Source organism: Lentzea kentuckyensis, from assembly GCF_002150765.1.
Taxonomy (GTDB): Bacteria; Actinomycetota; Actinomycetes; order Mycobacteriales; family Pseudonocardiaceae; genus Lentzea; species Lentzea kentuckyensis.
Map to the genome: position 1 here is coordinate 1 of NZ_MUYM01000037.1, position 56,145 is coordinate 56,145.

The following is a 56,145-nucleotide window of genomic DNA, read 5'->3' on the forward strand; positions in this document are numbered from 1 at the left end:
TCCGGATCGGTCAGCTCGCCGACGCGAAGTCGTTTCAGAACAAGCTCTTCGCGCCGCGCGACGAACGTGGTGACGAGGTTGTAGTACACCGCCATCACCAGCACGAACCCGATCAGGCCGACGATCAGCGGCTTGCCCTCGGCGTTCGCGGCCGCCATCAGCGCCGGCGCGAGCAGCAACGGCAGCGCCAGCGAGTTGAACAGCGCGGTCTTGTTGCGCCAGAACAACGTCAGCTCGGCCTGTCCCACAGCCACGGCCCTCATGCCGCCCTACCTTCCATAGCGGGTTCGAAAGTGGTGGTCCCGAACCCGTTGCGGGCAGGACGGGTATGGCTTTCATGCTGGCTGTCGGTTGATGTCTCAGGAGGCTTGGCCGCTCGTCCTGCCGCTCCTTCTTGACCGCTGATCAGGCTCTGCGATCCATCGCTGTGTAGGGCGACGCCGGCGGGAGGGAGCTGCTGCGGCGACTGGGCAGGAGGACGGATGTGGACACGCTGATCATCGGTATCGACATCGCGAAAGAGGTGCACTGGGCCGTCGCCACGGTGCCCGATCCACGGACCGGCAAGGCGCGGACGGTGTTGTCGCGCAAGGTGGACAACACCCCCGACGGCATCGGCGCGCTGATCGAGGAGATCACCGAGTTGCAGGCCGTGCACGGCCCGGCGGTGGCCGGGATCGACATCCTGGGTGGGATCGCCCGGCTGCTGGAGTGCCTGGTGCAGGCCGCGGGCGTGCGGCTCGTACATGTGCCGGGTCTGGCGGTCAAGGTCAACCGGCGAGCCACCCGTGGCGGTGAGCACAAGAGCGATCCGCGTGACGCCCGTGTGATCGCCGACCTCGTGCGCGCCCGCGACGACCTGCGCGTGGTGACGCCGGTCAGCGACGACGACGCCGAGCTCGCGCTGCTGGTCGGCCGCCGTCGCGAGCTCACCGAGTACCAGACCACCCGCATCGCGCGGCTGCGTGACCTGCTCTGTTCTGTCCATCCTGAACTGGAGCGCGTCGTCACCCCGCGCAACAAGCTGGATCTGGCGCTGCTGGCGCGCTACGTCACCCCGGCGGAGATCCGCCGGGCCGGGCACCGGCGCCTGAGCGTCTATCTCGCCGGCACCGGGCGGCACAACGGGCGCCTGGTCGAGCGGCTGGCCACGCGAGCGGTCGAGGCGGCCCGGCGGCAGCAGATCGCGGTCCCGGGACAGGACGTCGCCGCCTGGCTGGTCAAAGACCTCGCCACCGAACTGCTCGGGCTGCGCGACAAGCTCGCCACAGTCGACACCCAGATCGCCGACCGGCTCTCCCGCCACCCTGACGCGGCCCTCATCCAGAGCCTGCCGGGCATGGGGGTCACCCTGACCAGCGAGTTCCTCGCCGTGGCAGGCGACATCAGCAGGTTCGCCACACCTGATCAACTCGCGTCGGCCGCCGGGGTCGCGCCCGTTCTTCAGCAGTCCGGCAAGACCCGCTACCTGCAACGCTCCACCGGCGGAGACCGCGGTCTCAAACGTGTCTTCTACCAAGCCGCTTTCTGCGCCCTGAAACGAGACCCGACCAGCAAGACCTACTACGACCGCAAACGACGCGAGGGTAAAACCCACCACCAGGCCGTCATCGCCCTGGCACGACGACGCGTCAACGTCCTGCACGCCATCCTGCGCAACCAAGAGCCCTACCAAGCCCGAACGCCACGCGCCACCGCTTGACTTACACATCAGGCAGCCTCCTCCGCGATCGCCAGGAACGCCTCCTCCAGTGACGCCGAACGAGCGTCCAAACCGGACAGTTCCACCGAATTGGTGTGAGCCCACACAAGAAGCTCGTGCAGCGTGTCCTGCAGATCGTTGGTCCGCACGGTCACCCGCCCAGCCGTGTCGACATCAGCCACCACGGGCAGTGCGACATCACGAGGCGCGAAGAACGAAATGCGAGACGGATACGCGTCCACCACGTCGGACACGGTGCCCTGTGCGACGATCCGGCCTCGGTGCATGATCGCGAGCCGGTCGGCCAACGCCTGTGCCTCCTCCAGATAGTGCGTGGTCAGCAGCACGGTCACACCCTCGCGCAGCAGAGCGCGAATCAGTTCCCACGTGTTGCGCCGGCTTTCCGGATCGAGTCCGGTCGTCGGCTCGTCGAGGAACAACACCTCGGGCTTGCCCAGCAACGCCAGCGCGAGGTCCAGCCGCCTCCGCTCGCCGCCCGACAACTGCTTGACCCGCACGGACGCCCGATGTGCCAGGTCAACGAGGGACAACGCCTCCTCGACCGGACGAGGGGAAGTCAGCGTCCCCGCCCACATCCTGGTGGCCTCGGTCACGGTCAGGTCAGGCGGGAAACCGCCTTCCTGCAGCATCACGCCGATCCGCGGCCGCACGAGAGAGCGCTCCCCGAACGGATCGTGGCCCAGCACCGACACTGAGCCCGCCGCCGGACGTGAAAGCCCCTCCACCACTTCGACGGTGGAGGTCTTTCCCGCGCCGTTCGTGCCCAGCAAGGCGAACATCTCGCCCCGCTCCACCTCGAATGAGACGCCCCGTACGGCTTCGAAACCCCCGCTGTACCGGCGAGTCAGCCCGCGCACCTCGATCACTGTCATGAGCCCACGATCTCGGCGAACACCGCTCGAGGACAGTGTCGCCACACACCAGAAACCCATGACGGATGTCATGGCGCCTTCGTCGCGGTCGCGTTGCGGTCGTGACATCGAGAACGTAATATCACGACTGTACTAAAACGGATCGGGCTGGAACGGTGGGGAGACCGTCCGGTCCGCGGCCCACGTCGACAGGGGATCGGGTGACACTGGGACTGGTGGCCGCGCTGGCGGGTTTGGCGCTGCTGGACTCGACGAGCATCGGGACGTTGTTCATCCCGATCTGGCTGATGCTCACGCCCGGACGGCTGCGGCTGTCCAGGTTCGGCGTCTACCTCGGCGCGATCACGGTCTTCTACTTCGCGGTCGGCGTGGTGATCGTGCTCGGCGCCTCGCAGGTGGTCGATCACCTCGACGGCAAGATCGCGCTCTGGATCCAGCTGGTGATCGGCGTGCTCCTGTTCGCCCTCAGTTTTCGGTTCGACAGCAAGAAGAAGCTCGACACGGGGAAGTGGCAGAACCGGATCAACGGATCCACGCCGGCGCTGGCCGGTGTCGCGGTGCTCGCGGGGGCGGTCGAGCTCGCGACGATGCTGCCGTACCTGGGCGCGATCGCGATGATGAGCGCCGCCGACCTCGCACCGGCCCAGATCGGGTTGCTGCTCGCCGGGTACTGCCTGGTCATGATCGTGCCGGCGGTGCTGCTGCTGGGCGGGCGGCTGGCGTTGCGCGACCGGATCGAGCCGGTGCTCAACCGGATCAGCACGTGGTTCGCGGAGAAGGGCGCCGGCGCGACCGGGTGGATTTTCGGGATCGTCGGGTTCATGGTGGCAAGCGATGCGGTCAGTCGGCTGTTCTTCCTGTGAACCATTTGGTCCAGTTGGCTGAACGACCGCGTTTCGTTTTGCTCCTACACTCCCCAGCGTGACTCAGCTGGACGATCCGCGCAGATCGGTCCCGCCGGAACTGGCACCGTTGCTCCGAACGGAAGTGGCGCCGGTCGCGGTGAGTATTTTCGAGGCGATCGAGAAATCGATTCCCGAATACAGCCAATTCCGCGAGAACGTGGTCGACGGCATTCGACAGGCGCTGGTGAAGTTCGTCGACATGATCGCGGCTCCGGATGCCGAACGCGATCCCCACGACGACATCCACCGCAAGCTCGGCGCGTGGGAGTTCAAGTCCGGCCGCAGCCTGGACAGCCTGCAGGCGGCGTACCGGATCGGGGCGCGGATCGCCTGGCGGCACGTGTGCGCGTTCGCGGAGCGCCGGGAACTGCCGCTACACCAGATGTCGGTGCTGGGCGAGGCCATGATCGCCCACGTCGACGAGCTGGTGAGCCTGTCGGTCGAGGGCTACGCGGCCGCGCAGGCCAGTGCGGCGGGCACGCTCGAACGCAAGCGGCGCAAGCTGATGGAGCTGCTGGTCGGCGACCCGGCCGGCAACTGGCAGGCGGTGCTGGACGCGGCGCAGGCGGCGGCCTGGCCGCTGCCGGACCGGCTCTCGGCGGTGGCGCTTGAGCCGTCCGCCGCGCCGGCGGACGACCTGCCGGCCGAGGTGCTGGTGAACTTCGAGGACGCCACGCCGTACCTGCTGGTGCCGAATCCGGCCGCGGTCTCGCGGTGGCTGCGCAGGGCGTTGCCCGGCTGGCGTGGCGCGGTGGGGCCACCGGTGGTGCCCGCGGAGGCGGACAGGTCGCTGGCCTGCGCTCGCCGGGTGCTGGCGCTGGCTCGCGAGGGCGTGCTGCCGGACCGGCCGGTGCTCGACGCCGCCGACCATCTCGTCGAACTGACCGTGCTCGCGGACGAGTTCCTGGCCCGGCAGCTGGCTGAACGGGCGCTGGCGCCGTTGGCTCCGCTGACCGACCTGCAACGCACGAAGCTCGGCGAGACGTTGCTGGTGTGGCTGTCGGCGCGGGGTGGCGCGCCCGAGGTCGCCGCGCGGCTGCAGGTGCATCCGCAGACGGTGCGCTACCGCGTGAACCAATTGGAGGAACTGTTCGGCGACCGAATGCACGACGCCGAGGAGCGGTTCACGCTCGAGCTCGCGCTGCGCGGGCACTATTTGTTGCAGCGCGACTGATAAACCACGCCGGGTCAATTCGTACGTGAGTGACAAAACTGTGTTTTTTCTTGCACTGCGGAATGCGAGGTGGTTAGTTTACTGGCGAGTAAAGCAACACCGCTTTCCTTGAGTTCAAAGTCGTACTCAGGAGGTCCCTGCAGATGAAGACCGGACTTTTCGCACGCGCCGCTGCCTGCGTTCTGGCCACCGGAGCGCTGACTGTGGCGATGGCCGGCCCCAGCTTGGCGGCGACCGCCTCGCTGAACATCACCTACACCTGCAACTTCACCCTCATCGGCAACCAGTCCATGCCGACCACGGTCAGCTCCGCGGACCTGCCCGACTCGGCCGCGGTCGGCGTGCCCACCGCGGTGTCGAACACCACGGTGACGAGCACGGTGTCGGAGAGCGCCACGAGCACGCTGGCCTGGATCGGCGCGAAGTCGGTCGACGGCACGATGACCAGCAACGTGCCCGTGGCCAACGGGGGCGACACCCAGACGCTCACGTCGGTGTCGACCATCCCGAACACGCCGGTGCCGTCCAGCGGCACGTTCCAGGTGACCGCCACGGGTACGTTCCCGGCGATGACGCTCACCAACGCCGGCACGGCGACGATCTCGCTCGGCAACGCGGAGCTCAAGCTCACGCCGCGGTACGCGAACGGTGACCCGACCTGGCTCGGCACGATCACCGTCCCGTGCACGGTCAACGCGGGTCAGAACACCCAGTTCTACTCCTTCCCGGTGGCCTGACCTCCTCCCGTGATGGGATGGCGGCATGCAGCTCCAGCAACTGGTGGACCGCATTGCCGCCGAGGTGACGCCGAGCGGTGTGGTCGCTGACTACATCCCCGCGCTCGCCCGGATCGACCCGCACGCCTTCGGCCTCGCCGTCGCCACACTGGACGGCGAGGTCTTCGGCGCGGGGGACTACCGCACGCCGTTCTCGATCCAGAGCATCTCCAAGGCGTTCATGCTCGCTCTGGCCCTCGCCGAGAACGACGACGTGTGGACGCGCGTGGGCCGTGAACCGTCCGGCTCGCCGTTCAACTCGCTGGTCCAGCTGGAGACCGAGCAGGGCATCCCGCGCAACCCGTTCATCAACGCCGGCGCGCTCGTCGTCACCGACCACCTCGGCCGCGGCGCCGCGGACCGGCTGCTCGGCTTCCTGCGGCAGGAGAGCGGCAACGCGGGCGTCGACGTGGATCCCGAGGTCGCCAAGTCCGAGCTGGACCACTCCGACCGCAACCGCGCTCTCGCGCACTTCATGGGCTCGTACGGCAACATGCGCAACTCCGTCGACGTCGTGCTGCACGAGTACGTCCGCCAGTGCTCGATCGCGATGAGCTGTGCTGATCTTGCTCGTTCGGCGTTGTTCCTCGCACGGCACGGTGTTCGCAACGACGGCACACGGTTGTTGGGCGTGAGCGGCGCCAAGCGGGTCAACGCCGTGATGCTCACCTGCGGCACCTACGACGCCGCCGGCCAGTTCGCCTACCGGGTGGGCCTGCCCGGCAAGAGCGGTGTGGGTGGCGGGATCGTCGCGGTGGTTCCCGGGAAGTGCGCGATCTGCGTGTGGAGTCCAGCATTGGACGCACGAGGCAACTCGGTCGCGGGCGTCGACGCGCTGGACCGTTTCACCACTCTCACGGGCTGGTCGGTGTTCTGACTGATGGTAGGAAGACGGGGTGAGCACAACGGACAACGCACTGGCGCTGGCGGAAGAAGAGGCAGTCACCCTGGTCAGCGAGCTGATCAGGATCGACACCACCAACACGGGTGATCCCGCGACGGTCGTGGGGGAGCGCGAGGCCGCCGAGTGGGTGGCCGAGAAGCTGTCCGAGGTCGGCTACGAGACCACGTACGTCGAGTCGGGCGCCAAAGGCCGTGGCAACGTCATCGCGCGGTTGGCCGGTTCGGACCCCTCACGCGGTGCGTTGCTGGTGCACGGTCACCTCGACGTCGTGCCCGCGGACGCGTCCGAGTGGTCCGTGCACCCGTTCTCCGGTGCGGTGCAGGACGGTTACGTGTGGGGCCGCGGCGCGGTCGACATGAAGGACATGGTCGGCATGACGCTGGCCCTGGCGCGGCACTTCAAGCGCAACAACATCGTGCCTCCGCGCGACATCGTCTTCGCGTTCCTCGCCGACGAGGAGGCCGGCGGCCTGTACGGCGCGAAGTGGCTGGTGGAGAACCGGCCCGAGCTGTTCGAGGGCGTCACCGAGGCGATCAGCGAGGTCGGCGGGTTCTCGATCACGCTGAAGGACGACGTCCGCGCCTACCTCGTGGAGACCGCCGAGAAGGGCATCCGCTGGCTCAAGCTGCGGGTCAAGGGCACCGCCGGGCACGGCAGCATGATCCACCGCGACAACGCGGTCGCGAAGCTCGCCGCCGCGGTCACGAGGCTGGACCAGCACAAGTGGCCGTTGATCGTGCGGCCGTCGGTGCGGGAGTTCCTGGACGGCGTCACCGAGATCACCGGTCTCGACTTCCCCGAGGACGACCTCGAGGGCTCGATCGGCAAGCTCGGCGCGCTGTCGCGGATGATCGGCGCGACGCTGCGGGACACGGCGAACCCGACCATGTTGTCCGCGGGCTACAAGGCGAACGTCATCCCGTCCGTCGCGGAGGCCACGGTCGACTGCCGGATCCTGCCGGGCCGCGAGGAGGCGTTCGACCGCGAGCTGGCCGAGCTGCTCGGCCCGGACGTCGAACGCGAGTGGATCGGGCTGCCGCCGGTCGAGACGACGTTCGACGGCGCGCTCGTGGACGCGATGACCGCGTCGATCATCGCCGAGGACCCCGGTGCCCGCGTGCTGCCGTACATGCTGTCCGGCGGCACCGACGCCAAGTCGTTCCAGCAGCTCGGCATCCGCAACTTCGGCTTCGCGCCGTTGAAGCTGCCCGCGGACCTCGACTTCTCGGGTCTCTTCCACGGCGTGGACGAGCGCGTGCCGGTGGACGCGCTCAAGTTCGGCGTACGCGTTCTGGACCGTTTCCTGCGCAACAGCTGAGGAGTACGCTGTGTCCACTGTGGACTTGACCGGGCGGGTGGCGTTGGTGACGGGCGGCGCGGGAGGTATCGGCGCCGCGGCGGTGCGGCGGCTCGCCAAGCTCGGCGCGTCCGTCGCGGTGCTCGACCTGAACGCCGCCGGGGCACAGCGCATCGCCTCTTCGGTCGGCGGGATCGCGGTGGTCGGGGACGTGCGCGACCCCGCGACGATGCCGGACGTGGTCGCGCAGGTGGAGAAGGAGCTGGGGCGCCTCGACGTCGTGCACCTGAACGCCGGGATCGGCGGCGGTCAGGCCGGGGTCGACGGCGCCCTGGACGTCGAGCGGTACCGGAAGCTGGTCGGGGTCAACGTCGACCACGTGGTCTACGGCGTGTGCGCCGCGGTGCCGGCGTTGCGGCGGCAGGGCGGTGGCAAGATCGTGATCACCGCCTCGCTGGCCGGGCTGACCGCGATGTCGTCCGATCCGCTGTACACGCTGACCAAGCACGCGGTGGTCGGGTACGCGCGGGCGGCAGGGCAGGCGCTGGCCGCGGACGGGATCGTGGTGGCCGCGCTGTGCCCGGGGTTCGTGGACACGCTGTTGCTCGGGGCCGTCAAGGAGGAGTTCGACGCGGTCGCGTTCCCGTTGCTGACACCGGGGGACATCGCCGACGCGCTGGAGTCCGTGCTGGCCGAGGCGGAGCCGGGGGAGGCCTGGATCATCCAGCCGGGTGGGCAGGCCTCGGCGTACCGGTTCCGCGGGGTGCCGGGCGTCGTTGGTGGACAGATGCCACCCGATGTGGTGCTTGGCCGCGCTTGATAACCGAACCCGTGTTGTCTCGTTAGGACGAACAGACGACACGGCGAAAGGGAACTCATGGTGCGGCTGGAGGACGGGACCGAGCTCAACGTGGTGCGTGCCGGCGACCCCGAGGCGCCGGTGACGGTCGTGCTGGCGCACGGCTACGCGCTCGACCACCGCAGCTGGCACAAGGTCGTGGAGCAGCTCTCGGCCGACTTCCAGGTCGTCTCCTACGACCACCGCGGGCACGGCAGGTCGGCGGTGGCGACCAAGGAGACCGCGACGATCGAGCAGCTCGGTGAGGACCTGGGGGAGCTGATCGAGCGCGCCGTGCCGCAGGGGCAGGTCGTGGTCGTCGGGCACTCCATGGGCGGCATGGCGGCGCTGGCGATGGCGGAGCGCCGGCCGCGGCTGTTCCGGCAGCGGGTGCTGGGCAACGTGTTCGTGTCCACGGCGGCGAGCGGGATGAGCGAGACGTCGCTCGCGTGGCCCAAGGCGGTCGGCAAGCTCGTGCGGGAGCTGGAACGGGCGTTCGGGCCGATCGTGCGGGCGGTGCGGGAGAAGATCGAGCCCACGAAGACCGCCGGGCTGCGGTGGTGGCTGTTCGGCGACCAGCCCGCCGACGAGGACGTGGAGCTGACCGCGGACATGGTGTGGGGGCACTGGCCGGAGACGGTCGCGCTGTTCCGGCCCGCGGTGGACCGCTACGACCGGGAGGCGGGGCTCACCGTCGCCAAGGAGAAGGCCGTGGTCGCCGTCGTCGGCGACGAGGACCGGCTGGTGCCGGAGACCGATGCGGTGAAGTTCGGCGGCACCTCGGTCGTGCTGGCCGACGCCGGGCACATGCTCCCGCTGGAACGCCCGGCAGAGCTGGCGAACCTGATCCGCGAGGTCGCCGCCAAGGCATAGCTGCCACCGTCGGATCGGGGCGACCCGATCCGACGGTGCTGTCAGAGGATTTCAGCGACCGGCCGCGCTGGACCGGCGTCTTCCCGGTGGCCGGCCGAAGAGCCGCACGTGCTCGTCGACCAGCCAGTCCTTCAGCGGCGCCCACTCCGGGTGGTGGTTGAGCACCAGCAGCCGGTGCATCCACCAGTTCGGGTCGTCGTGGCGGGGGAACGCCGCGAGCCACGCGGCGCGTTCCTCGGCCGACAGGCCCCACAGGTGCGCGAGCTGGCCCTGGGCGTCGGTGTCGAGCTGGGCGGTGATCCGACCGCCCTCCGTGTGCCATTCCGCGCGCAGTTCGCGCAGCACGGCTATAGCGCGTTCGTCGCCCTCCTGGGCGGTGACGACCACTGTGTGCAGGCCCTGCGCCGCGGCTTCGGCGAGCAGGGCTCTGGCGGACGTTTCGTCGTGCGGCAGTGCGCTGTGCGCGACCCCGACTTCGTGCGGCACGAGCTCCATGACAACGAATCTGATCACATCTGCAACCAGTTCGGTGCATTTTATTTCTTCAGTGTTGACTGAAGAGTCATCTCTCCGCCGGTCTCGCCCGCAGTTGCCTGGACGTTGTTGTACGGCGCCCCGACGTCGACACCTCACAACGTTTTCGCACTACAAATGCGGTGAAACCAGGGGGTGAGGATGTTGTTCAGCAGAGTGGCCTCGGTTCGACACCGGGGAAGTAGTGCTCCCACTGACGAGTGGACAGGTGCGCCGTCGTAGTGGCGCAGACGCGGGCGGCGGTCGATTCGACGTCGATGTCCCAGACGCGGACAGTGCGGTCCGTGCCGGTCGACACGAGGGTGTGACCGTCAGGGGCGAAGGCGACACCCCACAGGCGGTCGGTGTGCCCGCGCAACACGGCGCGCTCCGACGGCTTGGCGGGGTCGCTGATGTCCCAGACGCGCACGAGGTCGTCCGTGGTGCCCGTCACGAGCAGCTTGCCGTCGGGGGAGAAGTTCACGCGCTGCAGCGGCGGGCCGCTGTTCGGCACGGTGCCGAGCTTGCGGGGCTTGGCGGGGTCGGCCAGGTCCCAGAGCGTGGCTGTGCTGTCCGTGTTCGCGAACGCCATGACGGTGCCGTGGATGGCGACGCTCATGGCGACGTCCCGTCCGGCCTGGCCGCCGCGCTGGATGGGACGTTCGTCGTCATCGGTGAGAATGCCGGGGTAGGCGCGGGGCCGGGCAGGGTCGCGCACGTCCCACAACTGGAGCTCGCGGTTGCCGGCCGCGATGGCGAGCGTCCGGTCGTCCTCGGTGAACTCCATCTGCTGCACGGAGACCACGTTGGCGATGGCGGGAACGGAGAACTGGCCGACGCGGGTGGGGAAGGCCGGGTTCGTGACGTTCCAGAGCTGGATCACGCCGGTGCTCTCCGCGAAGGCGAGCAGTTTGCCGTCGTGGCTGAACCTGGCGGTGGCGATCCACCCGGTGGTGCCGGTGGGCACGTCGGCGATCCGGCGGGGCGTCGCGGGGTCGGTGGTGTCCCACAGCGCGCTGCCGGCGAGGGTGGACGAGAAGAGCACGTCGCGCTGAGGGTGCAACGCGACCGCCGTCGCCTCCGTGCCGGGCGGCAGCGGGAGGTCGCCGATCTCTTCGGGATGGCCGTCCCGGGGCCGCCACAGCTTGATGTGGCCGTCGGTGGAGACCGTCGCGAAGAACTTGCCGCGCGGGTCGTAGGCGAGTTCCCACACCGTCCAGGTGTGGCGGGGGTAGGCGAGGTCGGCCAGGTCGATCAGCCGGACGGCCGTGTCGGTGCTGGTGGAGACGAGGTAGCGGCTGTCGGAGCTGAACGCGAGCGACCACAGGGTGTCGGTGTGGCCGGACAGCGCGGCGGCGACCCGGAGGTTCTTGGGATCGCGCAGGTCCCACAGCCGGGTGCTCTTGTCACCGCCACCGGAGGCGAGGAACCGTCCGTCGGGGGAGAAGGCGAGGGTGTGGATGGAGAAGACGTGCTCGGTGTTGGCGCTGATCATGCTGGGGTTGCGCGGGTCGGCGATGTTCCACAGCCGGAGTTCGCCGTTGTCGGCGCCGGTGGCCATGGTGGTGCCGTCGGGGGAGAAGGCGACCGAGTCGTTGGCGAAGTCGCCGTTGCTGGGATCGATGGTGCTGAGGTTGTCGCCGGTGGCGAGGTCCCAGAGCTTGACGGTGCCGTCCCAGGACGCGGTGCCGACGATGGTGTTCGCCGCGTTGAGCGCGAGGCCGTGCACGAGGTCGGTGTGGGCCTGGATGGTGCGGACCAGAGCAGGGCGGTTGCCGCTGAGGTCCCAGAAGCGGATCGTGCGGTCCTTGCCGGCGCTGATGAGCGTGCGGGCGTCCTTGGTGAGCACGACGGCCTGCACCTGACCGTCGTGGCCGCTGGCCCGTGCCTTCTCGACGGGGTGGCGCGGGTCGCGGAGGTCGACGAGGCGGATGAACCCGTCCCAGTTCGCGGTGACCAGCAGGGTGCCGTCCGCGCTGAACGTCATGTGGTGGGTGGCGTCGTCGCCGGCGTGGATGCGGCTGAGCTCGGCGGGGTGGTGGGGGTCGGTGAGGTCCCAGAAGATCAGCGCCTTGTCGTCGCCGACGGTGGCCATGACCTTGCCGTCCGGGCGGAACGTCGCATACGAGGTCGCATCGGTGTGGCCGTTGACCAGGGTGACCGGGGGTGCCGCGAAGGTGCTGAGCAGCGCGTCGCGGGTGGCGGGCAGGCCGGTGAGGCGGTAGGCGGCCAGGCGCAGCTGGGAGGCGAGGCCGGGGTCCTGGTTCTGCAGCAGGTTGGCCTCGGCGATGGCTTTCTGCGCGAGGGCGGAGGTCTGTTGTTCGGTGGCCTGCCGTTGCGCTCGTACGGCGAACACGGTGGCGGTGGTGGCCACGAGCAGTAGGACCGCCAGCAGCGCGACGACGCGGCGCAGGGTGGTGGTGCGGCGTTTGCTTACGGCCACGTCGTGTTCGGCGGCGGCCTTGCTGGCGTCGAGGAACGCCTTCTCCTCGGCGTTGAGCGCGCCAGGTTCGCGGTCGGCCCAGTCGGTGGCCCTGGTGAGCGGCACGCCCCGGTAGAGCGAGCCGGGGTCGCGGTCGTGCGCCTCCCAGTCGGCGGCCGCGGCGGTGAGCCGGCGGTGCACGCGCAGGTCGTCGCGTGCCTCGGCGAGCCAGTCCTTGAGGCGGGGCCAGCTGCGGATGACGGCTTCGTGGCTGATCTCGACGCTGTCGTCGTCGACGGTGAGGATGCGCGCGGCGGCGAGGTGTTCGACGACCTCGTCCGCGGCGAGTTCGGTGCGCTTGACGCGGCGTTTGGTGTCCTCGGTGCCGTCGCCGGGGGTGACGAGCCGGAGGAACACCTGGCGCGCTTGGGTGCGCTGCTGTTCGTCCAGGCTGGTGTAGGCGTGCTCGGCGGTGTTGGCGATGGCACGGGCGATGCCGCCGCTCTCGTGGTAGCTGGTGAGCGTGAGGGTGTTGCCGCGCTTGCGTTGCCACGTTTCGAGCAGTGCGTGGCTGACGTGGGGGAGGACGCCGGGTTCGCCGGTGGCGTCGGCGATCAGCCGGGCGACGAGTCCTGTCTCGAGGGCGCAGCCGACCTCGACGGCGGGCTGGGTGATGGCCTTGCGCAGTTCCTCCGTGCTCATGGGGCCGACCAGGACCTGGGCGTCCTCGACGGCGCGGACGAGGTCGGGGTAGCGGGCGCAGTGGCCGTAGAAGTCGGCGCGCATGCCGATGACGGTCTGGTGGCCGCGCTGGGTGAGCGCGGCGATGAACGCTTCGCGGTGGGGCAGCGAGAAGATCTCCTCGAACTGGTCGACGACCAGCAGCTTCTCGGTCCGGGGGAGTGCGGGGTGGGTGCTCGGGGTGATCAGCTCGCCGTCGCTGCGGGCGAGCAGCCCGGCCCGTAGCAGCGAGGACTTGCCTGACCCGGACGCGCCGATGACCAGCACGGTGTCGTGGTGTTCCAGCTTGCCCAGCAGCTTGCCGACGAGCCGCTCGCGTCCGAAGAAGCGGTCGGCGTCCTGTTCGGTGAACGCCTGGAGGCCGACGTAGGGGGAGTCGGAGGCGGGTTCCTCGGTCTCCTGCTCGCCGATGTCGCGCCAGCGTCGTTCCCACGTCTCCTCGTCGCCGCCGCAGGCCCGGACGAACGCGAGCGCCACGGCGAGGCTGGGCAGCCGCTGACCGCGGGCGGCGTCGGCGAGGGTGCTGGCGGAGTAGTGGCTGAGCCGGCCGAGCTCCCGGTAGCCGGGAGAGCCGGCCTTCTCGCGGAGCTTGCGCAGGTCGAACGCGAACTGTTCGACGGGCCCGGCAAACGGGTCTAGCGGTTTTTCCGGGCGAGGCATGACAGGGATTCTTCCATCCGTGTTCGGCTCGTCATGCTCAATAGCTTCAGTGTTGACTAAAATAAATCATCAACCGGTGTTCGCCTTCTCCTAGTGCGTACAGCGTGTCGAACACCAGGAGGTGAGGGCCCCAGCGCTCGGTGCCCGTGGTGGGCGGTAGTGCCGCGGAGGAGTGGTAGCGGTCGGAGAAGGCGGCGCCGGCGGTGATGGACAGCTCGAACGCGAGCGCGGCGGCGGTGTGGTCGCCGAGGTCGGCGGCCGCCCTCAGGGAGGCGGCGCGGTGGTTCGCGATCTGGTCCCAGTCGGGGTAGTGGGCCTTGGCCTCGGGGCTGAAGGCGAAGCGCACGGTGTTCTGCTCGTCGCCGAGGCCCGAGATCGCCCGGAACTGTGTCGTGCTCGCCAGGACGTCGCCGGCTGGGCTCAGCACGCACGCCGCGGCCGGTTCGAGGGCTTCGAGCGTCTTGAGGACGGTCGGCCGCAGTGGCGGGGGACTGGGTGGCGCGCAGGTGCTGTCCGCCTTGATCAGGCGGTAGAGGTGGACGCGTTCGTCGGTGGTGAGGTCGAGTGCGTCGGCGAGGGAGGTGAGGACCTGGCCGGACGGGGAGCGGTCGGTGCCGCGTTCGAGGCGGGTGAGGTAGTCGACGCTGATGCCGGCCCGGTCGGCGAGTTCGCCCCTGCGCAGGCCGGGGGTTCTGCGGCGGTGGGTGTTCGGGGGTGTGAGCGCCTCGCGGCGGGCCCGCACGAACCTGCCCAGTGCGTTGTCGGCCATGGCGGATCAGTTTAGAGGGGCCCTGAGCCGGTCTCCCTGTGGTCGTCGGGGGCGGCGATGCTGTGGATCATGCGATACCGACTGTTCGGGCGGACCGGTCTGCGGGTCTCGGAGTTGTTGCTGGGCACGATGACGTTGCGCGTGGAGGAGGAGGCGCGGCGGGTGATCGACGTGTACGCCGAGGCGGGTGGGAACTTCCTGGACACGGCTTCGGCGTACGGGGAGAGCGAGGAGGTGCTCGGGGCGGTCCTGCGGCGGCGGGACCGGTTCGTGCTGGCGACGAAGTACACGTTGTCGCGGGACGTCCGGGATCCGAACGCGGGCGGGAACCATCGCAAGAACCTGGTGCTGTCGCTGGAGCAGTCGCTGCGGCGGTTGCGCACGGACTACGTGGACGTGCTGTGGGTGCACTTGTGGGATCGGCACACGCCTGCGGAGGAGACGATGCGGGCGCTGGACGACGTGGTGCGGGCGGGGAAGGTGCTCTACGTCGGGGTGTCGGACGCGCCGGCGTGGTTCGTGGCGCGGGCGAACACGCTGGCGGAGTGGCGGGGCTGGACGCCGTTCGCGGGGTTGCAGGTGCCGTACAACCTTCTTCGGCGTGACGTCGAGCGGGAGTTGTTGCCGATGGCGTCCGCGCTGGGGATGAGTGTGGCGGCGTGGTCGCCGTTGGCCGCGGGGAAGTTGTCCGGTGGGACGCGGCGGGCGGGGCAGCTCGCGCCGGAGGAGGAGCGCGTGGCGTGGGCTGTGCGGGCGGTCGCGGAGGAGTTGGGGGCGACGCCGGCTCAGGTGGCGTTGGCGTGGTTGCGTGCTTCGGGGGCGTTGCCGCTGGTGGGCGCGCGGACGCCGGAGCAGGTCGCGGACTGCCTGGGCTGGGTTGAGTTGCCGCCGGAAGCGGTCGCGCGCCTGGAGGCGGCGGCCCCGTTCGAGCGGGGCTTTCCGGCGGACTTCATCGCGGAGTGCGAGGCGAGCCCGTTCGCGTTCGGTGAGGCCGTGGTCAGGTGATCAGGCCTGGTACCAGGGCGGGCTGGCGCTTGCGGCGCAGCCAGATCTTGCGGGAGCCGTCGCCGTAGAGCAGCGTGCGGGAGAGTTCCCAGCCAGCGAACTCGGCGTGGATGGCCAACTGCGTGGTCGCGGTGCGGCGTGAGATTCCCGGCGGCAGACGCAGCGGCCGGTACTCCCAGTCCCCGTCGATCACCCCTTCGTTCATGGCGAGATCACCTGTATCCCTCCGTTGTCGCCGGACGTGACCGTCACACGTCCGGTTTCCTGGTCGACGCTGACGGTGTTGGGTTGACGCACGGTGGGGAACCGGTGTTTCTCGGTCGGTTCGCCACCGGCGACGTTGAGTCCGACGACCTCGTTGCGCTCGGTGAGCGTGATCCACGCGATGTCGCGCTTGGCGTCGTAGGCGATGCCGTAGGGGGAGCCGGGCACGGGGTAGCGCTGGCGCATGATCAGCGGGTTGATCGAGAAGGCGATGAACTCCCCGCCGCGGGTGTCGACGACGAGCAGGCGGCCGAACCGGTCCGGCACGCCGTTGGTGGCGCCGTCGCCGGCCCTGATGCCGGTGCCTCTGGTGGAGGCGCCCTTGTCGTCGGTGGTCATCTCGAAGACGGCGCTGCGCAGGCGGTCGAGTTCGACGTTGCGGCCGTTGACCTGGAACTTCTGTGTGGTGTCGCCTTCGGTGAACGTGCCGCCGGGGGTGATGGTGCCGGGCGGTGTGGCGTTCTGGGCGGGGGAGTGGGCGGGTTTGGCCGCCTCGAGGGTTTCCGCGACCTGCAGCGGGTCTTGTGAGCTCTCGCTCTGGCCGCACGCTGCCAGCGTGGCGGTGGTCAGGAGCAGAGCAGCGAGCCGGCGCAAGATCGGTTCCCTTCGCGGAAGTCGTCCTCTCCAGCATCCCTGACAGGCGGTCACAGGTCACGCAGGGGTGGGGGTGAAACCTGCTCGGGTTCTTTGTCAGTAAGTTCGATAGCTTCAGTGTTGCCTAAAACTATGGCATCGGACGTTCGGGGTAACCGAGCTCGATCGCGCTCACGTCGTCCAAAGCAGCTCTGATGGCCGGGGGGAGGGTCAGCTGTTCGGCTTCCAGTGAGGCGATGAGCTGGTTGGTGTCGCGGGCGCCCACGACAGGTGCGACGACTCCGGGCCGGTCTCGCACCCACGCCAGTGCGACGCACAACGGCGAGGTGCCGAGGCCGTCGGCGGCGGTGGCGACGGCCTGCACGATCCGGGCGGCCCGTTCGTTGCGGTGTTGCTCGACGTAGCCGGCGAAGTGTGCGGAGGCGCCGCGGGAGTCCGGTGGGGTGCCGTTGCGGTACTTGCCGGTGAGTACGCCACGGCCGAGGGGGGCCCACGGCAGGAGGCCGAGCCCGTGGTGCAACGCCGCCGGCGCGACCTCGCGTTCGATGCCGCGTTCGAGCAGGGAGTATTCGACCTGGGTGGAGATAAGCGGGTAGGTGGAGGGCGTGAGGACGGCGGTGGCGAGTTGCCATCCGCTGTAGTTGGAGATTCCGGCGTAGCGGACCTTGCCGGTGGAGATGGCGTGGTCGACGGCGGACAGTGTTTCCTCGATCGGGACGCCCGCGTCCCAGGCGTGCAGTTGCCACAGGTCGATGTGGTCGACGCCGATGCGGCGCAGGGAGCCGTCCAGGGCGGACAGCAGGGCGCCGCGGGAGGCTCCTCCGCCGAAGGGGCCTTCGGTGCGGCGGGCGACGGCTTTGGTGGCGAGGACGAGTTCGTCGCGGGGGACGATTTCGCCGAGGAGGCCGCCGAGGATGCGTTCGGCTTCGCCGTCGGTGTAGACGTCGGCGGTGTCGATGAGGGTGCCGCCGGCGTCGGCGAAGGCCATGAGCTGGGTGGCGGCCTCGTCCGCGTCGGTGTCGTGGCCCCACGTCATCGTGCCCAGTGCCGTCCTGGAGACGCGGAGGCCGCTGCGGCCGAGGTATCGCTGTTCCACGTGCGCGATGCTAAGGGGTGATCATCGGCTGAGCCTGGCAATCGGTGTTACTGACCGGTAGGGTCTCGGCTCGTGAAGCTCGGATTGAACCTCGGATACTGGGGCGCCGGCAACGACGCCGCGAACCTTGAGCTGGCCAAAGAGGCCGACCGGCTCGGCTTTTCGGTGGTGTGGGCCGCGGAGGCCTACGGTTCCGATGCGCCGACGGTGCTCGCGTGGGTGGCCGCGCAGACCGAACGCATCGACGTCGGTAGCGCGATCTTCCAGATTCCGGCGCGGACGCCGGCGATGGCGGCGATGACCGGAGCGACGCTGGACACCCTGTCGGGTGGGCGGTTCCGGATGGGTCTCGGCGTGTCGGGTCCGCAGGTGTCGGAGGGCTGGCACGGTGTGCGGTTCGACAAGCCGTTGGCGCGCACGCGTGAGTACGTGGAGATCGTGAAGAAGGCTCTCACGCGTGAGAAGCTGCGTTACGAGGGTGAGCACTACACGCTGCCGTTGCCTGATGGTCCTGGTAAGGCGTTGCAGCTGACCGTGCATCCCGTGCGTGACCAGATTCCGATCTACCTCGCCGCGGTCGGCCCGAAGAACCTGGAGCTCACGGGTGAGATCGCGGACGGGTGGCTGGCGATCTTCTTCTCGCCGGAGTACTCGGCGGAGTCGCTGGCGAGCGTGAAGGCCGGTCGTGAGAAGGCCGGTAAGACGATGGACGGGTTCGACGTGGTGCCGACCGTGCCGTTGATCGTCGGTGAGGACTGGAAGGCCTGTGCTGACCCGGTTCGGGCCTACACGGCGCTGTACGTGGGCGGTATGGGTTCGCGTAAGCAGAACTTCTACAACAACCTGATGGTGCGCATGGGTTTCCCGGCTCAGGCCGAGGAGATCCAGGAGAAGTACCTGGCTCGCGACTACGCCGGTGCGATGGCGGCGATCCCGCTGGAGTTCCTGGACGCGACGTCGTTGCTGGGTCCGAAGGAGCGCATAGCAGACAAGATGAAGGCTCTCGCCGCCGCGGGGGTCACCACGCTGTCCGTTTCGCCGATGCTGCAAGATCTCGAGCAGGGGATCGCGGGCCTTCGCACCGCGGCCGAGGCTTTGGATCTGGCAGGAGTGGGTAGTTGAGCTGGTTGCAGGCTCTGGTCCTCGGACTGGTCCAAGGACTGACGGAATTCCTGCCGATTTCCAGCAGTGCGCACCTGCGCATCACGTCGACGCTGTTCTTCGGCAACGACGCGGGCGCTTCGTTCACCGCGGTCATCCAGTTGGGTACCGAGGTGGCGGTGCTGATCTACTTCGCCAAGGACATCGGGCGGTTCATCTCCGCCTGGTTCCGCGGCCTCTTCAGCGCGGAGGCGCGCAAGGAGAAGGATTACAAGCTCGCCTGGTACGTGATCATCGGTTCGGTGCCGATCTCGGTTCTCGGGTACCTGCTCAAGGACGAGATCCGGACGTCGGCGCGGAACCTGTGGATCACCGCGACGATGCTGGTGGTGTTCGGTCTGCTGCTCGGGCTGGCGGATCACCTGGCGAAGCAGCAGCGGGACGAGCTGCGGATGAAGGACGCGATCGGGATGGGGCTGGCGCAGGCGCTGGCGCTCATCCCGGGCGTGTCCCGTTCGGGTGGCACGCTGACGGCGGGTCTGTTCCTGGGGCTGACGCGGGAGGCGGCGGCGCGGTACTCGTTCCTGCTGGCGATTCCGGCGGTGTTCGGGGCGGGGTTGTTCTCGATCCCGGACGTGCTGGAGCGCTCGGGTGAGGGCGTGCAGGCGTCGGTGCCGCAGATGATCGTGGCGACGATCCTCGCGTTCGTCGTCGGCTACGCGACGATCGCGTGGCTGCTCAAGTACGTTTCGAAGCACTCCTACTCGGCGTTCGTGTGGTATCGGCTGATGCTGGGCCTGGTGCTGATGGGGCTGCTGTCGATGGGGTTGCTGCAGCCGATCTAAGGTGGAGGCCGTGGCCACCGTGATTCTGCTTCGACATGCTCGTTCCACTGCCAACGGTTCCGGTGTGCTCGCCGGGCGATCGCTGGGTGTGGGGTTGGACGAACGTGGGCAGGCGCAGGCCGCGGCGCTCGTCGGTCGCTTGAAGGACATTCCGGTCAGTGCTGTGGTGTCGTCTCCGCTGCAGCGTTGTGAGGAGACGTTGGCGCCGTTGCTGGCGGACCGTTCCCTGGAGGCCGTCGCCGAGCCGGATGTGTCCGAAGTGGACTACGGCGCGTGGACCGGTAAGGCGTTGAAGGATCTGTTCAACGAGCCTTTGTGGGCGGTGGTGCAGCAGCACCCGTCTGCGGCCGTTTTTCCTGACGGTGAGGGGCTTGCGCATGTGCAGGCGCGTGCTGTTGCCGCTGTGCGTGCGCATGATGCGCGGATCACCGCTGAGCACGGTCCGGGTGCGGTGTGGGTGTTGTGCTCGCACGGCGATGTGATCAAGGCGGTGCTGGCCGATGCTCTCGGCGTGCACTTGGACGGGTTCCAGCGGATCGTGGTGGATCCGTGTTCGATCTCGGTGGTGCAGTACACGCAGACGCGGCCGTTCGTGTTGCGGGTCAACGACAACGGCGGGGATCTGGCCGGTGTGGTGCCTCAGGCGCCGCCGCAGGAGGAGCCGTCCTCCGACGCTACCGTGGGCGGCGCGACCGGGAGCTGAGGTAGCGCCGCTCCGGCACGCTCAAGGTCAGTTTCGCTGCCTTCTCGTATTCGGCTTTCGCCTGGTCGTGTTCTCCTTGCAGGTCGAGGAGATGCGCTTTCACGGCGTGCACGCGGTAGTGGTCGAGGTCCAGTGTGGACAGTTCGTCGAGTGCTCGTCGCGGGCCGTGGACCATCGCGACGGCGACGATCCGGTTCAGTGACACCATCGGGCCGGGTGCGGTGACCGTCAGCAGTTCGTAGAGGCCGAGAATCTCGTGCCAGTCGGTGTCCTGTGCCGTTTTGGCCTCGGCGTGCACGGCCGCGATGGCCGCCTGCAGCTGGTAGGGCCCGATCTGCGCGGTGTTGAGGGCGTTCTGGATGAGTTCCGTGCCCTCGGCGATGGCCTGCGGGTCCCACTTGCCGCGGTCCTGTTCGGCCAGTGGGATCAGCGCGCCCTGCTCGTCGGTGCGGGCGGGGCGGCGGGCGTCGGTGAGCAGCATCAACGCCAGCAGCCCGCTCAGCTCGCCGTCGTCGGGGCGTCTGCGGTGGAGCTGGCGGGTCAGGCGGATCGCCTCGGCGGTGAGATCGACTCTGACGAGGTCGTCGCCGGAGCTCGCGGTCGAGCCCTCGGTGAAGATCAGGTAGAGCACGTGCAGCACGGCGGTCAGCTGTCGCGGTGGCCGGAACTTCGCGCCTTTGATCTTCTGTTTCGCGCGGCTGATCCGTTGCGCCACTGTCGATTCCGGTACCAGGAACGCCCGTGCGATCTCCGCGGTCGTGAGTCCGCCGACGGCTCTGAGCGTGAGTGCGATCTGCGACGCGGTGGTGAGTGACTCGTGGCAGCACAGGGCGAGGATTGTGAGCGTGTCGTCCTGCGCGGGCGCCGGATCCGCCGGGGGAGGGGTGAGGGCCGCGGTCTTCTCCTCGCGCTGGCGCCGCGCGGTCTCGGAGCGGTACTGCTCGATCCACCTCCTGGACGCCGCGGTGATGAGCCAGCCCTTGGGGTTGTCCGGGATCCCCTGCTGTGGCCACTGCTGTGCCGCCCCGAGCAGTGCCTCCTGGACGGCGTCCTCGCAGACGTCGAACTGGCCGTGGCGTCGGACGAGGACGCCGAGGACCTGCGGCGCCAGTTCGCGCAGCAGGTCCTCGGTGCGTGGCGTGGTCCTCACATGTCGTCCAGCATCGACATGTCCCAGACCGGCCTGACCTCGATGCCGTCGTTGTGCGCGTCCGGCAGCGTGGCCGCGTGCGCGATGACCTGGTCGATCGAGTCCGCCTCGACCAGGTAGAAGCCGGCGAGGTACTCCTTGGCCTCGGCGAACGGCCCGTCGGTGACCACGACCTCGCCGTCGCGGATGCTCACGCCCTTGCCGGTCTCCGGTCCGGGCAGGCCCTCGCTGACGATCAGCTCCCCGGACGCGCGCAGCCTGTCGGTGAGGTCGTAGTGGTCCTTGCCGAACTGCATCTGCTGCTCGTCGGTCAGCTTCTCCCACGCTGCCCGCGACTTCGGGTTGCTGTAAATGAGGATCAGGTACTTCACCGTTCCGGCCTCCGCTCATCGCCTCGAAAAATCCTCTCACCGCCATGTCGAGACCGCGGGCCGTGCTTCGACATCGGTGTGTCAGCCGACTTGATGGAGGTTTCCGAGATGACTCAGACGCTGGTGCAGGACGAGATCCTCACGGTGTTCACGTCGCTGGTGGAGGGCATGCGGGACCGCTCACCGGCTCAGGTCGTGGCCGGGTACGCCGAGGACGCGGTGACGTTCACGCTGGCCCCGCCGCTGCGCAACACCGGTGTGGACGCCCGCGACCCCGAGGCGCTCGCGGGGTGGATGGCGGGGTTCGACGGGCCGATCACGATCGAGCACCGCGACCTGTCGGTGGCGGTGTCCGGTGACCTCGCGTTCGTGCACGGGTTGCGGCGGCTGGCTGCTGTGCCGGTCGGCTATCCGGACGGGTTCTCGATGTGGACGCGGATCACCGTGGGGTTGCGGCGGCGGGACGGGCGGTGGCTGATCACGCACGAGCACCAGTCCGTGCCGTTCTACATGGACGGGTCGTTCCTGGCGTCGACCGACCTGGAGCCCTAGCAGGGGTGTGCCGGGGCCCGGACCGTGCAGGGGGTCGGTCCGGGCCCCGGCGCTCGGGGAGGCGCGTTCCTACTTGACGTTGACCGCGGCCCAGGCCCGGTTGACCGCCGCGTACTCGGGCGACGAGGCGCCGTAGAGGTCGGCCGCGGCGGCGAGGGTGCCGGTGCGGGCGGCGGCGTACTTGGTGCTGGAGGTGAACTTCGTGGTGAGCGCGCGGTACCAGATCTTCTCGGCCTTGGCGCGGCCGATGCCGGTGACGGGCTGGTTGTCGACGGTGGGGGAGTCGTAGGCGACGCCGTTGATCGTCTTCTGGCCGCTGCCCTCGGACAGCAGGTAGAAGAAGTGGTTGGCAATGCCCGAGGAGTAGTGCACGTCGACGTTGCCGGCGGTGGAGGACCAGTAGTCGAGGCTCCGGCCGTCCTTGGAGGGCTTGTCCATGTAGCGCAGCGGCTTGCCGTCGCCCCGGATGTTGATCTTCTCGCCGATCAGGTAGTCGCCGGCGTCGGCGGTGTTGGCGGCGTAGAACTCCGTGGTGGAGCCGAAGATGTCGCTGGTGGCCTCGTTGAGGCCGCCGGACTCGCCGGAGTAGACCAGGCCCGCGGTGGCCGAGGTGACGCCGTGCGACATCTCGTGCGCGGCGACGTCGATCGAGGTCAGCGGGTTGCGGTTCTGGGCTCCGTCGCCGTAGGTCATGCAGAAGCAGGAGTCGTTCCAGAACGCGTTGCTGTAGTTGTTGCCGTAGTGGACCTTGCTCAGCGCGCCCGTGCCGTTGTTCTTGATGCCGTTGCGGCCGTGGATGTTCTTGTAGTAGTCCCACGTCTTGGCGGCGCCGTACGCGGCGTCGACGCCCGCGGTCGCCTTGTCGGTGTAGGTGCCGTTGCCCCACTTGTTGTCGGCGTCGGTGAACAGCGTGCCGTTGCCGGAGCTGTTGTTGAGGTCGTTGACGGCCTGGTTGCCGCGCGCGGGGTCCTTGAGCTGGAACGTCGAGCCCGACTGGGTCGTGTTCAGGTCGACCGTGCCGCTGAAGGTGGACTGGCCGGTGCCCTCCGCGACGTGGATGTCGTCGTAGGACAGCAGCGTCTCACCGGTCTTGGCGTCGGTGAAGGTGTGCAGCTCGCTGGGGGTCTGGTCGTCCTTGACGCTGTGCTTGACCGTCTCCCAGGCCAGCACGGGAGCGTGGTCGAAGGCGAACACGACGAGCTTGGCGTCGGAGCGGGCCGTGACGGGCGCCGTGGTGTCGAGGCCTGCGAGGGCGGCCTCGTTCGCCTTGGTGACGCCGGTGATCTGGCCGGCTTTCTGCGTGACGACGAGGTCGCCGCCGATGACCTTCAGGCCGTTGAGGGTGCGGTCGAACCGGAGGTGGTGGGTGCCGTCGGCGTCGCGCACGACGTCACGCGGGACGAGCTGCTCGCCGCCGGACAGGCCGAGGGCGGTGGAGATCGTCCCCGCCTGCTCGGCAGCGCTGGCTCCGAGCGTGCCCGTCGCGGCCAACGCCGCGGCGGACATCAGGGCAGTGGTGATGCCCAGGGTTTTGCGCTTCATGACGCTCCTTGTTCCGGTGCAGGGAGCGCTCGCCCCGGCGTTACAGGGGTGCCGGGTCGAGCACCGTGGAACATCCCGACCATCGTTGATCACTCGTCGATGACCGGGCGTGGTGATCGTATTGCTCTCAGTGCATACGACCAGCCACTCCCAAATCGCGAGATTGCTTCACGAATCGCGCAGCAGCGCTGGTCAGGAGACCGGGATTTGCCCGAATGGTGGAACATAAGAGCAGCTCAACCACCGTGGAAACACAGCGGAAACGTTCGGTGCCGACCGTGCTTACGGCCCAGTCAGCTACTCCGGTTGGTGCAGCCCTACCGGAGGGGATCTTGTTTACAGTTAACCGCCCGGCCTGAGACCTGGGTCACAAATTCACAGGCCAAGGCGGGTCACGGCGTTGTCCTCCAGCGGGTTCGCGGTCCGGATGTAGCGGTGCACCGTCCGCGGGTTCGTCCACCGGCCCTGCCGCATGATCTCCCGGTCGCTCGCCCCGCCCAGCGCCGCCTGCGTCGCGAACCCCGCCCGCAGCGAATGCCCGCCGAACAACGCCGGATCCAGCCCCGCCCTGACCGCGTACCGCTTCACCAGCTCCGCCACCGCGCGCCCCGACATCGCCTTCACCCCGACGCCGCCGTGCCGGTTGATCACCGGGAACACCGCGCCCGTGCGCCGGGTGGGCTCGAAGCCGTGGCAGCGGTGCAGACCGGTCTCGGCGATCTCCCTGCCGTCCAGCACGTCCGCCCAGTCCGCGAACGCGCACACCGGACACGTCGGCCGGCGACTCCCGCGCGGCAACACCACCGACTGCTGGTGCTTGCCCGTCTGATCCGTCTTCGTCGTCCCCAGCCGGATCAGCAACAACGGCTCGTGCGTGCGCGGATCCACATCCACGCTCACGTCCTCGAACTCGATCTGCGCCAGCTCACTGCGCCGCAACGCACCGGCGAACCCCACCAACAGCAGCAGGGCGTCCCTCGCGCGCGCCGGACCGTCCACCGGCCGTTCGTTCAGCAACGCTTCCAACGTGTCGAGCAGCACCGGCCGTTTGCGCCTGGGCTGCGACTTGCGGCTGCGGCGGACGCCCCGCAACGTCAGCCGCACCACGTCACTGCGCGTCGGACTCGGCAACCCGTTCGCCGCGTGCACCGCCGAGATCGCCGCCGACTTGCGCTCCAGCGTCGACGCCCCGAACGCGGGCGACCCGTCCGGCCTGACCGTGTCCGCCGCGGCCGCCAGATACACCGCCACGTCCAGCGGATCGGCCGGCAACGCCTGCCGTCCCTCGGCCTGGCACCAGCCCGCCCACGCGATCCAGTCCGACCGGTACGCCCGCACCGTGTTCGGCGACTGCGCACTGCGCAGGTAACGGCTCAACGACGCCGCCTGCTCGTCGTCGAACCGCTCCCGCACCCTCGCGAGCGCGTCGACGTCGATCAGCACCGAGTGCGACACCCTGACCAGCGCGTGCTGGACGGGTTCGGGCAGGCTCACACCCGCGATGGTAGCCCTTTGATCAACTCCGCGACTTCCCGCGGCGCGAACTCCAGCCCGCTCGGTCCGACACTCACCTCGAAGGTGCACCGCCGCGGATCCGGATTCGACCGCGTGTACAGGAACAGCTTGATCCCCGTGTCCTCCAGCAGGTTCTGCGCCGCCCGCTGCGCCTGCTCCCGTGACATCGGCAGCTGGACGTGGAAGATCGGCGTGACCGGCACCTCCGGCGTGGTGTGCGCGAACCCGTCGTCGTTGATCGCCTTGGCCAGCGCCTGCGCGTGGGCCTTGAACTCCGCCATCCTCGGCAGGTTCTCGTCCATGCCCATCAACGCGATCGCCGCCAGCGGCCACGCGTCCACGATCGCCCCGCCCAACCGGCGCCGCCACACCGCCGCGTGCTCGATCGTCTCCGCGTCACCGGCGAGCACCGCGCCCCTGACCCCGTCGAGTCCTTTGTAGAGCGACACGTACACCGTGTCGAACAGAGCCGCGATCTCGGAGAACGTCGCGTCGTAGCCGGTCTGCGCCTCCCAGAGCCGCGCGCCGTCGCAGTGCGCGGCCGCGCCGTTGTCCCGAGCCCAGCGGGTTTGCGCTTCGAGGTCCTCGAACGCCGGCAGCTGCCCGCCGATGTCGCGCTGCGGCAGCTCGATCACGACCGCAGCGAGCGGTTCACCGACGGCCTTCAGGTCGTCGAGGGTGAGCAGCGCGTGGCGGTCACCGGCCGGATGGAATCTCAAGCCGTGCACCGCGTTGTAACCCTGGTTCTCCCACACGTGCATGTGCGTCTGCGGATGCCCCGCGAACGCACGCCGGCCCGTCCGCTCGGCATGCACGCGCAACGCCGACTGCTGCGCCATGATCCCCGACGGGAAGAACAACGCGCGCTGCTTGCCCAGCACAGCAGCGACCCGTTCCTCCAGCTCCCGCACCGGATCCTCCGGCCGCGTGTCCGGCGTGATCCGCTGCGCGAGCCGGCGCAGCACCTCGTGTGGTGACCGGCGGGAGCTGGAATGGTTCGACAGCGAACGGCGGATGTCCATCCCACGAGCCTAGCTGTTGCAACTGAGTTGCAATAGGTGTCAGGCGGCCGCACTCAACCGGGCGTCGAGCTCGGCCTCGTCCGCGACGAACCACAGCTGCCGCCCCTTGTTCGACTCGTACACGAAGTCCCGCAACGCCGTGCTCGCCTCCACGTGCGCGGTGATGTCCCCGACCACCGCCACGCGGAACCCGTACTGCTGCAGCTTCTGCACCACCGCGCCCGCAACCCGCGTGCGCAACACGAAGAAGTCCTCGCTCAACCGCGCCACCGGCAGCACCAGCCACTGCACGTCCTGCCCCCACAACGTGCCGATCAGATCCACAGCGGACCGCTCGTCGGTGATCGGCGCCCCGTCCGGCGCGCACATCAGGACCGTGGCGCCGTGGCGCGTCTGCACAACATCAGGCATGACACCGCAACCTAGTAGCGGCACACATCCCCTGTCGCGGCGAATTCCGGTGACCTCTGGTGATCACCACTTGGTAGGGTCGCCGCACGCGATCGGCCAGAGGAGGTGAGACCCATCAACGCGGTGAACCCAGATGGGCGCTCCTCCTCCCGCACGGCCTGACGCGCGCGTCGCCACGGGGAGCGCTCCAGAAGCCATCCCGAAAGGCGAACCACCATGCGCTTTCTCGCCACGTCGACCACCGGCGGCAGCACGGCACGCGACTTCGTCCACGACGGCGTCCCCGGCGTCCTGTGGACCCCCGGCCACCCCGCGCCACTCGTCCTGGGCGCACACGGCGGCGGCCAGCACAAACGAGCCCCCAGAACGATCGCCCACGCCGCCCGCTGCGTCGCCGCCGGCCTGGCGGTCGTCACCCTCGACACCCCAGGACACGGCGACCGCCCGCGATCCCCACAGGACGAACGCTTCATCGCCGAGATCAGGGCCCGCATCGCCACTGGTCAAGACGCCGCCGTCTTGCTCGCCGAGTACAACGCCGTGCTGGCCGCACAGGCTGTCCCCGAATGGCGCTCCGTGCTCGACGCGCTGCTCGACCTGCCCGACATCGACGGCGACAACGGCGTCGGGTTCTGGGGCATGTCGATGGGCGGCGCCATCGGCATCCCGCTCGTGGCCGCCGAACCCAGAGTGCGCGCGGCGGTGTTCGGACTCGTCGGGGCGTCACCGAACCTCGTGCAGGCCGCCGCGCAGGTGACGGTGCCTCTGCGGTTCCTGCTGCAGTGGGACGACCAGCTGGTCGCCCGTGACGCTGGGCTGGCGTTGTTCGACGCCTTCGGGTCACGGCGGAAGACGTTGCACGCCAACCCCGGCGGACACGGGGAGGTGCCCGAGTCCGAGGTGGACAGCGCGGTCCGGTTCCTCGCCGGGTAACGCCGCGTTCGGGTGCAGGCGGCAAGGGTGCGGCGGTGGTGGGGCACGGCTGTGGTGTGGATAGCGGCGGGTGAGCCTCTCTCCGTGGACAACGCGGCCCGCACGCGGCGGCCCGGCGAACATGCGTGGTGTGCTGCCTGCGTCTGCAGTGCCGTGGTTCGGCGCAGCCGCAAGCCGGCAGCAGGGCGCTCACACGGCCTGGCACCGCGTCGGCAACAGCAGGGCACTTCGATGCGGTCAGCACCTGGTGGCGGACGAGAAGCCACAGCTTGCTTCCTCAGCCGGGGCACCGCGTTCTACCCGGCCCGACACTTGGTGGCGGTTGCCCACAGAGGCGGCTCGCTTGTGCGGCCGGCCGAAATTCCCGCGCGCATGTGCGGCGGCGCTGGGTAGCGTCGCCGCACATGCGCGATCTTGCGACGTTGCCCAAAGCCCACCTGCACGTGCACCTGGAAAGCACCGTGCGAGCGGACACCCTCGCCGAACTGGCCGGCCACCACGGGATCGACGTGGCGGCGCGGACCGGGCCGTTCGACGACTTCGCGCAGTTCGCCGCGCACAACGGGGCGGTGCGGGACTGCCTGCGGCGAGCCGAGGACTTTCACCGGATCGCGTACGAGTTCTGCGCCGAGGAAGCAGCGCAGGGGACCCGGTACGCCGAGGTCACGTTCACCGCGGCAGCGCACGGAGAACGGCTCGGGGATCCGGACATGCCGCTCGAGGCGGTGTTGTCCGGGCTCGCCGCAGGACAGGCCGCCCACGGCATCGAATGCCGTGTGATCGTGGACCACCCGAGGAAGCGGTCGGTCGAACGGCTCAAGGCCTCGCTTCGGCTCGCGACCGTGCACCCACAGGTCGTGGCGATCGGGATGGCGGGCGCGGAGGACTACCCGCTGACGCCGTTCGCCGCTGTGTTCCGGGCCGCGCGAGAAGCCGGGATCGGGCTCGTGCACCACGCGGGGGAGTGCTGCGGGGCGCCGAGTGTCGCCGAAGCCGTGACCGTCGGGCTCGCCGACCGGATCGGGCACGGGTTCCGCGCACTCGAGGACCCGGAGGTCGTCGCGCTGCTGCGGGACCGCGCCATTCCGCTCGAAGCGTGTCCGTCGTCCAACGTCGCGTTGGGACTGGTCGAATCACTCTCCTCTCATCCGCTGCCACACCTCATCAACGCCGGGCTGGCCGTCACGCTCAGCACCGACATCCCCTCCTCGACCGGCACCACGCTCACCGACGAGTACCAGGCACTGCGCGACGAACTCGGCTTCGACGACGACACCCTCGCGGCGATCGCCACCAACGCCGTCGACGCCTCCTTCGCACCCGCCGCCACGAAGACCGCGCTGCGTCAGGACATCGCCACCTGGCGAGCCGGCTCGTAACACACCAGACCGTGCCGCGCCGCCAGCAACGCCACCAGGTCGAGCACCTGCCGCTGACCCGGCCACACCACATGCACGATCACCGCGTCCGTGCCCACTGTCAGCGCCTCGTTCCACGACACCGGCGAAGCGGGATCCGGCGAGGTCTGACGTAACTCGCGCACGAACGCCGCCACCGCCGTGTCGAACGCGCCCAGCGGCGAGGACCGCAACTCCGCATAACGCGCCGCCGCCTCCGCGAACGACGCGGGCCCAGGAGCCCGCCACACCACCACATCGACCGCGACATCCACCGGGACGTCCATCACGCCACCTTCCCGAACAACGCGCCCAACCTCGGAATCCGCGCCGCGACCTCCGCCGGATCCGCGAAATCCCACTGCTCACCGGACGGGGCCGGCGACGTCAGCAACTCCACGCCACGCGACGCGAGCACCGCCTGCAGATCACCGTCGAACGCCTCGGCCGCCACGTAGTCGAGGCCCTCCCAGTCCGGCCACTCGTCATCCGCCCACGCGTGCACGCCACCACGCGAGGCCAGCAACCGGAGGTGCGGCAGGTCCGCCAACGCGTCCGGCGACGACTCCACCGCCTCGAACACCTCCCTGCCCAGCCCGACCAACCACGACTGGAAGTAGAAGAACCCGTCGTCCGAGCACAGACCGCCGCAGATCACGTCGGCCGCGTGCCAATGCGCCCACGTGTCCACCCGCCGCCGCACCTCGTCCAGCCGCAGCGCGAACTCGCACGCGTCCGCGCCGGACAGGGCGGCCGTCAGCCACTCCAGCCGTTCGTCCTGGCCGGAGGTCTGCGCGGACGACCTCTCGACCAGGGCCCAGAACGCGTTCAGGTCCATGCCGAGCACGCTAGCGAGGGGGTCTGACAATTTTTGACGCCCGGCGATCGGCGCAGGTCAGGCCGCCTTCTCCTGCCCTCCCGACAGCTCCCACAGCCGCGGCAGCCGCACCGCCGCCTCCACCGGCGAGTCCAGATCCCACACCGGACCCGAGAACGGGCCCGCGTCCGTCACCGGCACGCACCCCAGGATCGCCAGCGCGTTGTCCAGCGACCGGCCCGTCGCCGCGAAGAACGCCTCCCGCGGCGCCCGGTGCAGCCCCTGCCACAACGGCCACGCCGCGTCCGGCCACGACTCCGCCCCGACCGCCAGCAACGTCCGCACCGCCGGCACGTCGGCCAGCGCGTCCGGGCACGACGCCACCGACCCCAGCACCCCGCGGCCCAGCCCGACCAACCACGACTGGAACGCGAAGAATTGCTCGGACGAACACAATCCATCACACAGAACATAAGCCGCGTGCCAGTGTGAGAACGTGTTCACCCGGCCACGTGACGCGCTCAGCAAGACCTCGAAACCAACAATGTCACCAGGCAGCAGCAAAGCCAGCCGAGACGTCAGCCACGCCGACCGTTCACCCTGTTCAGAGGTGGCGTACGCGGACTCGTCGAGCAGGTCCCAGAAGACGTCGAGATCCATGCCCAGAACGCTATCGAGAAGGTCCGACAATTATTGGAGTGCGCCGATCGGAGGACCGATCACGCCGCATTCCCGAACAACGCCCACAGCCGCGGAACCCGGCGCGCGATGTCGGCCGGATCCTCCAGCTGCACGTCCTCACCGCCCGGCGACACGTCGAACGCCCGCGTCTGCCCCCGCGACGCCAGCACCTCGTCCAGCTCACCGGAGAACACCGCCTCGTAGGCCGCGTCCGCCACCCGGTACAGCGCCTCCCAGTCCGGCCAGTCGTCATCCGCCCAGCCGTCCACCGACCCCAGCGACGCCAGCCGCCGCACCCGCGGCAGAGAGGCCAGCGCGTCCGGCGACAGCACGACCGACTCGAACACCTCCCGGCCCTGACCGATCAGCCACGCCTGGAAGTAGAAGAACGAGTCCATCCCGCACAGGCCGTGACAGATCAGCGTCGCCGCCTGCCAGTGCGCCCACGTGTCCACCCGCCGCCGCTGCTCGTCCAGCCGCACCGCGAAGTCGGCGATCTCACCAGCCGGCAGCAACGCCAGCCGCCCGGACAGCCACGCCCGCCGATCATCGAGGTCAACCGCCTGCTCACGAGCATGATCGACCAGTCTCCAGAAGCCCCCAGCGTCCATGGCGGCAACGCTAGCGGCCGGGTCCGACAGTTATTGGCGCGAACGATTTGAACGTCCTGACTATCCTTGAGCCCAAATGGACACCCCGCTCGCTGAACTGCACAAACGCCTGCCCGAGCTCATGCCGCGTGATCAACGCCGGCTCGCCAGGCGCCTCGACGGCGTACGCCGGGTCAAGGACCCGCTGGCCCGCAAGAAGATCACCGAGGAGATCGCCGCCCAGATCGACGAGGCCGCGCTCAAGGTCGCGCTGCGCAGGGAGTCCGTCCCCAAGATCACCTATCCCGAAGAACTGCCGGTCAGCCAGCACAAGGACGACATCAAAGAGCTGATCGCGAACCACCAGGTCGTGATCGTCGCCGGCGAGACCGGGTCCGGCAAGACCACCCAGCTGCCCAAGATCTGCCTGGAACTCGGCCGCGGCGTCATCGGCCAGATCGGCCACACCCAGCCCCGGCGCATCGCCGCCCGCACCGTCGCCGAACGCGTCGCCGAGGAGCTCAACACCAAACTCGGTGACACCGTCGGCTACAAGGTCCGGTTCACCGACCAGTCCGGCGAGGACACCCTGGTCAAGCTCATGACCGACGGCATCCTGCTCGCCGAGATCCAGACCGACCGGACCCTGTCCCGCTACGACACGATCATCATCGACGAGGCCCACGAACGCAGCCTCAACGTCGACTTCCTGCTCGGCTACCTCAAACAACTGCTGCCGCGCCGCCCGGACCTCAAGATCGTGATCACGTCCGCGACGATCGACCCGCAGCGGTTCAGCCAGCACTTCGAGAACGCCCCGATCATCGAGGTCTCCGGCCGCACCTACCCCGTCGAGACCCGCTACCGGCCGCTCGACGAGGACGACGACCAGACCCAGGGCATCATCAACGCCGTCCACGAACTGCAGGCGGAAGGCCCCGGCGACGTCCTGGTGTTCCTGTCCGGCGAACGCGAGATCCGCGACACCGCCGACGCCCTCAAACAGGAGGACCTCCGCAACACCGAGATCCTCCCGCTCTACGCCAGGCTCAGCGTCGGCGAGCAGCACCGCGTCTTCCAGCGCCACACCGGCCGCCGCGTCGTGCTCGCCACCAACGTCGCCGAGACCAGCCTCACCGTGCCGGGCATCAAGTACGTCATCGACCCCGGCAACGCCCGCATCTCCCGCTACAGCCACCGCCTCAAGGTCCAGCGGCTGCCCATCGAACCGATCTCGCAGGCGTCGGCGAACCAGCGCAAGGGCCGCTGCGGCCGCGTCAGCGAAGGCATCTGCATCCGCCTGTACTCCGAAGAGGACTTCGAGGCACGGCCCGAGTTCACCGACGCGGAGATCCTGCGCACCAACCTCGCCAGCGTCATCCTGCAGATGACCGCCATCGGCCTCGGCGACGTCGCGAAGTTCCCGTTCATCGACCCGCCGGACTCGCGCAACATCAACGACGGCATCGGCCTGCTGCAGGAACTCGGCGCCATCAACGCCGCCGAGAAGACGCTCACCCCGACCGGCCGCAAGCTCGCCCAGCTGCCCGTCGACCCGCGCCTGGGCCGCATGGTGCTCGAAGCCGACACCACCGGCTGCCTCAAAGAAGTCATGATCATCACCGCGGCACTGTCCATCCAGGACCCCCGCGAGCGGCCCGCCGACCATCAGGAAGCCGCCACCCAGCAGCACGCGAGGTTCGTCGACAAGGAATCCGACTTCGTCACCTTCCTGAACCTCTGGCAGTACCTCAAGGAACAGCAGAAAGCACTGAGCGGCAACCAGTTCCGCAAACTGTGCAAGAACGAGTTCCTCAACTACCTGCGCGTGCGCGAATGGCAGGACATCTACCTGCAGCTGCGGCAGGTCGCCAAGCAGATCGGCATGAACCTCAACGACCAGCCCGGCGACCCCCGCAACGTCCACATCGCGCTGCTGTCCGGGCTGCTCAGCCACATCGGCGTCCAGGACGTCCTCAAGAAACAGGCACCGGGCGAGAAACGCCGCCCCCTCACCGAGTTCCTCGGTGCCCGCAACGCCAAGTTCGCGATCTTCCCCGGCTCGGCGCTCGCGAAGAAACCACCGCAGTGGGTGATGGCCGCCGAACTCGTCGAGACCAGCCGCCTGTGGGGCCGCATCGTCGCCAAGATCGAACCCGAATGGGCCGAACGTCTCGGCGAACACGTCGTCAAACGCCAGTACTCCGAACCGCACTGGGAGACCAAACGCGGCAGCGTCGTCGCACTGGAGAAGGTCACGCTCTACGGCGTGCCGATCGTCGCCGGCCGCAAGGTCAACTACGGCCGCATCGACCCCGAACTGAGCCGTGAGCTGTTCCTGCGCCACGCGCTCGTGCAGGGGGAGTGGACCACCCACCACCGGTTCTTCCACACCAACCGCGCCCTGCTCGACGAGGTCGAGGAACTGGAGAACCGGGCCCGGCGCCGCGACATCGTCGTAGACGAGGAGACGCTCTACGAGTTCTACGACCAGCGCGTCCCCGCCGAGGTCGTCTCCGCGCGGCACTTCGACTCGTGGTGGAAGAAGCAGAAGGACAAGAACCTCCTGACCTTCACCAAGGAGATGCTGGTCAACGACCGGGCCGACGTCAGCCCCGACGCCTACCCCGACCAGTGGCGCCAGGGCGAGCTCACGCTGCCGTTGAGCTACCAGTTCGAGCCCGGCACCAAGAACGACGGCATCACCGTCCAACTGCCGCTGCCCGCGCTCACCACGCTGGACGACGACGCGTTCTCCTGGCAGATCCCCGGCCTGCGCCACGAACTCGTCGTCGCGCTGATCCGGTCGCTGCCCAAGCAGATCCGCCGCAACTTCGTGCCCGTCCCCGACGTCGCCACCGCCGTCCTGGCCCGCATCAAGCCCGCGGAGACCAGCCTGCTCAACGGCGTCGAACGCGAGCTCAAAGCGTTGACCGGCGTCACCGTGCAACGCGAGGACTGGCAGTTCGACGCCGTCCCCGACCACCTCAAGCTCACCTTCCAGGTCGTCGACGAGCAGAACCGCACCCTGGCCGAGGGCAAGGACATCGCCGCGCTCAAGGAGAAACTGCGCGACGAGGTCCGCGAATCGCTCAGCCAGGCCGCCGGCCACCTCGAACGCACCGGGCTCACCACCTGGGACTTCGACGCCCTGCCGAGAACCATCGAGCAACGGCAGTCCGGCATCACCGTCACCGCCTACCCCTCGCTCGTCGACCACGGCTCCGCGGTCGCGATCAAGGTCCTCGACACCCCCGGCCGGCAGAGCTACGCCCACCGCCGCGGCGTGCGCCGACTGTTGCTGCTGGGCATCAACTCACCGGTCAAGCACCTGCAACGCCACCTCGACAACTCCGCCAAGCTCGCCCTGACCCGCAACCCGCACGGCGGCGTCGCGGCGCTGCTGTCCGACTGCATCATGGCCGCCGTCGACCGGCTCATGGGCGAACCCGCGTGGGACGCCAAATCCTTCGCCGCACAACAGAAGAAGGTGCAGGCGGCGATCAACGACACCACCTGGGTCGTCGTCCAGGAGGTGCGCAAGGTCCTCGAGGCCGCCCACGAAGCCGAACTGAAACTCACCACCCTCAAAGGCGCGCCCGACTCGGTCAACGACATCCGCGGCCAGCTCAACTCGCTGGTGTACAAGGGATTCGTCACCCACACCGGCTACGACCGGCTGCCCGACCTCGTGCGCTACCTCAAAGGCATCTCCCGGCGCGTCGAGAAACTGCCCGAGAACCCGCGCCGCGACCTCGACTGGACCGACAAGGTCCACCAGGTCCACGCCGAATACCGGGAACTGCGCGCGCAGACCCCGGCCGACGAACCCTCGCCCGAGCTCGACGAGATCCGCTGGATGATCGAAGAACTGCGGCTGTCCTATTTCGCACAGACCATCGGGACGCGCTACACGGTCAGCGACAAACGCATCTACAAAGCACTGGACGCCGTGCCGCTGTAATGGTGTCCAGAAAAATGTCCACAAAGCGCGGTCGTACAGCGCATTCGTTCGGGCTGTAACGTTCGGTCTGGCGGGTGTGATGAACCGGCCATGTCTGACAGCACCAAGGGCTACGGCGGCTGTGCGCTCGCACTGTTCGCGTCCTGCCTCGGGATGTCGCTGATCTCGTTCCTGATGACGATCCTGCTGGCACCGGCGATGGCGGCGCGCACCGTGATCGCCGGCTCGCTGGACGTCCTGCCCCAGTGGCTGGCGTTCGCGGCGTTGTCGCTGCCCCTGGCCACCGGCCTGGTCCGGCTCGTCCTGAGCAAGAACGGCCGGGTGCGCACCGAACCGCAGGTGAACCGATGGGCGTGGACGTTCAACCTGGGCGCGGTGCTGCTCGGCGTTCTGAACGTTCTCGCGTTCGTGATGTCCACCGCTACCGGGCAGACCGGCGCCGACCTGCCCGTCGCCTTCACCACCGGGGTGTTCGGCGGCGCGATGCTGCTGGCGATCTGGGTGTGGGACCGGCGGCCGCGGCCGGACCCCATCACCGTCGCGGAGATCCAGCACACCGTCGCGGAGGTCGACCGCACACTGCACCAGGTTCGCGCCGCCAATGAGCGGATGCACCAGCAGGTCCTGCAGGTGCAGGCCCGCCTGGCGGAGCTCCGCGCCTGGTCACCGCCTCCGCAGGCGGCGGGCCGGATGTGGCACCCGGAGGCCGGATGGACCAGGCCGGTTCGGTCCGACGTGGAGTTTCGCCGGCTGCGGGTCTGCCACGTCGAGTCGTTGCTCTGCGCCGACAGCGTCCACGCCGTCTACACCTCGGCCCGGGCCTCGTTGGACACGGTGTCCCACATGGAACAGCGGGCCCGGCGGGGCCGCGCCGAGGCACGGGGACTCGCGGGACATCTGGCCTGGGGGCGCAACCAGCTGCGGGTGGAGGTCAACACCGGACTCGGCAGGGTCCAGTTCCTCAACGCCAACACGCACGAGCTCAAGCACGAAATCCGCGACACCTGCGGCGCACCGGGACAGCGCTGGTTCGCCCAGCTGGAAGCCCGCAACGCCGAGCGGCGTGCGATCGGCTGACCAGCACCGCCGAAGACGGGAACCCGATACGGTGGAGCATGAACTTCCGGGGGGATTCCACATGGGTGATCTCAAGCGGCGACGACGGCACGTTCGCCCTGTTCGTGCGTGACTCGCTCGGCATCAGCACCCCGGCCGCGGACTCGATCCCACGCCTGACCCCACAGGTCTCGCGGCTGACCGGCGTCCTGCTGCCGCCGGAGTTCCCGCAGAACTGGGACCGCTGGTGGCTCGAGACCTCCGCGCAGGGCGCCGGCCGCGAGCCGGTCGGCCTGCCCGACGGGCTGCGCGAGGCCTACCGGCGCTGGGTCGACCCGACGACACCGGAAGCCACCCGCGCACGGGACCGCCTCAGCGTCACGTTCTCCGCCCTGGTGCACGAGCTGGTCGTCGAGCTCGAACACGAACTGGGGCGCCGGCCGATCTTCAAGCTCGACATCGTCCAGCTCCCGGTCGAAGGACAGTTCTGGCGCCGGCTCTCACACGATCGAGTGCTGATCTCCGAGGAGCTCATGGCCTCCCGCAACGTCCTCGCGCCCCTGGAATCAGTCATCCGCGACCTTGCCCAATAGCGCCTCACCCGTCCGGTAGAGCTGTTCCTGCAACGGCCGCAGCAACAAACCCCGCCGGGGTCAGCGCGTACGACGTCCGCACCGGGAAACCGGGGGAGCGGGAGCACGACACCAACCCGCGCGCCACCAAACCTTCCAGCCGTTCGGTCAGCACCTTCGCGCTCAACGTCGGCAGCCCCGCGCGCAACTGCGAGAACGATCGCGGCCCTGGCATCAGGTCGCGCAGCACCAGCGTCGCCCACCGGCCGCTGATCGCGGACAGAGCCACCTCCACCGGGCAGTCCGCAGTCGGCGCCGCCCGGCAAGCCGCCAACCAGCGGTTCCTCGACCTCGGCCTGGCCATCGACGTGCGACCCCGGCACGTCTACGAACACGACGGCAAAGCGCTGGACGCCGTGCCGCTGTAACGGTGTCCAGAAAAACGTCCACAAAAACGCGCTGAGAAACACCTGGGCACCATCGGCCGACATGGGGGCTGAAACATCCCCGACGAAGGCTGAGAGGTGTCCCATGAGCAGCAACGAATGCACGCGTTGCCACCGCAGAACCGTCGAATGCGACACGTGCAAGGGAAGAGGAAGCATCCAGTTCACGTTCGGCGACTGCACCACCTGCGACGGCACCGGCCGGGTCTGCACCGAGCACGGAAAGCACTGGCACCGCTGAACGCCGACAGGCCTCATCGTCGACTGGACCATCGGAGACGCAAAAGAACCGCCACCGGCGTCGCCCGCGGGGGAGCGGACGCCGGTGGCGGTACGTGATCGACAACCCGTCCGGGGTCAGCCAGGCGGCTCCATGGCGCCGGTCATGATCGCCACCGCGTCCGACATCGACACCGACTTCGGATCCACCACCGCCTTGCGCCGGCCGAGCCGCTGGATGTGGATGCGGTCGGCCACCTCGAACACGTGCGGCATGTTGTGGCTGATCAGGATCACCGGCAGACCGCGGTCGCGGACCTGCAGGATCAGGTCCAGCACGGCACGCGACTCCCGCACACCCAGCGCGGCGGTCGGCTCGTCCATGATCACGACCCGGCTGCCGAACGCCGCCGCTCGCGCCACCGCCACGGCCTGGCGCTGGCCGCCGGACAGGGTCTCCACCGCCTGGCCGGGGTTCTGGATCGTCATGATCCCCAGCGCGTCGAGCTGACGGCGGGCCTCCTCCCGCATGCCCTGACGATCCAGCATCCGGAACACCGACCCCAGCACACCGGGACGGCGTCGTTCCCGGCCCAGGAACAGGTTCGCCGCGATGTCGAGCGACGGCGCCACCGCCAGCGACTGGTGCACCGTCTCGATGCCGGCCCGGCGCGCGTCGATCGGCGTCGAGAACGACACCGGCGCACCGTCGACCTCGATCTCGCCCTCGTCCGGGATCACCGCCCCGGACAGGGCCTTGATCAGCGACGACTTCCCCGCGCCGTTGTCGCCGATCACCGCGAGGATCTCGCCGGGCAGCAGCTCCAGGTCCGCGCCCGCCAGCGCGGTCACCTTCCCGTACCGCTTGACCAGGCCACGGGCCTGCAGCACCGGCGTGGTCATGCCTTCACCTTCCTGATCCACTGGTCCAGCGACACCGCGACGATGATCAGCACACCCACCGCCATCGTCTGCCACAGCACGTCGACACCCGCGAGCGCCAGGCCGTTGCGGAACACGCCGACGATCAGCGCGCCGATGAGCGAGCCCACCACCGCGCCGCGGCCACCGAACAGCGACGTCCCGCCGATCACCACGGCGGTGATCGAGTCGAGGTTGTCGGTCTGTCCCGCCTGCGGTGACGCCGACGCGATCCGGCCGATCAGCGTCCACGCGGCCACCGCGTAGATCAGGCCCGCCGTCGCGTACACCGACAGCAGCACCCGCGCGGTGCGGATGCCCGACAGGCGCGAGGCCTCCAGGTCGTCACCCGTGGAGTAGACGTGCCGGCCCCACGCGGTGTTCTTCAGCACGAACGCCATCGCCGCCACCAGCAGCACCAGCATGATCGAGCCGTAGGTGATGCGCGTGCCGCCGATCGTGAACGTCTGCCCGGTGAACAGCAGCAGCGACGGCATGTCCGTGCCGCGGATCGTGGCACTGTGGGAGTACCAGAGGTTCAGCGCGAAGAACACGTTCAACGAGCCCAGCGTGACGATGAACGGCGGCAGCTTCAGCCGCGTCACCAGCAACCCGTTGAGCAGCCCGCACACCGTGCCGACCAGGAACCCGAGCAGCAACGCCGGCAGCCCCGGCAGCCCGGTCTCCGCCGCCACCTTGGCCATCACGATCGACGTCAGCACCATGATCGCGCCGCACGACAGGTCGATACCGGCCGTCAGGATCACGATGGTCTGCCCGACGGCGAGCGTGCCCACCACCGCGACCTGCTGCAGGATCAGCGAGATGTTGCCCGGGGTCAGGAACCGGTCCGACAACAACGCGAACACGATCACCGACACCAGCAGCACCACCGCCGGTCCGATCGTGGCCTGCGCGTGCAACAGGTGCTGCACGCGCGTCAGCAGCGACCGATCCCGCTCCTCCACCACGACTGACATCGATCAGCCCCAGCAGTTCTGCAGGCCGAACGCCGAGTCCTTGGACTCCACCCCGTCGGCCGGCTGGTCGGTGATCAGCGTGACGCCCGTGTCGGTGTTCTGCGGCTTGGAGCCGTCCTTGGCGAACTTCGCCACCGCCTCCACACCCAGCTGCGCCATCTTCAGCGGGTACTGCTGCGAGGTCGCCCCGATCACCCCGGCCTTGACGTTGTTCACGCCGGGACAGCCGCCGTCGACCGAGACGATCACGACGTCCTTCTCCTTGCCCACCGCCTTCAACGCCTCGTACGCGCCGGCCGCCGCGGGTTCGTTGATCGTGTAGACCAGGTTGACGCCGGGGTCCTTCTGCAGCAGGTTCTCCATCGCCGTGCGGCCACCCGCGGGGTCGCCGTTGGTCACGTCGTGGCCCACGATCCGCGGATCGGCCTCGTCACCGATCTTGTTCTTGTCCTTCACGTCGACGCCGAAGCCCTCCAGGAACCCCTGGTCGCGCTGCACGTCCACCGACACCTGGTTCGGGTTGAGGTCCAGCAGCGCGATCTTGGCCTGCTTGCCGTCCTTGGCGAACTTCGCCTTCGCCCACTGCCCGATCAGCAACCCGGCCTTGTAGTTGTCGGTCGCGAACGTGGCGTCTGCCGCGCTCGCCGGCTCCAGCGGCGTGTCCAGCGCGATCACCAGCAGCCCCGCCGCCCGCGCCTTGTCCACCGACGGCACGATCGCCTTCGAGTCGCTCGGCGTGATCAGGATGCCCTTCGCGCCCGAGGCGATCAGGTTCTCGATCGCGTCGACCTGCGTCTGGTTGTCACCGTCCTGCTTGCCCGCGAACGACTGCACCGTCGCGCCCGCCGACGACGCCGCCTGCTGCGCGCCCTCCTTCATCTTCACGAAGAACGGGTTCGTGTCGGTCTTGGTCACCAGGCCCACCAGCGTGGCGCCGCCGCCCGACGAACCGCCGTTGCCACACGCCGCCGCGGCCAGCGTCAGCAACGCCGCCGCCGTCAGCCCGAACGCTCTGCGCGACATGACTCCTCCTACGTCAACGTTGACGTAACCGGCCGCATGGAGCGAGGGGTGGTGAAACGGGCGCGGCTACGCGGATTCTCAAACCAAGTGCTGCGGAAGCCCCTGGTCGGACCGGCCCGTTCGAACCGGGTGCGGCAAAACCGGGGATTCCCTTACGTCATCGTTGACGCTAGCTTTCCAGGAGAAGACGCGACAAGCGGCTGTTACGCAAGCGTTACCCGGGGTGGGTGGACATGGATCAAGCAGGAGCAAGACGCGAACCCACGATGCGCGACGTCGCGGCGCTGGCGAAGGTCAGCACCAAGACCGTCTCGCGCGTCATCAACGGACTGCCCGGAGCCGGTCAGGAGGTCGTCGACCGCGTCCGCGCCGCCGCCCGCACCCTGGGCTACCGCCCCAACCTCACCGCCAGCAGCCTGCGCCGCTCCGACCGCCGCAGCGCCACCATCGGTGTGCTGTTCGAGGACCTCTCCAACCCGTTCGACTCCGCCCTGCTGCGCGCGGTCGAGGACCGCGCCCGTCACAACGGCGTCCTCGTGCTCGCCGGCAGCAGTGAGGACGACCGCGCCCTGCAGGGCGAACTGCTCGTGTCGCTCTCGGCCCGCCGCGTCGACGGCGTCGTCGTCATGGCCGCCGGCGGCCACCAGGACGCCCTGCAGCAGGAACGCGAACGCGGCACCCCGATGGTGCTCGTCGACCGGCCGCCCACCTTCGGCGGCACCGACTGCGTCACCACCACCAACCGCGACAGCTCCCGCGAGGCCGTCCTGCAGCTCGCCGCGCTCGGCCACCGCGACATCGCGTTCCTCGGCGACCGCCGCACCCTGTGGACCAGCCAGGAGCGCTACACCGGCTACCTCGAGGGCCTCGCCCAGGCCGGCCTCACCCTGCGCGAGGAGCTCGTGCGCACCGACCTGCACGGCGCCGACCTCGCCGAAACGGCCGCGAAGACGGTGCTCGACCTCGACCGGCCACCGTCCGCGCTGTTCACCGCCCAGAACCTCGTGACGGTCGGCGCCATGCGCGTACTGCGCGCCCGCGGCCTGCAACACCGCGTCGCGCTCATCGGCTTCGACGACTTCCCGCTCGCCGACATGCTCGAACCCGGCATCACCGTCGTGCGCCAGGACGTCCCCGGCCTCGGCCGCAAAGCCGCCGAGCTCATCTTCGCCCGCATCGACGGCGACACCTCACCGCCCGTGCACGCCGTCGTGCCCGCCGCGCTCGTGCGCCGCGGCTCCGGCGAGATCGCGCCGTCAGCGGACTGACAGCACCGCGTCGATCACCTGCGGGCCCGAGCACAGCACCGCGTCGTTGTGGTCGGCGCCGGCGATCTCGACCAGCTTCGCCCGCGCCTCCGTCGCCACCTCACGGCTCTGCGCGGGCGGCACCACCGAGTCCGCGGTGCCCAGCAGCACGACCGTGGGAACGTCCACAGCGGACACCCGTTCGAGCAGCGGGTACTTGTCCTGCAACAACATCCTCACCGGCAGCCACGGGTAGTGGTGCGACCCGACGGCCGCGAGCGAGGTGAACGGCGAGCGCAGCACGAGCCCGACCGGCGCGCGATAGGTCGCCAGTTCCACCGCCACCGCCGCGCCCAGCGACTCGCCGAAGTAGATCACCGGCCCGTCGATCAGGTCCAGCGCCGCCCGCGCGTCGAACGTCAGGCCCTCCTCGGAGGGCTTGCCGGGGTTGTCGCCGTACCCGCGGTAGTCGAACAGCAGCACCGACAACCCGCGGTCGGTGAGCTCACGCGCGAGCGACACCCGGCCCGACCGGTTGCCGCCGTTGCCGGGGAACACGATCACCGTCGCGGGCGCGTCGGGGACCTCGAAGTGCCAGCCGTCGAGCAGCAGACCGTCCGCCGTCACCAGCCGCACGTCCCGCCCACCGGGCAGAACCTCCTCGGCGGACGGCAGCGGACCAGGGGAGGGGAAGTAGACCAGCTTGCGCTGAAAGGCGAAGACCACGGCGACGATGGTGACAACCACCGCCACCGCGATCAACACCGGCCTCCACATGGCCACGATTTCAGCACCTCGTGCCGTTCCCCTTGAACTGCTTCACCGATGCTCACCCCCGGTCAGCCCGTCGCGAACAGCCAAGCCGCCAACACGATGCCGCAGCCGGCGACGAACCACCGCATGATCTCCTGACGGACCCGCCGCGCGATCGAGGGCCCGACGAGCCCACCGACGACCGCCCCGACGCCCAGAGGGATCGCCGCCGGCCACACGACGGTTCCCCCGACGGCGAACACCACTGCCGGAAGGACGTCCGACGCCAGCAGGATCACGTTCTTCATCGAGTTGGCCCTGTGCAGCACCGGTTCCTCGGTGAACATCAGCAGAGCGATCAACAGGATGCCCGAGCCCGCGCCGAAGTAGCCGTTGTAGAGCGCGACGCCGCCGAGACCGCCCAGGACCGCGAACCGGTTCCACACGTGCTGGCGGGCGCGCTGCCAGCGGGTGACGGCCGGCTGCACGAGCACGGCCAGCGACCCGGCGAGCACGAGAAACGGCACGATCCGGTCGAAGACCGCTCCCGGTGTGACAACCAGCAGAACCGCGCCGGCCAGCGAGAACACCACGCTCACCGCCGTCCACCGGCGCAAGGTCTCGCCGCACCCCGCGATGTCCGGCGCCGCCCGGCTCGCGGAGCTGACCCCGCTGCCGAGCAGGGCGACCGAGTTGGTCACGTTCGCGGCCAGCGGCGGAATGCCCGCGGCCAGCAGCGCCGGGTAGGCGACGAGGCTGGTGATGCCGCCCGCCGTCCCGATGATCCCGGCCACCACGCCCGCCGGAAGCAGGAACAACGCGACCAGGACGGTGTGCGACACCGGTCGATCATCCCAGCGGCGGGCTACTGGGCGGGGGCGAACGGCACCAGCACGACGGTGATGTTGTCGTGGCCGCCTGCCTCGAGAGCGACCTTCACGAACTCCTCCGGCCCGCACGGCAGCAACGGCTGCAGGTCCTCGGGCTCCGGCCGGTAGTTGTGCAGGCCGTCCGAACACAGCAGGAACATCCCGGGCCCGGTCGGCTGCAGCGTCACGACCTGCGGCACCACCTGCCCGGCGTCGGCGCCGATCCACCGCGACAGCACGTGCGCGCGACGGTCCGTGCGCGCCTGCTCCTCGGTCAGCACGCCCTCCGCGACCAGCTGCGCCGCCCACGTGTCGTCGGTCGTGAGCTGCTTCGAGCCCTCGTCCGCCAGCCAGTACGCGCGCGAGTCACCGACCCAGCCGACCGTCACCGAGGACTCCGTGACCAGCGTCGACACGAACGTGCACGACGGCGCGACACCCCGGCCGCCCGCCTCCATCGGCTCGTTCTCCACGAGCTGCTCGACCGCGAAGCACGACGCGGCGACAGCGTCGATCATCGCCTGCTCCGGGTCCGCCGTGTCGATCAGCGCGTTGAGCAGGACGTCCACCGCGGCGTCGGCGGCGGCCTGGGAGGCCTGCTCGGCGCGTTCGGACGAAGCCACGCCGTCGCACACCACCGCGGCGACACCCTTGCCCGCGACGTGCCCGAACGCCATCGAGTCCTCGTTGCGCGCCCGCCGCTTGCCCCGGTCGGACACACCGGACACCGCACCGAGCGTGTACTCGACCCGGTCACGCGCCGATGGCTGGTGGCGGCCGCACTGAGTGCAGTAGTCCTCGTCATCGATGTCCGGCGAGCCGCACAAGATGCACGAGGCCTGCGCGGGACCGGTCGGTCCGCCCAGCGGCGTGCGGCGTACCAGCAGGTTGCGCCCGCACGCCTCGCAGAACCGGTCCTCCTGCGCGACGGGCGCGAAGCACTCCGGGCACTTCAGGGTGTCCATCAAACCAACGTCCTAGGCCTTACCGCGTTCGCGCGGTCCACCAATGCGATCCGTTCCTCCGGCGTGGCCGCGAACCGGGCAAGCGTGCGGTAGCGCGCCTCTAGACCCAGCCGAAGCTCGTGTTCGGAGAGTGCACAGTCCAGCACCTTGCCCTCGGCGGCCTGATTGCGGGTCACGTAGTCGTACGCCGCCTCCAGCACCTCCGCCGACAGCTGCGTGTGCGAATGAACGTCGATGTCCAAGGCGTGCAACCGTTCCCCGGCCGCCACGAGGTCCTCGGCGCCGCAGTCACCGAGCTGCGCGCGCACCGCCGCGATCTGCGCCGCCAGATGTTGCGAAGATGTGTCCGGAACGGACAGCAGCACCTCGACCGCCCGCGCCCGATCCCCGCACGCCAGCAGCACCCGCGCCAGGCCGAACGCCGCCGACACGTACGCGTGGTCCGTCCGCCACACCAGCTCGTACCAGCCGGCCGCCGCCTTCAGCTCGCCCGTGGCCTCGAAGCACACGCCCAGCGCGAGCTTCGGCGCCGCCTCGCCGGGCACCGCCGAGCACACCGCGTCGAAGAACCCCAGCGCGTCCGCGGCCCGTCCGTCGGTCAGCGCGGCCAGGCCCCGGTACCAGTCGGGCCGCCAGTCCTCGGGGTCGAGCTCGGACTCGTCGAACATCGACGGCGCCGTGAGCGCCTCCAGCTCGCGCAGCGCGGTCTCGGTGTCCCCGGACTCGATCAGCACCCGCACGATCCGAAACCGCACCTCGACCGTGTACTCGGGTGCCTTGCGCAGCCCCGCCGGGTCCGACGTCGTCGCCGTCGCGAGCCACGAGGCGGCCGCGTCCGAGGTGTTCACGCTCGGCGCCGGCAACGCCAGCGCCACCTCGGCCAGGTCCAGCGCGCCCTCCACGCCGAACCGGCGGCGCTCCGGCGTGAACTGCCGCGACGGGCCCGGCCGCGGCACGCCGTCCTCGATCGCCAGCACCTCGCGCAGCACGCCGGTGAGCTGGTCGGCCATGTCCTCCGCCGAGGAGAACCGCAGCTCGGGGTTCGGGTTCGTGGCGCGCAGCAGCAGCCGGTGGAACGACTCGAAGCGGCCCAGCAGCGGTTCCTCGTCCGCCGTGGGCAACCGGTCCTTGCAGCGGCCGCGGAAGTCGAACGGGAAGCTCATCACGCCCAGGGCGCGCCCGACGGTGTAGATGTCGGAGAACACCGACGGCCCGATCGTGCCGATCTCCGGCGCCTGGTAGCCGATGGTGCCGTAGATGGGGGAGTGGTGGTCGTCGATGCGCCGCACCGCGCCCAGGTCGATCAGCTTGAGCTGCTCCTCGGTGTGGATCATGTTGTCCGGCTTGAAGTCGCAGTACAACAGGCCCACGCCGTGCAGGTAGCCGACCGCGGGCAGGATCTCCAGCACGTACGCGATGGCCTGCGCCAGCGGCAGCGCCTCGTCGCCGCGGCCCTCCCGGCGCCGGTGCGTGATCATGTCCTTGATGGACTCGCCGCCGACGTACTCCATCACGATGTAGTCGACGAGGTTCCCGGTCTCGCGGTCCGCGTGCCGGATGAAGTTGTGGATCTTGACGATGTTCGGGTGCTCGACCTCGGCGAGGAACCTGCGTTCGGCCAGCGCCGCCGCCATCGCGTCCGCGTCACCGGAGTCGAGCAGGCCCTTGAGCACCACCCACCGGTCGCTCACCGCGTGGTCGAGCGCCAGGTACAGCCACCCCAGACCGCCGTGCGCGAGACACCCCAGCACCTCGTACTGGTCGTGCAGCACCTCGCCCGGTTCCAGTTTCGGCGTGAACGAGTACGCGTGACCGCACTGCGGGCAGAACCCCTCCACCCGGCCCGGCTTGCCGTCCTTGCGCCGCCCGACCTTCTTGCCGCACTTCGAGCAGAACCGCTTGGCCTCCGGCACCTCCGGGTTCGCCAGCACCGCGGTCTTCGGATCCCGGTACGGCACCCGCGGCACCTCGACCAGGCCCGCGCCGAGACGGCCACGGCTCATCGACCGCGCACTGCCGCGGCGGGCGCGCCCCGAGTTCGACCGCGAGGCCTCCTGCGACACCGACCAGGGCGCGGTCCCCGGTGACGTCGCGGGCCCCGTGGCGGGAAGATCCAGCTCGTCGCTCATCTCGTCACCCCCTAATCCCGATAACGACCGGCGGGCGGCGCCGGTGCCGGGCCCAGGGTGTTCAGCCAACGCCCGTAGATCCCGCTCCACGTGCCGTCGGCGCGCATCTGTTCCAGCACGCCGTTGACGAACCTGACCAGGTCGTCCTGCCCCTTGGGCACACCCACGCCGTAGGGCTCCTCGGTGAACCGCGCCCCGACCACCTCGGTGTACGGGTCCTGCGCCGCCAGGCCCGCCAGGATCGTGTCGTCGGTGGAGATCGCGTCCGTCTGCCCCTGCTGCAGCATCACCAGGCAGTCCGTCCAGTTCGGCACGCTCACCGTCGTCTTCGCCCGGTTCACGACGTTGCCCAGCGACGTCGACCCCGACGCCACGCACACCCTCTTGTCCTTGAGGCTGTCGACGCCGGTGATGCCGGAGCTGCGGCGCACCAGCACTCGCTGCCCCGCCTGGTAGTAGACCTGCGAGAAGTCCACGTCCTTGAGCCGCTCACACGTGATCGTCATGGTGCGCACGACGACGTCGACCTGGCCGCTCTTGAGCATCGGAATCCGCTCGGCCGAGGTGACGATCTTGAACTGCACCTTCTTCTCGTCCCCGAAGATCGCCTTCGCGATCTGCCGCGCCACGTCGACGTCGAAGCCCTCGATCTCGCCGGTGAAGGAGTTGCGAAACCCCATCAGGTACGAGTTCTGGTCCACTCCGGCGATCAACCGGCCGCGCTTGAGGATCCGCTCCATGGTCGACCCCGCCGGCATCTGACCCGCGGCGGGCAACGCGCCCGGCCGCAGGCTCGCCGTCGCGTCACACGACGGCGCCGGGCCCACCGAACTGCTCGGCGCGGCCGTCACGGTGCTGGCGGCGGCCGGTTGGGGCGCGGGAGCGTTGCCCGGCACGATCTCGCTCGGCGCCGGTCCCGCCGAACAGGCCGACGCGAACAGCAGCACCACGAGTGTCAGTCGCCTCATCGGTACTCCTTGAGTCGCTGCCACAGGCCCATCGTCGACCCGATCGCGCTGATCACCGCCAGCACCAGCACCCCGACCACCGTGCCCGCGAGCGACGCCCGTGCCACCGCCACCTCGTCGCTGAAGTCCTGCCGCGCCTCGCCGATCGCCCGCACCAGGTCCTGGTCCAGCGAGTCGAAGTACGGGTTGTTGATCAACGCCACCGCGTCGTTGTACTGACCGGCGTCGTCGGCCTCGCGGATGCGCTGGTGCACCTGCTGCCACTGCCGGAAGTGCCGCATCGCGTGGTCGACGGCCTCGGTGTCGTCGAGGCGTTTCGCCTGGTCGAGCTGCCCCTCCAGCCGTTCGGAGACCTCGACGAAGTTCTTCTCGTAGATCTGCCCCGCACCGCGCGCGACCAGCGTCAACGTCTCCTCGCCCCGCGCGGTCAGCGTCGCGATCCGCGCCTGTGCCAGCACGTCGACCTTCTCCGACGCCGTGCGCGAGTCCGCCACGTCGTTCATCACCAGCACCGACACCGTCGTCACCCACAACAGCGACAGCACCGCCGCCCCGGTGGCGACGAGCAGGCCCACGTTGAGCAACCGGTTCGTCTTGCGCGTCAGGTAGCGCTGCGTGAAGAACAGGGCGATCACGAACGCCAGCGCGACCGACATCGACCCCCACGGGAAGTCCGCCTCGTCCTGCGCCCGCGCCACCCGGTCCGTCTCCGCCCGGTACAGCTCCTGCGCCGCCGGCAGCAGCTGCGTGCGCATCAACCCCGACGCCTCACGCAGATACGCCGCGCCCACCGGGAAGCCCTGCCGGTTGTTCGACCGCGCCGTCTCGATCAGTCCCGTGTAGACCGGCAGCTGCGCCGCCAGCGTCGCGGTCAGGTCGGGGGAGGAGGCCGTCGCCACCGACAGCGCCGCCTGCGCCTGCGCGATGTCCGCCTCGTAGCGTTCGCGCAGCTGGGAAGGCTCCAGCCCGCCGGACAGGAACGCGCTCGCCGCCGTCGCGTCGGCGTCCTGCAACGCCCGGTAGACCTCCTGCGCCGCGTGCGAGAGAGGCTCCGACCGCGTCGCCAGGTCCTCCAGCGCCCGCTCCTGCCGGACCACGCTCCACGTCGCCAGCGCGCCGCTCACGAGACTCGCCGCCACCAGCACCAGGATGATCAGGCTCAGCCGCCCCGGCGTCGACCGCGCCAGGCCGGTGACCCGGCGCACCAGCGCCTGCCGCGGCTGCGAGTCGATCACCACGAGCTGGCCTCCCGAACGGCGAACTTGATCGGCGTGGCGTAACTGTAGGCACCTGAAGCACACCGCGTGGGAATTAACGACGCATCTCGGGAGGTGTCACGCGCCCGTTACGCGTGACGTGACTCGATCAGCCGATCGACGCCGTCCAGGATCATCTCCAGCCCGAACTCGAACGAGTGCTCCGGGCTGAACGCGCTCTGGTGCGCCTGCCCGACCGCCCCGCCCACCCGTGCCGCCACCGGGAACCGCGCCGGGTCGAACACCGTCATCAGGAACGGCGCCGCCGCGTCCCACCACTGCTGGTCGGTCAGCCCCGTCTCCTGCTCGGTCACCGCCGCCGCGGTCAGCCCCCGCGCCGAGTTCTGCACATGGCCCAGCACGAGGGTGAGCACCGAGTCCATCTCCACGTCCGACAGCCCGACATCCTCCAGCCCGCGCAGCTCGAAGTCGTACTTCGCCGCCACCTGCGGCCCCAGCACGGTCCGCGACGGCGCAACCTGCAGCAACCACGGATGCCGCCGGTACAGCGCCAGGTTCTCCCGCGCCACGTACGTCAGGTGTGCCCGCCAGTCGTCAGCGGTCTCGCGGCCGGTCGCGGCCTGCACGGTGTCGACCATGACGTCGATCAGCTCGCCCTTGCCGGGCACGTAGGTGTAGAGCGACATGGTCCCCACGCCCAGCGACTCGGCGACCCGGCGCATCGACAACGCCTTCAACCCGTCGGCGTCGGCCAGCGCGATGCCCGCCTGGACGATGCGGTCCACGCTCAGGTCCGGCTTGCCCTTGCGCGAGACGCGTTCCTGGGTGCGCCACAGCAACGCCAGCGTCCGCGCCGGGTCACCGCTGCCCGTGTGTTCGATCACGGACGTGACCCTACCGTACCGTATGGTGTACGGTACATAGTATGTTCGGGCAGCTCAGCGGAAAATCCCTGTTCGAAGCCTTACCTGACGCGCTGAACGACCCCGGCTACTGGGGAGTGGCCACCGCGACGGCGCTCAACCTCGTCGCGCGCGGCCGGATCGTGCCGAGCGTGACGGACGACGGCCACGACACCTGGCGGATCGGACCGCTCGACCACGCGGACGAAGTGCACCTGCGGCAGCTCGCCGCCCATGGCGACTACGAGGAGCTTCGCGCTTACCTGGACGCGGTGGCGGACGTGCTGCCCCGCGGTGGGGCGGACGGCCCGTTCGCCGCCGCCGAACCCCACCACGTGCCGGAGTTGAGGACGTGGGCGGACGAGCAGGTGAAGCTCTCCCTGCGCGTCGAAATGACCGATGACCTGCGGTTCCGCGCGATCGTCCAGGTCCGCGGCGTCACCGACCCCTACCCGCGGGACGTGCGCGGCTCCGGCCGTGAGCTCGCCGCGATCCGCGCGATCGGCCGGGCCACCTGGCCGCCGCTGCAGCGGCTGCTCGACCAGGCCGACCTCACCGACGCCGAAGTCGCCGAGCTGCTCGGCACCGACATCGAGGTCCACTGGCCCAGGAACCTCACCGCGGGTCTGCGCGCGCAGGCCGTCATCGGCGAGCCCAGCGGCCAGTTCAAGGCGGACGACCTCCTCACGTTCAACTGGCAGCTGGCGCTCGGCGACGCACCGCTGACCGACGCCGAAATGGACGTCATCGCCGAGGCCAGCCGGCCGGTCGTGCGGCTGCGTGACCACTGGGTGCTCGTCGACCCCGGGCTCAAGCGCAAAGCTCGCCGGCGACTCAGCCCGATCACCGCCGTCCAGGCCGTCACCGCGGCCCTCACCGGCACCGCGATCATCGACGGCGAACGTGCCGACGTCGCCCCGCACAGCCTCACCACGGCGATCACGACCATCCCGGAGATCCCGGCGCCCGCCGCGCTGCGGGCGACCCTGCGCGACTACCAGCTGCACGGCCTGCGCTGGCTCGCCCACCTGACCGGTCTCGGCCTGGGCGCCTGCCTCGCCGACGACATGGGCCTCGGCAAGACCGTCACCCTCATCGCCCTGCACCTGCACCGCGACCACCCGGCCCCGACGCTGGTCGTCGGCCCGGCCTCACTGCTCGGCAACTGGGAACGCGAGATCCACCGCTTCGCCCCCGGCACGCCCGTCACCCGCTACCACGGTCCACAACGGACGCTCCCGGACACCGGAATCGTCCTGACCACCTACGGCACCATGCGCCTGGACGCCGACACGCTGCGCGGCCACGACTGGGGCATGGTCGTCGCCGACGAGGCCCAGCACGTCAAGAACCCGCACTCCGGCACCGCCAAAGCACTCCGGTCGATCCCGGCGGCCGCCCGCGTCGCGTTGTCCGGCACCCCGGTGGAGAACTCGCTGTCGGAGCTGTGGGCCGTCCTGGACTGGACGACACCGGGCCTGCTCGGCACGCACCGCGCGTTCCGCACCCGCTGGCCGGCACCCGACGACACGCTCGCCAAGGTCGTGCGGCCCTTCCTGCTGCGCCGCCGCAAGTCCGACCCCGGCGTCGCCCCCGAACTGCCCGCCAAGACCGAGACCGACCTGCCGGTCTCGCTCACCGCCGAGCAGGCCGCGCTCTACGAGGCGCTGACCAGGGAGACCCTCGACCAGATCGCCACGAGCGACGGCATGGCCCGCCGCGGTCTCGTGCTCAAGCTGCTGACCGGCCTCAAGCAGATCTGCAACCACCCGTCGCACTACCTGGGCCACCCCGAGTTGCAGGGCACGTCCGGCAAGCTCGAGCTCCTCGACGAACTGCTCGACACGATCGTCGCCGAGGACGGCTCGGCGCTCGTCTTCACCCAGTACGTCGCCATGGCCAGGTTGCTGCAGGGGCACCTCAAGCACCCCACCCGGTTCCTGCACGGCGGCACACCCGTCGCGCGGCGCGAACAGATGGTCGACGACTTCCAGCACGGCCGCGCACCGGTCTTCCTGCTGTCGCTCAAAGCCGCCGGCACCGGCCTCAACCTCACCCGCGCCGACCACGTCATCCACTTCGACCGCTGGTGGAACCCCGCCGTCGAGGACCAGGCCACCGACCGCGCCTACCGCATCGGCCAGACCCGGCCCGTCCAGGTGCACAAGCTCGTCACCGAGGGCACCGTCGAGGAACGCATCGCCGCGCTCCTGCAGGACAAGCGCGACCTCGCCGACGCCGTCCTGCACGGGGGAGAAGCCGCGTTCACCGAACTCACCGACGCCGAGCTCGCCGAACTCGTCCGACTCAGGAGCGTGTGTTGACCTCCGCCCGCGGATTCGCCGCGTTCCCCAAGATGAAGCGCCGCGTCGCCACGACCTGGTGGGGCAAGGCGTGGGTGCGGGCGCTCGAGGACACCGCGCTCGACCAGGGCCTGCTGCGCCTCGGCCGCCGCTACGCCCACGCCGGCGTCGTCGGCCCGATCACCGTCAGCCCCGGCCGCCTGCACGCCCAGGTCCACGACGACGCCGCCGTCCACAGCACCACGGTCCACGTGCCGGTGCTGACCGAAGTCCACTGGGGACGGTTCCTCGACCGCGTCGCCGAGCAGGCCGGGCACATCGCCGCCCTGCTGGACAACGACATGCCGCGCGATCTCGTGGCCGCGGCCGAAGAGTCCGGTGTGGACCTGCTGCCCGGCATCGGCGACCTCGAACCCGAGTGCGACTGCGACGGCTGGGAACTGCCCTGCCGCCACGCCGCCGCGCTCGCGTTCCAGGTCGGCTGGCTGCTCGACGCCGACCCGTTCGTCCTGCTGCTGCTCAAGGGAAAACCGGAACACGAACTCCTCGACGCCCTGAAGCAACGCGTCGCCGGACCCGTCGGAACCAGAACACCTGTGGTGGTTTCGGCGGAACCAGCAGGTCAACTGCCCGCACGTCCCACGCTTCCTGCCACCACACCTGTGGTGCTCGCGGTCGAGCCGCCGCCCGGATTCGACGCCGCCGACCTCACCGCACTGATGGAGATCGCCGCGAAGAGAGCACGCGCGCTGCTGCGTTCGGGCACTCTCGAAGGGTGATCACCGAGAAGCAGAAGATGTTGACCGGCGCGCTGTACAAGGACTCCGACCCCGAACTGGTCGCCGAACGACTGGCCGCGCAGCGGTTGGTGGACGAGTTCAACGCCACGCGTTCCCACGCGGTCATCGAGAAGCTCTTCGGGTCGATCGGCGAGGGCTCGTGGGTCATGCCGCGGTTCCAGTGCGACTACGGCTACCAGATCCGCATGGGCTCCAACAGCTTCCTCAACTACGACGCCATCCTCATGGACTGCGCCACCATCACCATCGGCGACGACGTCTCCATCGGCCCCCGCGCCCAGCTGCTCACCGCCCTGCACCCGATCGAGGACCACGAGGCCCGCCGGCAGCGCTTCGAGTCCGCCGCCCCGATCACCATCGGCGACAACGTGTGGCTGGGCGGCGGCGTCATCGTGTGCGCGGGCGTCACGATCGGCGACAATGCCGTGATCGGCGCGGGCAGCGTCGTGACGCGCGACATCCCGCCGCGCGTGCTGGCGGTCGGCAACCCCTGCAAGGTGATCCGTGACCTATGAGCGTTCCGCCACCGAACCGCTGATCCTGCTCGGCCTGACGGCGATCGCCCTGATCGCCTTCGGCATCGACCCCCACGACCGCGCCACCTGGTACCTGGAGGTGGCCCCGGTCGTGATCGGCGCGGCCATCCTGGTCCTGACCTACCGGCGCTTCCCGCTGACGCCCCTGCTCTACCGCCTGATCTTCGTGCACGCCCTGGTCCTGATCCTGGGCGGCCACTACACCTACGCCCGCGTCCCGCTGGGCTTCTGGGCGCAGGACCTGTTCGACCTCGCCCGCAACCACTACGACCGGTTCGGCCACTTCGTCCAGGGCTTCGTGCCCGCCGTGCTGGCCCGCGAACTGCTGCTGCGCAGGACCCCGCTGCGGCCAGGCGGGTGGCTGTTCTTCCTCGTCGTGTGCGTGTGCCTGGGGTTCAGCGCGACCTACGAGCTGCTCGAATGGGCGTCGGCGGTCATCGGCGGCTCGGCTGCGGACGACTTCCTCGGCACCCAGGGCGATGTGTGGGACACCCAGTGGGACATGTTCATGGCCCTGCTGGGCGCCGTCACCGCGCAGCTGACGTTGTCGCGGGTGCACGATCGTGAGCTCGCCCGTGGGTTTTGAGCAGGCGATCGCGCACGTCGCGGCACGGTCCACCGGCGGACCGATGCCGCGCGACCTGCGTGTCACCCTCAACTTCCACCCCGGCCGCGGCGTCCTCGCCCTCCTCGCCCAGGACGGGGTCTACCGCTCGCAGTTCGAGACCGGCACCAGCAACGGCGGCCTCACCGCACACCCCGGCGGCGCGCGCTGGGAGTGGGAGAGCCGGCTCTTCGGTGGTGCCTACGACCACGCGCACCCCGCCGACCGGCCCAAGTACGGCGCGCTCAACCACCGGCGGCTCTCGCAGGGCGGGGCGCCGCGGTTCGGCTCCGCACACCTGCGCCTCAAGGAAGAGGTGCTGGACCGGACCACGTTCTGCTACCCGGACAGCGTCTTCGACCCCGTCGACTTCGGCACCGCGCAACGCATGTCCCTCATCGAACTCGCCGACGCCGACGACCGCGACCCCCTCGACAACTACATCGAGGCCCACGTCCACGGCCCCGTCACGCTCGACGACGTCGAAGCCCTGGTGCTGGACCCGAGTTTCCCGGGAACAGTCGAGCTGCCGTGCCCGGTCGAACGCCACGCGGGCTTCCGGCTGTCCACAACGGACCTGCTGCGCCACCGGGACTACCGCACACCCGAGTCGGTCGCGTTAGGACTCGCGATCGCCGAGGACGGCCACCTCGACCCGCACGTCCTCGACAACGCCGAAGCGGCACCCCAGGTCGTGAAGCATCTGTGGCACCACCTCGCGCGGTACGGGCGTGCAGCTACGACAGGTAGAGCGACGCCAGCTGCCGCACCACGGCCGTGACCTGCGCCCGCAGCTCGTCCGGCGCGAGCACCTCGACCTCGCCGCCCATCCGCAGCAGCATGCCGGTCGCGTGCCCGATCGACTCGATGGGGATCGTCACGCGCACCGACCCGCCATCGTCCACAGCGGACTCCTCGGCCGCCCGCGCCACCGCGGGCAACACCTGGGAGGAGAACGACTTCCAGGCACCCGGCGAGAGCCTGATGGTCGCCTCGCCGGTGAACTGGCGCGCCTGGAAGTCCTCCAGCGACGCCGCCCAGTGCGCCGCCAGGTCGAACCCCTCCGGCCGCTCGAACGACTCGTCCAGCACGGACACCGCCTGCATCTGCGACACCCGGTACGTCGAGATCCGCGACGAGCCCCGTGCCACCAGGTACCAGCGCCCGGCCTTGAGCACGAGCCCCAGCGGCCGCAGCACCTTCGTCACCCGCTCGGGTGCCTGCCAGCGCCGGTAGTCGACCTCCAGCAGCCGCCCCCGCCACACCGCGTCCGCCACGACCTCCAGGAACGGCGAGCGCTCCGGGTCGTAGTACCAGGCGGGCGCGTCGAGGTGAAAGCGCTCGGCCATCCGCGAGGCCCGGTCCCGCATCGACGACGGCAACGCCGCCATCAGCTTGAGCTGCGCCGCCGACACCGCGTCCCCGAGCCCCAGCTCCGCCGCCGGCCCCGGCAACCCGGCCAGGAACAGCGACTCCGCCTCCTGCTCGGTCAGCCCGGTCAGCCGCGTCCGGTACCCGTCGAGGAGCTGGTAGCCGCCGGACGGTCCCGCGTCGCCGTAGAGCGGCACACCGGCCGCGTGCAGCGAGTCCACGTCCCGGTAGATCGTGCGGACCGACACCTCCAGCTCGTCGGCCAGGGCCTGGGCCGTCATCCGCCCCTTGGTCTGCAGCAGGAGCAGCAACGACACCAACCGGCTCGCACGCACGCGATTACACTGCCACACCCTGTCAGGGATAGCTCATATGTTCGACCCATGGCTTTCTACGAGAAGCAGCTGGCGGTCAAGGAACCGCTGGTCGTCGCGGGCAGGCACGTCAAGCGGTACGAGGTCGTCACCCCCGGCCTGGAGATCACCGACGACATCCGCGCGGCCGCCTACGCGTTCCTGCCCAAGATCTACCCGGACTTCGCCGACCCGACCCCGCCCGCCACCGTCACCGTGCTGCACCGCAGCGCCGCGGGCATGTACCTCAACGCCTACAACTGGGTCTGGGACAACGTCCTGCACTGCCGCACGGCCGTGTCGGGCGATCAGCCGTTCCTCGGCTCGACCGATCCCGACCTCACGCACTTCACGGTGATCCCGAAGGACCTCATCGGCTGCGTGTGGGAACTGCCGCCGCTGGCCCACGAGCGCACCGCGTGGGTGCGGCATGTGCTGGAGCCCGACGAGCCCGACTTCGACTCCTACCTGGTCGACGTCATGGCGGAGGGTCTGGTGGGACGATGAAGGAGTGGCAGGGCGCGCCCTCGCGCTGAAAATGCCTCGACGCGGCGGTTACGGTCGCAGGCATGACCACTCCGGAGAACGTTGTGCGCGCGCTGGCCGAACCGACGAGGCTGAGGGCGTTCGCCGCCGTCGTCCTCGGCGCGGGCTCCCTGGCCGACGTCGCCGCCGCCTCCGGACTCAAGCCCAAGGACGCCGGCACCGCGCTGCGCAAGCTCCGCGAGGCCGGGCTGGTCGAAGGCGACCCGGCCCGGCCGGCCGATCTCAAGCCCCTCGCGGCCACGCTCACCGAGCAGATGCCCGCGGACGGGCTCGCGCCGTTCGTGCGCGGCGACAAGCTGATCTCACTGCCGGTCGCGCACGAACGCCGCCGCAAGATCCTCGAGC

The 56,145-nt window shown here is 69.5% G+C and carries 57 protein-coding genes (1 of these 57 only partly in view); 27 read left to right on the forward strand and 30 right to left on the reverse strand.

The window, feature by feature from the left end:
* Positions 1–263, reverse strand: a 263-nt coding sequence (locus B0F77_RS19090) for a hypothetical protein (RefSeq protein ID WP_425435676.1), incomplete at its 3' end; no start/stop codon positions are given.
* 221 nt (positions 264–484) lie between these two features.
* On the opposite strand from B0F77_RS19090, the gene B0F77_RS19095 reads away from it, so the two are divergent.
* Complete coding sequence (locus B0F77_RS19095; RefSeq protein WP_211293871.1) at positions 485–1,702, forward strand: IS110 family RNA-guided transposase; 1,218 nt, start codon at positions 485–487, stop codon at positions 1,700–1,702.
* Between the two features lie 8 nt (positions 1,703–1,710).
* Here B0F77_RS19095 and B0F77_RS19100 read toward each other — a convergent pair whose 3' ends face one another.
* Positions 1,711–2,595, reverse strand: a complete 885-nt coding sequence (locus tag B0F77_RS19100; protein WP_086664283.1) for an ABC transporter ATP-binding protein — start codon at positions 2,593–2,595, stop codon at positions 1,711–1,713.
* Between the two features lie 200 nt (positions 2,596–2,795).
* On the opposite strand from B0F77_RS19100, the gene B0F77_RS19105 reads away from it, so the two are divergent.
* The 7 genes from B0F77_RS19105 to B0F77_RS19135 all read left to right on the forward strand — a co-directional run bounded on the left by B0F77_RS19105 (position 2,796) and on the right by B0F77_RS19135 (position 9,362).
* Complete coding sequence (locus B0F77_RS19105; protein ID WP_086664284.1) at positions 2,796–3,458, forward strand: GAP family protein; 663 nt, start codon at positions 2,796–2,798, stop codon at positions 3,456–3,458.
* A 58-nt stretch (positions 3,459–3,516) separates the two neighbouring features.
* Entirely contained in the window at positions 3,517–4,674 is a 1,158-nt protein-coding gene (locus B0F77_RS50565) for a PucR family transcriptional regulator (RefSeq protein ID WP_086664285.1), read from the forward strand.
* Positions 4,675–4,817: 143 nt separating this feature from the next.
* A complete protein-coding gene (locus B0F77_RS19115; protein WP_086664286.1) occupies positions 4,818–5,411 on the forward strand; it encodes a DUF6801 domain-containing protein in 594 nt (197 codons plus the stop codon).
* Between the two features lie 25 nt (positions 5,412–5,436).
* Positions 5,437–6,327, forward strand: coding sequence for a glutaminase (locus tag B0F77_RS19120; RefSeq protein ID WP_086664287.1), 891 nt, complete (start codon positions 5,437–5,439; stop codon positions 6,325–6,327).
* 19 nt (positions 6,328–6,346) lie between these two features.
* The gene (locus B0F77_RS19125) at positions 6,347–7,672 is read left to right on the forward strand and encodes a M20/M25/M40 family metallo-hydrolase (protein WP_245848394.1); all 1,326 of its coding nucleotides are present in this window, start codon (positions 6,347–6,349) and stop codon (positions 7,670–7,672) included.
* Between the two features lie 10 nt (positions 7,673–7,682).
* Positions 7,683–8,471 (forward strand): SDR family oxidoreductase, encoded by a 789-nt coding sequence (locus tag B0F77_RS19130; RefSeq protein ID WP_086664288.1) that lies wholly within the window; start codon positions 7,683–7,685, stop codon positions 8,469–8,471.
* Positions 8,472–8,528: 57 nt separating this feature from the next.
* Positions 8,529–9,362 carry an alpha/beta fold hydrolase gene (locus tag B0F77_RS19135; RefSeq protein ID WP_086664289.1) on the forward strand — a complete coding sequence of 278 codons (834 nt, stop codon included), beginning with the start codon at positions 8,529–8,531 and terminating at the stop codon, positions 9,360–9,362.
* A 51-nt stretch (positions 9,363–9,413) separates the two neighbouring features.
* Here the strand turns inward: B0F77_RS19135 and B0F77_RS19140 are convergent, their stop codons facing one another.
* From B0F77_RS19140 to B0F77_RS19150, 3 genes are all read right to left on the reverse strand, one after another.
* Positions 9,414–9,857, reverse strand: coding sequence for a hypothetical protein (locus B0F77_RS19140; protein ID WP_086664290.1), 444 nt, complete (start codon positions 9,855–9,857; stop codon positions 9,414–9,416).
* Positions 9,858–10,044: 187 nt separating this feature from the next.
* On the reverse strand, positions 10,045–13,698 hold the full coding sequence (locus tag B0F77_RS19145; RefSeq protein ID WP_086664291.1) for an nSTAND1 domain-containing NTPase: 3,654 nt from the start codon (positions 13,696–13,698) through the stop codon (positions 10,045–10,047).
* 46 nt (positions 13,699–13,744) lie between these two features.
* Positions 13,745–14,467 (reverse strand): helix-turn-helix domain-containing protein, encoded by a 723-nt coding sequence (locus B0F77_RS19150; protein ID WP_086664292.1) that lies wholly within the window; start codon positions 14,465–14,467, stop codon positions 13,745–13,747.
* Between the two features lie 69 nt (positions 14,468–14,536).
* Here B0F77_RS19150 and B0F77_RS19155 point away from each other — a divergent pair, with 69 nt between their 5' ends.
* Complete coding sequence (locus B0F77_RS19155) at positions 14,537–15,472, forward strand: aldo/keto reductase (RefSeq protein ID WP_086664343.1); 936 nt, start codon at positions 14,537–14,539, stop codon at positions 15,470–15,472.
* Here the strand turns inward: B0F77_RS19155 and B0F77_RS19160 are convergent.
* The 3 genes from B0F77_RS19160 to B0F77_RS19170 form a co-directional block, all read right to left on the reverse strand.
* Positions 15,465–15,677, reverse strand: a complete 213-nt coding sequence (locus B0F77_RS19160) for a DUF5703 family protein (protein ID WP_030475146.1) — start codon at positions 15,675–15,677, stop codon at positions 15,465–15,467. The two genes, B0F77_RS19155 and B0F77_RS19160, sit on opposite strands and share 8 nt — an antisense overlap.
* The gene (locus tag B0F77_RS19165) at positions 15,674–16,330 is read right to left on the reverse strand and encodes a YncE family protein (protein WP_086664293.1); all 657 of its coding nucleotides are present in this window, start codon (positions 16,328–16,330) and stop codon (positions 15,674–15,676) included. The genes B0F77_RS19160 and B0F77_RS19165 overlap by 4 nt, the downstream gene beginning before the upstream one ends.
* Positions 16,331–16,460: 130 nt before the next feature.
* Positions 16,461–17,426, reverse strand: coding sequence for an aldo/keto reductase (locus B0F77_RS19170; protein WP_086664294.1), 966 nt, complete (start codon positions 17,424–17,426; stop codon positions 16,461–16,463).
* 72 nt (positions 17,427–17,498) lie between these two features.
* On the opposite strand from B0F77_RS19170, the gene B0F77_RS19175 reads away from it, so the two are divergent.
* Genes B0F77_RS19175 through B0F77_RS19185 form a run of 3 tightly spaced genes read left to right on the forward strand, consistent with a single transcriptional unit; the run spans position 17,499 to position 20,075 of the window.
* Complete coding sequence (locus tag B0F77_RS19175; protein WP_086664295.1) at positions 17,499–18,548, forward strand: LLM class F420-dependent oxidoreductase; 1,050 nt, start codon at positions 17,499–17,501, stop codon at positions 18,546–18,548.
* Complete coding sequence (locus tag B0F77_RS19180) at positions 18,545–19,372, forward strand: undecaprenyl-diphosphate phosphatase (protein WP_086664296.1); 828 nt, start codon at positions 18,545–18,547, stop codon at positions 19,370–19,372. The genes B0F77_RS19175 and B0F77_RS19180 overlap by 4 nt, the downstream gene beginning before the upstream one ends.
* A 10-nt stretch (positions 19,373–19,382) precedes the next feature.
* On the forward strand, positions 19,383–20,075 hold the full coding sequence (locus B0F77_RS19185; protein ID WP_211293873.1) for a histidine phosphatase family protein: 693 nt from the start codon (positions 19,383–19,385) through the stop codon (positions 20,073–20,075).
* Here B0F77_RS19185 and B0F77_RS19190 read toward each other — a convergent pair.
* Together B0F77_RS19190 and B0F77_RS19195 are read right to left on the reverse strand one after the other, a co-directional pair.
* Positions 20,047–21,225 (reverse strand): RNA polymerase sigma factor, encoded by a 1,179-nt coding sequence (locus B0F77_RS19190; protein ID WP_086664297.1) that lies wholly within the window; start codon positions 21,223–21,225, stop codon positions 20,047–20,049. The genes B0F77_RS19185 and B0F77_RS19190 overlap by 29 nt on opposite strands.
* Positions 21,222–21,596 carry a YciI family protein gene (locus B0F77_RS19195; RefSeq protein WP_086664298.1) on the reverse strand — a complete coding sequence of 125 codons (375 nt, stop codon included), beginning with the start codon at positions 21,594–21,596 and terminating at the stop codon, positions 21,222–21,224. The genes B0F77_RS19190 and B0F77_RS19195 overlap by 4 nt, the downstream gene beginning before the upstream one ends.
* A 108-nt stretch (positions 21,597–21,704) precedes the next feature.
* Here B0F77_RS19195 and B0F77_RS19200 point away from each other — a divergent pair, with 108 nt between their 5' ends.
* The gene (locus B0F77_RS19200; RefSeq protein WP_086664345.1) at positions 21,705–22,148 is read left to right on the forward strand and encodes a YybH family protein; all 444 of its coding nucleotides are present in this window, start codon (positions 21,705–21,707) and stop codon (positions 22,146–22,148) included.
* A gap of 69 nt (positions 22,149–22,217) precedes the next feature.
* Here B0F77_RS19200 and B0F77_RS19205 read toward each other — a convergent pair whose 3' ends face one another.
* The 4 genes from B0F77_RS19205 to B0F77_RS19220 form a co-directional block, all read right to left on the reverse strand.
* Positions 22,218–23,690, reverse strand: a complete 1,473-nt coding sequence (locus B0F77_RS19205) for a M4 family metallopeptidase (RefSeq protein ID WP_086664299.1) — start codon at positions 23,688–23,690, stop codon at positions 22,218–22,220.
* Between the two features lie 375 nt (positions 23,691–24,065).
* Entirely contained in the window at positions 24,066–25,184 is a 1,119-nt protein-coding gene (locus B0F77_RS19210; protein ID WP_245848397.1) for a site-specific integrase, read from the reverse strand.
* Complete coding sequence (locus tag B0F77_RS19215) at positions 25,181–26,227, reverse strand: threonine aldolase family protein (RefSeq protein WP_086664300.1); 1,047 nt, start codon at positions 26,225–26,227, stop codon at positions 25,181–25,183. The genes B0F77_RS19210 and B0F77_RS19215 overlap by 4 nt, the downstream gene beginning before the upstream one ends.
* A gap of 39 nt (positions 26,228–26,266) precedes the next feature.
* Positions 26,267–26,638: a DUF4180 domain-containing protein gene (locus B0F77_RS19220; protein ID WP_086664301.1), complete on the reverse strand. Its 372-nt coding sequence runs from the start codon at positions 26,636–26,638 to the stop codon at positions 26,267–26,269.
* A 216-nt stretch (positions 26,639–26,854) separates the two neighbouring features.
* Here B0F77_RS19220 and B0F77_RS19225 point away from each other — a divergent pair, with 216 nt between their 5' ends.
* Together B0F77_RS19225 and add are read left to right on the forward strand one after the other, a co-directional pair.
* On the forward strand, positions 26,855–27,571 hold the full coding sequence (locus B0F77_RS19225) for a dienelactone hydrolase family protein (RefSeq protein ID WP_086664302.1): 717 nt from the start codon (positions 26,855–26,857) through the stop codon (positions 27,569–27,571).
* A gap of 404 nt (positions 27,572–27,975) precedes the next feature.
* Complete coding sequence (gene add, locus B0F77_RS19230; RefSeq protein WP_086664303.1) at positions 27,976–28,950, forward strand: adenosine deaminase; 975 nt, start codon at positions 27,976–27,978, stop codon at positions 28,948–28,950.
* Here add and B0F77_RS19235 read toward each other — a convergent pair.
* Genes B0F77_RS19235 through B0F77_RS19250 form a run of 4 tightly spaced genes read right to left on the reverse strand, consistent with a single transcriptional unit; the run spans position 28,917 to position 31,077 of the window.
* Positions 28,917–29,255 (reverse strand): hypothetical protein, encoded by a 339-nt coding sequence (locus B0F77_RS19235; RefSeq protein ID WP_086664304.1) that lies wholly within the window; start codon positions 29,253–29,255, stop codon positions 28,917–28,919. The two genes, add and B0F77_RS19235, sit on opposite strands and share 34 nt — an antisense overlap.
* Positions 29,255–29,806, reverse strand: a complete 552-nt coding sequence (locus B0F77_RS19240) for a DUF4240 domain-containing protein (protein ID WP_086664347.1) — start codon at positions 29,804–29,806, stop codon at positions 29,255–29,257. Before B0F77_RS19240 ends, B0F77_RS19235 begins: the two co-directional genes overlap by 1 nt.
* A gap of 57 nt (positions 29,807–29,863) precedes the next feature.
* A complete protein-coding gene (locus B0F77_RS19245) occupies positions 29,864–30,445 on the reverse strand; it encodes a DUF4240 domain-containing protein (RefSeq protein WP_086664305.1) in 582 nt (193 codons plus the stop codon).
* A 59-nt stretch (positions 30,446–30,504) separates the two neighbouring features.
* Positions 30,505–31,077: a DUF4240 domain-containing protein gene (locus B0F77_RS19250; protein ID WP_086664306.1), complete on the reverse strand. Its 573-nt coding sequence runs from the start codon at positions 31,075–31,077 to the stop codon at positions 30,505–30,507.
* Positions 31,078–31,153: 76 nt separating this feature from the next.
* On the opposite strand from B0F77_RS19250, the gene hrpA reads away from it, so the two are divergent.
* From hrpA to B0F77_RS19265, 3 genes are all read left to right on the forward strand, one after another.
* The gene (gene hrpA / locus B0F77_RS19255) at positions 31,154–35,020 is read left to right on the forward strand and encodes an ATP-dependent RNA helicase HrpA (RefSeq protein ID WP_086664307.1); all 3,867 of its coding nucleotides are present in this window, start codon (positions 31,154–31,156) and stop codon (positions 35,018–35,020) included.
* Positions 35,021–35,110: 90 nt separating this feature from the next.
* Positions 35,111–36,097, forward strand: a complete 987-nt coding sequence (locus tag B0F77_RS19260) for a hypothetical protein (protein ID WP_086664308.1) — start codon at positions 35,111–35,113, stop codon at positions 36,095–36,097.
* A gap of 65 nt (positions 36,098–36,162) precedes the next feature.
* Positions 36,163–36,669, forward strand: a complete 507-nt coding sequence (locus B0F77_RS19265) for a hypothetical protein (RefSeq protein WP_086664309.1) — start codon at positions 36,163–36,165, stop codon at positions 36,667–36,669.
* A gap of 4 nt (positions 36,670–36,673) precedes the next feature.
* Here B0F77_RS19265 and B0F77_RS19270 read toward each other — a convergent pair whose 3' ends face one another.
* Complete coding sequence (locus B0F77_RS19270) at positions 36,674–36,943, reverse strand: winged helix-turn-helix transcriptional regulator (protein WP_169730952.1); 270 nt, start codon at positions 36,941–36,943, stop codon at positions 36,674–36,676.
* A 236-nt stretch (positions 36,944–37,179) separates the two neighbouring features.
* Between B0F77_RS19270 and B0F77_RS47965 the strand changes: the two genes are divergently transcribed.
* A complete protein-coding gene (locus tag B0F77_RS47965) occupies positions 37,180–37,335 on the forward strand; it encodes a hypothetical protein (protein ID WP_158102761.1) in 156 nt (51 codons plus the stop codon).
* A 116-nt stretch (positions 37,336–37,451) separates the two neighbouring features.
* On the opposite strand, the gene B0F77_RS19280 is transcribed toward B0F77_RS47965, so the two are convergent.
* The 3 genes from B0F77_RS19280 to B0F77_RS19290 are packed head-to-tail and all read right to left on the reverse strand — an operon-like array spanning position 37,452 to position 40,237.
* Positions 37,452–38,216, reverse strand: a complete 765-nt coding sequence (locus B0F77_RS19280) for an ATP-binding cassette domain-containing protein (protein WP_086664310.1) — start codon at positions 38,214–38,216, stop codon at positions 37,452–37,454.
* Positions 38,213–39,214, reverse strand: a complete 1,002-nt coding sequence (locus tag B0F77_RS19285; protein ID WP_086664311.1) for an ABC transporter permease — start codon at positions 39,212–39,214, stop codon at positions 38,213–38,215. Before B0F77_RS19285 ends, B0F77_RS19280 begins: the two co-directional genes overlap by 4 nt.
* A 3-nt stretch (positions 39,215–39,217) precedes the next feature.
* A complete protein-coding gene (locus B0F77_RS19290; protein ID WP_086664312.1) occupies positions 39,218–40,237 on the reverse strand; it encodes a sugar ABC transporter substrate-binding protein in 1,020 nt (339 codons plus the stop codon).
* Positions 40,238–40,470: 233 nt separating this feature from the next.
* Between B0F77_RS19290 and B0F77_RS19295 the strand changes: the two genes are divergently transcribed.
* The gene (locus B0F77_RS19295) at positions 40,471–41,505 is read left to right on the forward strand and encodes a LacI family DNA-binding transcriptional regulator (protein WP_086664313.1); all 1,035 of its coding nucleotides are present in this window, start codon (positions 40,471–40,473) and stop codon (positions 41,503–41,505) included.
* Here the strand turns inward: B0F77_RS19295 and B0F77_RS19300 are convergent.
* The 7 genes from B0F77_RS19300 to B0F77_RS19330 all read right to left on the reverse strand — a co-directional run bounded on the left by B0F77_RS19300 (position 41,494) and on the right by B0F77_RS19330 (position 49,269).
* Positions 41,494–42,261 carry an alpha/beta hydrolase gene (locus B0F77_RS19300; protein WP_086664348.1) on the reverse strand — a complete coding sequence of 256 codons (768 nt, stop codon included), beginning with the start codon at positions 42,259–42,261 and terminating at the stop codon, positions 41,494–41,496. The two genes, B0F77_RS19295 and B0F77_RS19300, sit on opposite strands and share 12 nt — an antisense overlap.
* A gap of 62 nt (positions 42,262–42,323) precedes the next feature.
* The gene (locus B0F77_RS19305; protein ID WP_158102762.1) at positions 42,324–43,079 is read right to left on the reverse strand and encodes a sulfite exporter TauE/SafE family protein; all 756 of its coding nucleotides are present in this window, start codon (positions 43,077–43,079) and stop codon (positions 42,324–42,326) included.
* Positions 43,080–43,102: 23 nt separating this feature from the next.
* Positions 43,103–44,071: a PP2C family protein-serine/threonine phosphatase gene (locus tag B0F77_RS19310; protein WP_086664315.1), complete on the reverse strand. Its 969-nt coding sequence runs from the start codon at positions 44,069–44,071 to the stop codon at positions 43,103–43,105.
* Positions 44,071–46,200, reverse strand: coding sequence for a serine/threonine-protein kinase (locus B0F77_RS19315; protein WP_086664316.1), 2,130 nt, complete (start codon positions 46,198–46,200; stop codon positions 44,071–44,073). Before B0F77_RS19315 ends, B0F77_RS19310 begins: the two co-directional genes overlap by 1 nt.
* 11 nt (positions 46,201–46,211) lie before the next feature.
* Entirely contained in the window at positions 46,212–47,168 is a 957-nt protein-coding gene (locus tag B0F77_RS19320; RefSeq protein ID WP_086664317.1) for a glutamate ABC transporter substrate-binding protein, read from the reverse strand.
* Entirely contained in the window at positions 47,165–48,406 is a 1,242-nt protein-coding gene (locus tag B0F77_RS19325; RefSeq protein WP_143466820.1) for a hypothetical protein, read from the reverse strand. Before B0F77_RS19325 ends, B0F77_RS19320 begins: the two co-directional genes overlap by 4 nt.
* Before the next feature lie 107 nt (positions 48,407–48,513).
* Entirely contained in the window at positions 48,514–49,269 is a 756-nt protein-coding gene (locus B0F77_RS19330; RefSeq protein ID WP_211293874.1) for a TetR/AcrR family transcriptional regulator, read from the reverse strand.
* Between the two features lie 41 nt (positions 49,270–49,310).
* Here B0F77_RS19330 and B0F77_RS19335 point away from each other — a divergent pair, with 41 nt between their 5' ends.
* Genes B0F77_RS19335 through B0F77_RS19355 form a run of 5 tightly spaced genes read left to right on the forward strand, consistent with a single transcriptional unit; the run spans position 49,311 to position 54,311 of the window.
* Entirely contained in the window at positions 49,311–51,611 is a 2,301-nt protein-coding gene (locus B0F77_RS19335) for a DEAD/DEAH box helicase (RefSeq protein ID WP_086664318.1), read from the forward strand.
* A complete protein-coding gene (locus B0F77_RS19340) occupies positions 51,608–52,369 on the forward strand; it encodes an SWIM zinc finger family protein (RefSeq protein WP_143466821.1) in 762 nt (253 codons plus the stop codon). Before B0F77_RS19335 ends, B0F77_RS19340 begins: the two co-directional genes overlap by 4 nt.
* A gap of 17 nt (positions 52,370–52,386) precedes the next feature.
* Positions 52,387–52,905 carry a sugar O-acetyltransferase gene (locus tag B0F77_RS19345; protein WP_211293876.1) on the forward strand — a complete coding sequence of 173 codons (519 nt, stop codon included), beginning with the start codon at positions 52,387–52,389 and terminating at the stop codon, positions 52,903–52,905.
* Positions 52,895–53,512, forward strand: a complete 618-nt coding sequence (locus B0F77_RS19350; protein ID WP_245848398.1) for a DUF2238 domain-containing protein — start codon at positions 52,895–52,897, stop codon at positions 53,510–53,512. The genes B0F77_RS19345 and B0F77_RS19350 overlap by 11 nt, the downstream gene beginning before the upstream one ends.
* 43 nt (positions 53,513–53,555) lie before the next feature.
* On the forward strand, positions 53,556–54,311 hold the full coding sequence (locus B0F77_RS19355; RefSeq protein ID WP_086664352.1) for a DUF3626 domain-containing protein: 756 nt from the start codon (positions 53,556–53,558) through the stop codon (positions 54,309–54,311).
* On the opposite strand, the gene B0F77_RS19360 is transcribed toward B0F77_RS19355, so the two are convergent.
* Positions 54,268–55,236: a helix-turn-helix transcriptional regulator gene (locus B0F77_RS19360; protein ID WP_086664321.1), complete on the reverse strand. Its 969-nt coding sequence runs from the start codon at positions 55,234–55,236 to the stop codon at positions 54,268–54,270. The two genes, B0F77_RS19355 and B0F77_RS19360, sit on opposite strands and share 44 nt — an antisense overlap.
* A 48-nt stretch (positions 55,237–55,284) precedes the next feature.
* On the opposite strand from B0F77_RS19360, the gene B0F77_RS19365 reads away from it, so the two are divergent.
* On the forward strand, positions 55,285–55,761 hold the full coding sequence (locus B0F77_RS19365) for a hypothetical protein (protein ID WP_086664322.1): 477 nt from the start codon (positions 55,285–55,287) through the stop codon (positions 55,759–55,761).
* A 62-nt stretch (positions 55,762–55,823) separates the two neighbouring features.
* Positions 55,824–56,145, forward strand: partial view of a DUF2087 domain-containing protein gene (locus B0F77_RS19370; protein WP_086664323.1) — the 5' portion only. Its footprint extends 182 nt past the window's final position; 322 of the gene's 504 nt are visible here — the first part of the coding sequence; its start codon is at positions 55,824–55,826; its stop codon lies off the right edge, out of view.

Excerpts from the sequence above, each read along its gene's own strand:
- B0F77_RS19100 (WP_086664283.1), bottom strand. The coding sequence starts at position 2,595 with ATGACAGTGATCGAGGTGCGCGGGCTGACTCGCCGGTACAGCGGGGGT.
- B0F77_RS19115 (WP_086664286.1), top strand. The coding sequence starts at position 4,818 with ATGAAGACCGGACTTTTCGCACGCGCCGCTGCCTGCGTTCTGGCCACC.
- B0F77_RS19120 (WP_086664287.1), top strand. The coding sequence starts at position 5,437 with ATGCAGCTCCAGCAACTGGTGGACCGCATTGCCGCCGAGGTGACGCCG.
- B0F77_RS19135 (WP_086664289.1), top strand. The coding sequence starts at position 8,529 with ATGGTGCGGCTGGAGGACGGGACCGAGCTCAACGTGGTGCGTGCCGGC.
- B0F77_RS19140 (WP_086664290.1), bottom strand. The coding sequence starts at position 9,857 with ATGGAGCTCGTGCCGCACGAAGTCGGGGTCGCGCACAGCGCACTGCCG.
- B0F77_RS19145 (WP_086664291.1), bottom strand. The coding sequence starts at position 13,698 with ATGCCTCGCCCGGAAAAACCGCTAGACCCGTTTGCCGGGCCCGTCGAA.
- B0F77_RS19150 (WP_086664292.1), bottom strand. The coding sequence starts at position 14,467 with ATGGCCGACAACGCACTGGGCAGGTTCGTGCGGGCCCGCCGCGAGGCG.
- B0F77_RS19155 (WP_086664343.1), top strand. The coding sequence starts at position 14,537 with ATGCGATACCGACTGTTCGGGCGGACCGGTCTGCGGGTCTCGGAGTTG.
- B0F77_RS19160 (WP_030475146.1), bottom strand. The coding sequence starts at position 15,677 with ATGAACGAAGGGGTGATCGACGGGGACTGGGAGTACCGGCCGCTGCGT.
- B0F77_RS19200 (WP_086664345.1), top strand. The coding sequence starts at position 21,705 with ATGACTCAGACGCTGGTGCAGGACGAGATCCTCACGGTGTTCACGTCG.
- B0F77_RS19205 (WP_086664299.1), bottom strand. The coding sequence starts at position 23,690 with ATGAAGCGCAAAACCCTGGGCATCACCACTGCCCTGATGTCCGCCGCG.
- B0F77_RS19215 (WP_086664300.1), bottom strand. The coding sequence starts at position 26,227 with ATGGACATCCGCCGTTCGCTGTCGAACCATTCCAGCTCCCGCCGGTCA.
- B0F77_RS19220 (WP_086664301.1), bottom strand. The coding sequence starts at position 26,638 with ATGCCTGATGTTGTGCAGACGCGCCACGGCGCCACGGTCCTGATGTGC.
- B0F77_RS19225 (WP_086664302.1), top strand. The coding sequence starts at position 26,855 with ATGCGCTTTCTCGCCACGTCGACCACCGGCGGCAGCACGGCACGCGAC.
- add (WP_086664303.1), top strand. The coding sequence starts at position 27,976 with ATGCGCGATCTTGCGACGTTGCCCAAAGCCCACCTGCACGTGCACCTG.
- B0F77_RS19235 (WP_086664304.1), bottom strand. The coding sequence starts at position 29,255 with ATGGACGTCCCGGTGGATGTCGCGGTCGATGTGGTGGTGTGGCGGGCT.
- B0F77_RS19240 (WP_086664347.1), bottom strand. The coding sequence starts at position 29,806 with ATGGACCTGAACGCGTTCTGGGCCCTGGTCGAGAGGTCGTCCGCGCAG.
- B0F77_RS19245 (WP_086664305.1), bottom strand. The coding sequence starts at position 30,445 with ATGGATCTCGACGTCTTCTGGGACCTGCTCGACGAGTCCGCGTACGCC.
- B0F77_RS19250 (WP_086664306.1), bottom strand. The coding sequence starts at position 31,077 with ATGGACGCTGGGGGCTTCTGGAGACTGGTCGATCATGCTCGTGAGCAG.
- hrpA (WP_086664307.1), top strand. The coding sequence starts at position 31,154 with ATGGACACCCCGCTCGCTGAACTGCACAAACGCCTGCCCGAGCTCATG.
- B0F77_RS19260 (WP_086664308.1), top strand. The coding sequence starts at position 35,111 with ATGTCTGACAGCACCAAGGGCTACGGCGGCTGTGCGCTCGCACTGTTC.
- B0F77_RS47965 (WP_158102761.1), top strand. The coding sequence starts at position 37,180 with ATGAGCAGCAACGAATGCACGCGTTGCCACCGCAGAACCGTCGAATGC.
- B0F77_RS19280 (WP_086664310.1), bottom strand. The coding sequence starts at position 38,216 with ATGACCACGCCGGTGCTGCAGGCCCGTGGCCTGGTCAAGCGGTACGGG.
- B0F77_RS19285 (WP_086664311.1), bottom strand. The coding sequence starts at position 39,214 with ATGTCAGTCGTGGTGGAGGAGCGGGATCGGTCGCTGCTGACGCGCGTG.
- B0F77_RS19290 (WP_086664312.1), bottom strand. The coding sequence starts at position 40,237 with ATGTCGCGCAGAGCGTTCGGGCTGACGGCGGCGGCGTTGCTGACGCTG.
- B0F77_RS19295 (WP_086664313.1), top strand. The coding sequence starts at position 40,471 with ATGGATCAAGCAGGAGCAAGACGCGAACCCACGATGCGCGACGTCGCG.
- B0F77_RS19300 (WP_086664348.1), bottom strand. The coding sequence starts at position 42,261 with ATGTGGAGGCCGGTGTTGATCGCGGTGGCGGTGGTTGTCACCATCGTC.
- B0F77_RS19310 (WP_086664315.1), bottom strand. The coding sequence starts at position 44,071 with ATGGACACCCTGAAGTGCCCGGAGTGCTTCGCGCCCGTCGCGCAGGAG.
- B0F77_RS19315 (WP_086664316.1), bottom strand. The coding sequence starts at position 46,200 with ATGAGCGACGAGCTGGATCTTCCCGCCACGGGGCCCGCGACGTCACCG.
- B0F77_RS19320 (WP_086664317.1), bottom strand. The coding sequence starts at position 47,168 with ATGAGGCGACTGACACTCGTGGTGCTGCTGTTCGCGTCGGCCTGTTCG.
- B0F77_RS19335 (WP_086664318.1), top strand. The coding sequence starts at position 49,311 with ATGTTCGGGCAGCTCAGCGGAAAATCCCTGTTCGAAGCCTTACCTGAC.
- B0F77_RS19345 (WP_211293876.1), top strand. The coding sequence starts at position 52,387 with ATGTTGACCGGCGCGCTGTACAAGGACTCCGACCCCGAACTGGTCGCC.
- B0F77_RS19355 (WP_086664352.1), top strand. The coding sequence starts at position 53,556 with ATGCCGCGCGACCTGCGTGTCACCCTCAACTTCCACCCCGGCCGCGGC.
- B0F77_RS19365 (WP_086664322.1), top strand. The coding sequence starts at position 55,285 with ATGGCTTTCTACGAGAAGCAGCTGGCGGTCAAGGAACCGCTGGTCGTC.